The sequence below is a fragment of the Ornithinibacter aureus genome, assembly GCF_009858245.1.
Classification (GTDB): domain Bacteria; phylum Actinomycetota; class Actinomycetes; order Actinomycetales; family Dermatophilaceae; genus Fodinibacter; species Fodinibacter aureus.
Genome location: NZ_VMSB01000001.1, coordinates 3473384 through 3530097, shown reverse-complemented (window position 1 = coordinate 3530097; position 56714 = coordinate 3473384). Strand labels below are relative to the sequence as shown.

The window sequence follows — 56714 nt, the reverse complement described above, 5'->3', positions numbered from 1 at the left end:
GGCTCGTTGCTGGACCAGCGAATCCGCCCCCGCAGGTCGGTGGCCAGCGAGGTCACGATGCGTGTGCCGAGGCCGGCGAGCACCGGCCGGAAGCCCGCGGGCAACCCGACCCCGTCATCGGTGATCACCACGGTCAGCTGCTCCTCACCGTCGTCGAGCGTCTCGCGCTCGACCGCGACGTCGACGGTGCCGGAGCGGTCGGCGAACCCGTGCTCGACAGCGTTCTGGACGAGCTCGGAGATGATCATGGCGAGCGCCGTGGCGTCCTCGGCGCGCATCCGGCCGAAGCTTCCGGTGAAGGTCGAGTCGACCCGGTGCTCGCGCGTGGCCACCTCCACGATGGCCCGCAGCCCACGCACGGCGATGTCGTCGAAGTTCACCGACTCATCGATTCCCTGGCTGAGCGTCTCGTGCACCAGGGCGATCGTGCCGACCCGCCGAACGGCCTCGTCGAGCGCCGCCCGCGCCGCCTCGTCGGTGACCCGCCGTGACTGGAGGCGCAGCAGCGCGGCCACCGTCTGCAGGTTGTTCTTCACCCGGTGGTGGATCTCGCGGATCGTCGCGTCCTTGGTGAGCAGCTCCTGCTCCCGGCGGCGCAGCTCGGAGACGTCGCGAAGGAGCACCATCGCCCCGGTGCGCACCCCGCCCACCGTCAGCGGGATCGCCCGCAGCGTGATGGTCGCGCTCGCCGTCTCGAGCTCGGAGCGCCAGGCCGCCCGGCCCATGGCGACGACCGCCAGGGACTCGTCGACGGTGCTGCCCCCGCGGGCGGCGATGTCGGCCACCACCTGCGCCAGCACCTCCCCCATGACGTTGCCCACGTGCCCGGTGCGGTGCACGGCGGACACGGCGTTGGGGCTCGCGTAGCGCACGACCCCGTCAGGGTCGAGGTGGATGACCCCGTCACCGACCCGTGGCGCGCCCCGGCGCATCCCGGTCGGGGCCGACGCCGAGGGGAACTCCCCGGACGCCACCATCCGCATGAGGGCGTCCGCGAGGTTGCGATAGGTCAGCTCGAGCCGACTGGGGGTGCGCGCCCCGGTGAGGTTCGAGTGCCGGGTGACGACCGCGATGGTGCGGCCCGCGTGGACGACGGGCACGGCATCCTCACGGATCGAGGCGTCGTCGTGCATCGCCGTCACCGGCTTGGCGACGAGCCGGTGGGTGCGCGCCGCCTCGTCGAGCATCGCCGCCCGAGCAGTGCTCGACGTCGTGCCGACGATGTCGTCGTAGAAGACCATCGGCCCGGTGTTGGGGCGCACGTGGGCCACCGCCCGCCAGCCCGCCGCGCCGCCGCGCACCCACAGCACGAGGTCGGCGAAGGACAGGTCGGCGATGAGCTGCCAGTCACCCGCGAGCAGGTGCAGCCATTCCGACTGCGCCGGCTCGAGGTCAGTGGAGTCGCGCAGCATGTCCGCCAGGGTGCTCACGCGCGCAACCCTAGGTCACGCCGCAGAGGTCAGGTGGCAGCCCCCGAGCGGATGACCGAGCGCAGCGTCCGCAGGGCCACCGAGAGGGCGGCGATGTTGGGGTTGTCGAGCCGGCGGATCGCCGCGAGCGCCGTGGTGCTGCGCGTCAGGGCGTCCTTGTTGGCGTCCTCCCAGGCCTTCCACTGCTCGGCCGGATCGGTGCCGGTGCCACCGGTCTCGATGACCGCACGGGTCAACGACTCGAGCACCGAGTACAGGTCGTCGCGCAGCGCGCCGCGAGCCAGGGCGTCCCATCGGTCGTCGCGCGGCAGGCGGGTGACCTTGCCGAGCATGGTGTCGATGCCGAAGCGCTCCGAGACGAGGTAGTACAGCGGTGCCACGGCATCCGGCTCACGACCCGTGTCGGTGGCGATGTCGACGATGTCGAGCAGCGAGTACCAGTCGAGCAGGGATGCCGCGTGCTCTGCGAGGTCGTCGGGCACGCCCGCCTTGCGGAACTCGGTGACCTTGCGCTCGAGGCGCTTCTTCTCGTCACCGCGCAGCAACGTCGCGACCCGGGGGCCGAGGTCGCCGATGGTGCCGGCGAACCGCTCGATCTCGGCGCTGATGTCCAGCCTCGTCGGGCGGGAGGTGAGGAACCACCGCACCGCGCGGTCCAGCAGACGCCGGAACTCGAGGTAGAGCGCCGTCTGCGCGGTCGTCGGCACGACGTTGTCGAGCGCTTCGACCTTGGCGACGAAGTCGGCCAGACCGAAGACCTCACGGCACACGACGAACGCCCGGGTCACCTGCTCCGGGGTGGCACCGGCCTCCTCCTGCGCCCGGAAGGCGAAGGTGATGCCGCCACGGTTGACCATGGAGTTGACCACCGAGTTGGTGATGATCTCGCGGCGCAGCGGGTGCTCGGCGAGCTCATCGGCGTAGCTCTCACGGATCGGCGGCGGGAAGTACTCCGCCAGGGTGCAGGTGAAGTACGGGTCGTCGGGGATCGAGCTCGCGAGGATGTCCTCCTTGAGGGCCAGCTTCGCGTAGGCGACCAGCACCGCGAACTCCGGCGACTTCAGGCCCAGGCGGTCGTGCACCCGCTTCTCGATCTCGGCGTCGGTGGGCAGGAACTCCAGCCCGCGGTCGAGGTCACCGCGCTCCTCGAGCCAGTGGATGAGCCGCTCGTGGACGCTGGCCATCGACAGCTCCTGCGCGCGGGCGTTGCCCAGCAGGACGTTCTGCTCGTAGTTGTCGCGCAGCACGTGCTCCGCGACGTCGTCGGTCATCGACGCGAGCAGCTCGTTGCGCTGCTCGGTCGTGAGGCCACCGGCACGCACGACCTCACCGAGGAGGATCTTGATGTTGACCTCGTGGTCGGAGGTGTCGACGCCGGCCGAGTTGTCGATGGCGTCGGTGTTGACCCGAACGCCGTTCAGCGCGGCCTCGATGCGGCCGAGCTGGGACAGACCGAGGTTGCCGCCCTCACCGATGACCTTGGCCCGCACCTGCCGGCCGTCGACCCGGATCGCGTCGTTGGCCCGGTCACCGACCGAGAGGTGGTCCTCGGTGGAAGCCTTGACGTACGTGCCGATGCCGCCGTTCCACAGCAGGTCGACCGGGGCGAGCAGGATCGCGTGGATCAGCTCGGCCGGGGTCATCGTCGAGGTGCCCTTGGGCAGGCCCAGCGCGGCGACCATCTCGGGCGTGATGTCGATCGACTTCAGCGAGCGGGGGAAGACCCCTCCCCCGGCCGAGATGAGCGAACGGTCGTAGTCGTCCCACGAGGACCGGGGCAGGGTGAACAGTCGCTGCCGCTCAGTGAACGACGTGGCCGCCACCGGGTCGGGGTCGATGAACACGTGCCGGTGGTCGAACGCCGCGACGAGCCGGATGTGCTCGGAGAGCAGCATGCCGTTGCCGAAGACGTCACCGCTCATGTCTCCGACGCCCACGACCGTGAAGTCCTGGCTCTGGGTGTCGACGCCCATCTCGCGGAAGTGGCGCTTGACCGACTCCCACGCCCCGCGGGCCGTGATGCCCATCGCCTTGTGGTCGTAGCCGGCCGACCCGCCGGAGGCGAAGGCGTCGTCGAGCCAGAACCCGTACGACTGCGCCACGCCGTTCGCGATGTCGGAGAAGGTGGCCGTGCCCTTGTCGGCCGCGACGACGAGGTAGGGGTCGTCGCCGTCGTGGCGCACGACGCGCTGGGGCGGCACGATCGCCCCACCGGAGACGCGGTTGTCGGTCACGTCGAGCAGCCCGGAGATGAACAGGCGGTAGGCGGCCTTGCCCTCCTCGAGCCAGGCCTCGCGGTCCACGGCCGGGTCGGGAAGGTCCTTGGCGTAGAACCCGCCCTTGGAGCCGGTCGGCACGATGACGGCGTTCTTGACCATCTGCGCCTTGACGAGCCCGAGCGCCTCGGTGCGGAAGTCCTCGCGCCGGTCGCTCCAGCGCAGGCCACCACGGGCGACCGGGCCGAAGCGCAGGTGCACGCCCTCGACCCGGGGGCTGTACACCCAGATCTCGAACTGCGGGCGCGGGGCCGGCAGGTCGGGCACGGCCTTGGGGTTGAGCTTCAGGGAGACGTACGGCTTGTGCTCGGCGTCGCCGTCACCGGCCTGGTAGAAGTTGGTGCGCAGCCCGGCCAGGATCACCCCGAGGAACGCGCGGATGATCCGGTCGTGATCCAGCGAGGACACCTCGTCGAGCGCGTCGCGCACCCGGGCCGCGGCGGCGGCCTCGGCGCTCTGCGCGCTGGAACCGTCACCGTCAGCGGATGCCGCACGGCCGGCATCCGCCGTCGTCCCACCCTCGCGGCGGTCGGGGTCGAAGCGGGCCTCCCACAGCTCGACGAGGTCACGGGCGATGCCCGGGTGGGAGACGAGGGCGTCCTCGAGGTAGTCCTGCGAGTACGTCGCGCGGGTCTGGCGCAGGTACTTCGCGACCGTGCGCAGGATGACGACCTGACGCCAGGTGAGCTGCGCGGCGAGGACGAGCCGGTTGAAGCCGTCGGACTCGGCGCGGCCGTCCCAGACCGCGGAGACCGCGCCCTCGAAGAGGTGACGCAGCTGGTCGTGCGTGCACTCCTCCCAGATCGCGGCGTCGGGAACGCGCAGGCCGAAGTCGTAGACGTGCAGGCGCGTTCCGTCGGCGCGGGCGATCTCGAACGGGTTCTCGTCGACGACCTCGACGCCCATGTCGGTGAAGATCGGCAACACGTCGGTCAGCGAGAGGGGGTCGACCCGGAAGAGCTTGAAGCGCCGGATGGTGTCGGGCGCCTGCGACGGCCGGTAGAGGGCGACGCTCGTGCCGGTGCCCTCGCCGAGCCGGTCGAGGTGGGCGAGGTCGGCCACGCCCTGGCGCACCGTGAAGGTCTCCTCGTAGGCGGTCGGGAACGCGCGACCGAAGCGGTCGAGCAGCCGGTCGCCCTCCTCCTCGCCGTGCTCGGCGCGCAGGGCGTCACCGAGGCGGTCGGTCCACGTGCGGCTGACCTCGACGAGGCGCTGCTCGAGCAGGTCCTGCTCGGCGCGGTCGAGCCGACGGACCCGCTTGCCACGCTCGACGCGCACGACGAACTGCAGCCGCGACAGGGCCGACTCGCTGACGCGCGCGGAGAACTCGACGGACTCCCCGCCGAAGGTGTCCTTGAGCAGGTCGGCCATCTTCATGCGAACGGCCGTGTTGTAGCGGTCGCGCGGGATGTAGACCAGGCAGGACACGAAGCGGCCGAAGTCGTCCTCGCGGATGAACAGCTTGGTGCGGCGCCGCTCCTGCAGCTGGGTGACGGCCATCGTCGTCTCGTAGAGCTGCTCGACGCTGGCCTGGATCAGCTCGTCGCGCGGGTAGCTCTCGAGGACCCCGAGGAGGTCCTTGCCGGTGTGGCTGTCGTGGGCCACGCCGGAGCGGTCGAGCACCGCCTGCACCTTCTCGGCGACGAGCGGCACGCGCAGCACCGACTCGGTGTAGGCCGTGGAGGCGTAGAGGCCGAGGAAGCGGCGCTCACCGACCACGGTCCCGTCGTCGGCGTGGGCCTTGACCCCGACGTAGTCGAGGTGGGCCACGCGGTGCACGGTCGAGCGCGAGTTGGCCTTGGTCAGCACGAGGATGTTGGCCTCGTGGGCCTTGGCCGACGCCTCGGCGCTCAGCACCTCCGGTGCCTTGCCGAGCGGCGGGTCGGAGCGCAGCAGACCCAGGCCCGAGCCGGTGACGGGTTCGATGACCTCGCCGGCCTCGGTCTGGCGCAGCGTGTAGTCGCGGTACCCCAGGAAGGTGAAGTGGTTGTCCGCCATCCAGCGCAGGAACCGGATCGCGAGCGCCGTCTCGTCGGCGTCGATGCCCTCGGGCGGGGCGCCCTCGAGCTCGGCGGCGACGACGAGGGCCTTGGTGCGCATCTTCGGCCAGTCCTCGACGGCCTGGCGGACGTCCTCGAGGACGTCGCGCACGGTGCGCTCGAGCTCGGCCCGTCGCTCCTCGTCGCTCTCGCGGTCGACGGCCAGCAGCATCCACGACTCGGCGACCTCGCCGACGGCACCCTGGGCGACCTTGCCGGTGGCGTCGCGGTCCAGCACCTCCTCGAGCCGGCCGACGGCGTCCCGGCTGACGATGAGCTGGGGGTGGACGATGAGGTGGATGTCGATGCCCGCGCCGACGAGGGCGCCGGTGACGGAGTCGACGAGGAAGGGCATGTCGTCGGTGACGATCTGGATGACCGTGCGGGCGTTGGACCAGCCGTCGACCTCGGTCGTCGGGTTGTAGACCCGCACGTTCGCCACGCCGGGATGCCGGTCGCGCGCCAGGACGAGGTGGTTGGCCGCCGCGCCCGCATAGATGTCGGGGGTGCGCGAGGTGAGTTCGTCGAGGGGCACGTGGCGGAAGTAGCGCGTGACGAAATCGGCTCCCCCACCGTCCGGCACCGCCTTCTCGAACGCTTCAGCGATCGGGGCGAGGACGTCCTCGCGGGTACGGGCCTGGGCGCTCGACATGGTGCGGTGGCACTCCTTGGTCACGACTCACCGGGTGCGGTGGGACACGCCATCGTGTCCTGCGCCGAGCCTATCCACTTCGTGCCGCCGTGCCGACCCGACTGCGCACCCAACCTGTCTCAGCGTCGAGAGCGTGCTGGCCGGTGCGTGGGTGTGCGACGCCGCCGGGCTCCCCGAGCCCGGAATCGAGTTCGGCGCTCGACGCGGCCAGTGCCTCCGGTGACCGCTGGGATACGTGAGGCCTTCCCTCGAGGTCGTCACCGGCGCGGTCCACATGGCGCAGGCGCAGACCAACCGGGGCGACGTCGGGCAGGCGGCTGGCGATGAGGTCGGCCGTGCCGGTGGTGACGAGCGGCTTGAGCATCTGCGAGGGCGGCAGGCCGGCCCGGGCGCCACCACGGCGAGGACCGGGACGAGCGCCGCGACGGCGCTGAGCTGCTGCCCGGCGCACGCGATGACACCGGCTGGATGCCGTGTCAGGTCACCGCGCTAGGTTCCAGACACGTCGACCTCGAGGAGCCCTGCGCATGTGCCCGAACCCGAACCTGCCCGTCCCCGACGACTTCACCCCGGTGCCGTCGACGAGTGCGACCACGCACGTCAGCGCGGTCGAGTCCATCGACGCCTCGACGGTCGACGTCCTCGCCGTGGTCGTGCCGGCCGAGGGTGAGCTGCCGAGTGAGCTCGGCGACCTCGACCGCGACGCGTTGGCCGCTGCCGGATTCGACGGCAAGCCCGGGGCGACGTTCTGCCTCCCTCGCGCAGGCGCCCCCGCCCTCCTCGTCGTCGGTGCTCCCGCGGCCGGTGAGCTCGACGCCAACGCCCTGCGCGACGCCGCGGCAACAGCCGCGCGCACCAGCGCCAAGCTGGGCGCTCGCCTCGGCATCCGGGTGCCCGCGAGCAGTGTCGACGCGGCCCAGGCCGGCCAGGTCCTCACCGAGGGTGCCCTGCTGGCGCGCTACCGCTACACCGCACTGAAGGCCGAGCACCCGGAGAAGCCCCTGTCGGCCTTGGTGATCAGCGTGGACGGCGCCGACGGCGGCGCGGTCGCCGACGGCATCCGCACCGGTGTCGTCACGTCGCGCGCGAGCGCCGTCGCCCGCGACCTCGCGAACAGCCCGCCCGCACACCTGACGGCCGTCGCCCTGGCCGATGTCGCGGCAGAGCTCGGCGACGCCCACGGCTTCACCGTCGAGGCCTTCGACCGCGAGCAGCTCATCGAGATGCGCTGCGGCGGGTTGCTCGGCGTCAATGCCGGCAGCACCGAGGAGCCCCGCATGCTCGTGCTGCGCTACACCCCCGAGGGTGAGCCGACGGGCCACCTGGGGTTGGTCGGCAAGGGCATCATGTACGACTCGGGCGGCATCAGCATCAAGCCCTCGGACCCGATGCACCTGCTCATGAAGATGGACATGGGCGGCGCCGCGGCGGTGCTCGGCGCCTTCACCGCGCTGCGCGACCTCGGCGTGCCGTCCACCGTCACGGGGTGGCTGATGTGCACCGACAACATGCCGTCGGGCACGGCCGTCAAGCTCGGTGACGTGCTCACCGCACGCAACGGCACCACCGTCGAGATCAAGAACACGGATGCCGAGGGGCGCCTGGTCATGATGGATGCGCTCGCCCTCGCGGTCGAGGAGGGGGTGGATGCCGTCGTCGACATCGCGACGCTGACCGGCGCCGTCCTCGTCGCCCTCGGTCCTGCGACGGCCGGGTTGTTCGGCAACGATCAGGGCATCGTCGACCAGGTCAAGGCAGCCGGCACCGCGGTGGACGAGCCGGTCTGGCAGCTGCCCCTGGAGAAGAAGTACCGCAAGCAGCTCGACTCCGAGATCGCCGACATCTCCAACCTCGGCGGGCCGTTCGCGGGCTCGACGACGGCGGCGCTCTTCCTCGCCGAGTTCGTCGGCGAGGTGCCCTGGGCCCACATCGACATCGCCGGGACGATGAACGTCGACGCCGACGAGTCGTGGCGCTCCAAGGGGGCGACGGGCTACGGGGCTCGCCTGCTCGCCGAGGTTGCAAGGGACTTCACCCCGAAGGCCTGACTGCTGGGCTACTCGGCGACGACGTCGAGGGTGTTGACGGTCGGGTCAGCGGCGTAGGCGATCCGGCTGCCCGCGGCTCGCGCCGCCCGCAGGGCTGCCACGACGGCGTCGGTGACCTCCTCGCCGGGTGCGAGCACGGGGATGCCGGGCGGGTAGGGCGCGATGAGCTCAGCGCTCACCCGCCCGACCGCCCGCTCCACCGGGACGCTCTCGCGGGCCGCGAAGAACGCCTCGCGAGGGCTCATCACCGTCACCGGGTCCACCGCCCACACCCCTGACACGACGACCGGTCGCGCCACGGAGCGCCGGGTGTGGATCGACTCGGCCAGTGCGCCTGCGAGCTCGTCGATGGCCTCGGGCCGGTCGGCCATCGTCACCATGGCGACGATCGTGTCGCGATCGGCCATCTCGACCGGCATCCCCCGCGCCAGCAGGTCCTGCTCGACCTCGTTGCCATCGGCGCCGGTGCCGGGGAGCACGAGCACGAGCCGGGTGGGGTCCACCGTCGGGCCGTCGAGGACCATCAGGCCCGCGATGGTCGACAGCCGGGTGCGCGCCGTGGCGACCGCCTCGATGACCGGCCCGAGCAGGGCCTCACCGTCGCGCTGGAGCAGCGCCCGTGCGGCATCGATGCTCGCGAGGATCGCCCCCGACGGGCTCGTCGTTGCCGTGGCCTCGACCGCGGCGTCGAACTGGGCCCGCCCGATGCGGGTGGTGCGGGCGAGCACGATGGCGCCCTGCGACCAGGCAGGCAGGGCCTTGTGGGCACTGGTCACGAGCGCGTCGGCCCCCGCCTGGAGTGCGTGCGGCGGCAGCCCCGGGTGGAAGCCGAGGTGGGCGCCCCACGCGGCGTCGATGACGAGCGGGATGCCGTGGCGGTGTGCGACGGCGGCGAGCGCGCTGACGTCGCCGACGGTGCCCACGTAGGACGGCTCGCCGATGAAGGCGCCCTTGGCGTCCGGGGCTGAGGCGAGGGCTGCCTCGAGCGCGGCGGCCGTCACCCCGAGGGGCAGTCCGTGGGCCGGGTCGACCTCGGGGCGCACCCAGACCGGCTCCAGACCCGCGAGCACGAGCCCGAGCAGCATCGAGCGGTGCAGGGTGCGCGCGACGACGACCCGGTCCCCCGGGCGGCCGATCGCGAGCGCGAGTGCCTGGTTGCCGTGGGTCGACCCGCCGACGGAGAAGCGGCAGAGGTCGGCCCCCCACAGGTGCGCGGCCTGGGCTTCGGCCTGCCCGACGACACCGCGCGAGAGCTTCATCGTGTCGAGGCCGGCGTACAGGGGGACGTCACCGGCGACGACGTCACCGACGAGGTCGTGGCGCTGCTTGTGCCCGGGGATCGTGAAGGGTGTCGGGGCAGCGTCGTGGAAACGCAGCCACGCGTCGAGCAGGGGCGCGTCGCCGCGCAGGCCTCGGGGGTCGGTGGGCATGGGCCCCAGTCTGCCCGCGCTCGGCCCTGCCGGGCTGCCGCGTGACGGCTCGGTCTTTCGCAGTGTCGGGGTGCGCCCTGACTGCTCTCCGCTCATCGAGTGAGCGCAACACGCCGAGTCCGAAACGCGCTGCACGGCGTGTTGCGCTCACTCGACTCGGGCCGGGCCTGGCGTCAGGTGAGCGCCTGGCTCAGCAACCGACCCATCCGCCGGACCCCGTCGACAAGCCGCTCATCGGGAACACCCGAGAAGCTCATCCGCGCGTGGTTGGCCTCGGGCCGGTCGGCGAAGAACGGGGTGCCGGGCACGACGATGACGCCGGCCTGCGGGATCAGCACGTCGCGCTGGAACGCGGCCATGTCCAGCCCGGCAGGGAAGGTCACCCAGGTGAACAACCCGCCGTTGGCGCGGGTCCAGGTGATGCCGGGCGGGAAGTGCTCTTGCAGGGAGGCGAGCATGAGGTCGCGCTGGTGCCGGTAGGTCGGCAGCATCCCCGCGATGTGGCCCTCGATGTCGTACCCACCGAGGTAGGCGGCCGCGGCCCGCATGTTGAGGGTGCCGTTCTGGGTGTCCGCGGCGAGCTTGAGCAGCGCGAGCTTCTCGCGGATCTCCGGCGTCGCGAGCGCCCAGCCGAGGCGCAGCCCGGGCGCGAGGATCTTCGAGAAGCTGCCGAGGTGCACGACCCGGCCGGTGGTGTCCAGGCTCTTGATCGTCGGCAGCCGCTCCCCCTCGTACCGCAGTTCGCGGTAGGGGGTGTCCTCGAGGACGACGACGTCGAACTCCTGCGCCAGCTCGACGAGCCGACGGCGCCGGGCGAGGCTCATCGTGCGGCCCGTCGGGTTCTGGTAGTCGGGCACGGTGTAGATGAGCTTGACCCGATCGGTGGTGCGCAGCACCTGTTCGAGGGCGTCGGTGTCCATGCCCTCGTCATCCATCGGCACCGACCGGTAGTCCGGTTCACACGGATTGAAGGCGATGAGCGCGCCGAGGAAGGTGGGCCGCTCGGTGACGATGACGTCGCCGGCATCCACGAAGAGCTTGGCGGTGAGGTCCAGCCCCTGCTGCCCACCCTGGGTGATGAGGACGTCGTCGGCCGTGCACGGCATCCCGTCCGCACTCAGGCGGGCGGCGACGAGGGCGCGCAGCTCGGGCAACCCTTCGGATGCCGTGTACTGCAAGGCTGACGCGTTGCCGTCGGTGAGGAGGGCGTCGTAGATGCCGTGGAGCTCACGCATCGGGAACAGCGTCGGGTCGGGGTAGCCGCCGGCGAAGGACGTGATCCCCGGTTGGCCGGCCAGGGCGAGGAACTCGCGGATCGCCGAGGGCTGGACGCGCTCGGCGCGGCGGGCGAAGGACGTCATGCCGATGACCCCCACGTCGTGACCGCCTCGATGAGGGCGAGGGTGTAGCGGCGCACCTGGTGCAGGTCCACCCACTCGTCGGCGGCGTGCAACCCGCCACCGGCCGGGCCGCAGACCACCGTGGGGATGCCGGCGGCCTGCCACAGCGGCGCCTCCATCCAGTAGGGCGCGTGGAAGGGTTCGGATGCCGCGTCGTCACCGAGCGCGCGGCTCAGGTCGGCCGCGAGGGCGGCCGCCGGGCCGGAGTCGTCGAGCTGCCACGGGTCGCGCGCGACGACGAGCCGCGCGCGGGCGCTGACGGTGTCGTCCTGGAGGCGCAGGTGCACGAGCAGGTGCTCGACCTCGGCGAGGGCCGCCTCGGAGCGCTCGCCCGGCACGGTCCTCCGCTCCACGATCGCCGTGGCGTGTCGAGCCAGCACGAACGGCGACTCCCCGCCGGAAGCCACGGTGACCATGAGCGAGCCGCCGCGTTCGGCGACCAGGCTCCCGCGGGACTCCACGGCGGCGAGCAGGCGGCCGAGGTGGGCGACAGCGTTGACACCCTGCTCGGGCTGCGACGAGTGCGCGGCGCGCCCCTCGAGAGTCACCTCGACGAGGGCGTAGCCCCGCAGGGACTGCGCCAGCGCGAGCCACGTGGGCTCACCGATGACGGCGACGTCGGGCTCGATGCCGAGACCAGGGAGTGCATCGAGCACGGCCAGGGTGCCCAGGCTGGCGTCCTCCTCGTCGGCCACCAGGGCGAGCACGACCCGACCGGGCAGCCGGCGGCGGGCGAGTTCCTCGGCGGCGACGACCATCGCGGCCACCCCGCCCTTCATGTCGCAGGCACCCCGCCCCTCGAGACGGTCGCCGTCGACCCGCGCCCCGAACGGATCGTCCATGCCCTCGACCCCGACGGTGTCGAGGTGGCCGGTCAGGACGACGGTGGGCCCGGGTGCGCCGGCCGGGCTGACCGCCACGAGGCTCGGTCGGCCCACGTGCCCGGGAGCCTGAGCCACGTGGGTGTCGAAGCCGCCGCGTGACAGCCGGTGTCGCAGGTGCTCGACGATGGCTGCTTCCCCCGCAGCCCCCGGCACGAGCCCCGGGTTCACCGAGTCGATCGCCACGAGGGCAGCCGTCAGACCGACGGCCTCGGACCCGAGGCCGGCATCAGGTCGCGCGGCAGCCTCGGGTGCCGTGTCCGGGGTGACGGGTGCCGCGTCCGGGGCGGCGTCGGATGCCGTGGTCCCTCGCGGAGCGTCGTCGCTGGCCATGGGCCAGAGCCTAGGACGCCCGCCGCGGGGCCTGTGGGTAACTCCGAGGGGTGGGCGCCGCGCGGCCTACAGTGAAGGGGTGCCCCTTGGTCCCGACCCGGCTCTCGCCCGCGCGGCCGCCGATGCCCTCTTCGCCCTTCGCGAGCGCGTCGCCGACGCCGAGGACGACGTGCTGTCCTCACTCGTCGTCACGGGGGAACCGCGCCCTCAGCGGGTGCTCGATGACTGGTTGGACCAGGTGGCCGACACCCTGCGAGCGGTGGGCGAGACGGCATCCGACCTCGCCACGACGCTGAGAGCCCACACCGACGCCACGGCGGAGAACACCACGCCCACGGCTCGGACGACGCAGACCGCTGCTGTCGACGGGTGGCGACCATGAGCGTGGTGCCGGGCGACCCGGCGTCCCTGTCAGCGTGCGCCTCCACGGCCCGCTCGGTCGGTCAGGGGCTGGCCGGGCAGGCGAGCCGGGTGCGGGCCACGTCGCGCGAGCTCGCGCAGGGATGGACCGGCCGGACGTCGGCCGGTGTGCGGCAGCGCGCCAGCGGTCTCGCCGACGCGACCGACGCGGTGGCGAGTGAACTCGACCGGATGGGGCGGGTGCTCCAGGACCACGCGAGCGACCTGGCCGACCTCGTGGCCCGGGGACGGCGCATCGAGGAGCAGGCCCGCGAGGCCGGGCTGGAGGTGCGTGACGGTCGGGTGGAGAGGGGGTGGGGCGTCACCGGCACGGCCGACGCGGCGGCCGATCACGATCGGGCCCGAGCGCAGTCCACCCTGCAGGGCGACCTTGACCTCGTGCTCGCCCAGCACCAGCGACGCCGCGACTGGGTCCTTGCGGCGTTGCGGTCCTCGAGCGCGAGCCTGGCGGAGATCTCGCACGACCTGCGCCGTGGATGAGAGGATCGCCCGACTGCGGACAACGCCGAGGGAAGGACATGAGGGTGCACCTGACGACGCGTGATGAACTGGCCGGGACCGTCGAGGAGGTCTACGCGCTGCTGACCGATCCGGGCTTCCAGGACGCCAAGTGCGTGGCGACAACTGACGACGCGCACAACTTCACCGTCGACGTGGCCGACGCCGCCGGTGCCCACCGGGTTCGCACCGAGCGGCACCTGCCCTCGGACGGCCTTCCCGACGTCGCCAGGTCGTTCGTCGGCGACAACCTGACGATCATCGAGGTGCACACCTGGTCGCTGCCAGCAGCCGACGGCTCCCGCGAGTCGGTGGTCGACCTGCACGTCAAGGGTGCGCCGCTGACCCTCAAGGGCACCCTGCGCCTCGAGCCCTCCGGCTCCGGCACCCGTCAGGTGCTCGACGCCGACCTCAAGGCCAACGTGCCCTTCATCGGGGGGAAGATCGAGCGGGCTGCCGCCGAGCCGATCGAGGGCGCCATCGAGATCGAGACGGCTCTGCTGAAGGAGTGGCTCGCCCGCTGACCCCGCGACGTGTTGCACTGCAGCCACCGTGTCACGGTGGCTGCAGGGCAACAAGTCGCGGTGAGGAGGGGTGATCAGCCCATGTGGGGGTAGGCGTGCTGGGTCGGCGGCACGAAGTTCTCCTTGATCGAGCGCACCGAGGTCCAGCGCAGGAGGTTCGCCGCCGAGCCGGCCTTGTCGTTGGTCCCCGAGGCGCGGCCTCCACCGAACGGCTGCTGCCCGACGACCGCGCCCGTCGGCTTGTCGTTGATGTAGAAGTTGCCCGCGGCGAAGCGCAGCCGGTGCAGGGCGTCGGCGACGACGACACGGTCCTGGGCGATGATCGCGCCGGTGAGGGCGTAGGGCGCGACCGACTCCATCTGCTCGAGGACCTTGGAGTACTGCCGGTCGGGGTAGACGTGCACTGCGAGGATCGGCCCGAAGTACTCGGTGGTGAACATCTCGTCGCTGGGGTCGGTGCTCTCGACGATCGTCGGCCGCACGAAGTACCCGACGGAGTCGTCGTAGGTGCCGCCGGCGACGACGTCGAGGTGGCTCGTCGCGTGGGCCCGGTCGATGGCCGCCTTGTGCTTGGCGAAGGCCCGGTCGTCGATGACGGCGCCCATGAAGTTCGACAGGTCGGTGACGTCGCCGACCGACAGGCCGTTGGTGAGCTCGACGAGGTCCTTCTTGATGACCTTCCACACCGAGCGCGGCACGTACGCGCGTGAGGCGGCCGAGCACTTCTGGCCCTGGAACTCGAAGGCCCCACGGATCAGCGCGGTGCGCAGCACGTCGGGGTCGGCGCTCGGGTGGGCCAGCACGAAGTCCTTGCCACCGGTCTCGCCGACGATGCGCGGGTAGTGCCGGTACCCGGTGAGGTTCGCGCCGATCTGCTGCCACAACCCCTGGAACACCGCAGTCGACCCGGTGAAGTGCAGACCCGCGAACTCGGGGTGCGCGAGGGCGACCTCGGAGACCTCGCGCCCGTGCCCGTTGACCATGTTGATGACGCCGGGCGGCATCCCGGCCTCTTCGAGCAGCTCCATCGTCAGCTGGGCGGCGAGCTGCTGCGAGTGCGAGGGCTTCCACACGACGGTGTTGCCCATCAGGGCCGGGGCCGTCGGCAGGTTGCCGGCGATCGCGGTGAAGTTGAACGGGGTCACCGCGTAGACGAAGCCCTCAAGCGAGCGGTAGTCGCTGCGGTTCCACAGGCCGCGCGAGTTGGCGGGCGGCTGCTCCTGGATGATCTGCCGCGCGAAGTGGACGTTGAAGCGCCAGAAGTCGATCAGCTCGCACGCCGCGTCGATCTCGGCCTGGTATGCCGTCTTGCTCTGCCCCAGCATCGTCGCGGCGTTGATCTTCGCGCGCCACGGGCCGGCCAGCAGGTCAGCAGCCTTGAGCAGGATCGCCGCGCGGTCGTCGAAGGCCATGTCCCGCCAGGCTGGCGCCGCAGCCATCGCCGCATCCACGGCCGCGGCAGCCTCGGTCTTCGTGGCCCCGCGGGTCACGCCGAGCACCTTCGCGTGGGCGTGCGGCTGGCGCACCTCGATGCGTGGACCCTTGCCCTCGACCCGCACCCCGCCGATGGTGTGGGGCAGGTCGTGCTTCGTTCCGGCCAGCTCGACCAGCGCCACCTCGAGGGCCGCCCGCTCGGGACTGCCCGGTGCGTAGTCGAGGACGGTCTCGTTGATCGGGGCAGGGACGTGGGTCACGGCATCCATGGGATGTGGCACTCCTTGGGTCGATTGACGCGTGGGGTCCCCACGCCGGGCTCACCCCGCCACTCTGTCGCCCACCACGCGCGTGTGCAACCTCGCTCGCCGAAGGTCGCGGGGGTCAGGGGGTGTCGACGAGGTCGCGCACGTCGGCCAGTTCGGTGACGTCGTACCAGAGCAGGTCGGTCGGTTCGGTGTCACCGGCGTGCTCGTCGATGTGGAACGACACCACCCGGCGACGCTCGATGGGTGCGGCCACGGTGACCCGCGACGGCACGTCAGGGTCGGTCGGGTGGAGCACGAGGGCGACGTCGACGTCGGCCGCGGCGATGACCCGTCGCACCGCGCCACCCTGCGTCAGCCCGCTCGCCTCCCTCGTGGCCGCCAGCCAGGCGGCGTGCTCGAGCTCCTCCTCGTCGACGACCAGCCCGGTGCGACCGAGCAGCGGGGTCACGGCGTGCGCAGCCAACGGGGCCGGGCCCACGGGGCGACCCTCGGCCAGGTCGGCAAGGTCCGCAGACGTGAGCGGGAGGTAGATGCGGGCGAGCGGCATACGGGCTCCTCGGGTGGCGCGGTGGCGCGGTGGTCGGTCAGCGGGTCTTGGGGCGGGGGGCCTCGAGCAGTTCGTGGAGCGAGTCGACGACCCCGCGACCGAGCACGTCGGCATCCGGCATGGCGTCGCGGTCGGCGTAGAGGCCGTAGTACACGCCGCCGTCGTACGAGGTGAGCCCGATCGACAGGGCCTGACCCCGCCCGAGCGGCGTCACCGGGTAGGTGGAGACCATGCGGGCACCGGCCGCGTAGAGCGGCGTCTGCGGCCCGGGCACGTTGGTGATGACGACGTTGTAGAGGCGCTTGGAGACCACACCGCCGAGGCGGGCACCGAGGGCGTGCATCGTCGGGGGTGCGAAGCCACCGAGCCCGGCGAGGGTGTCGGCCGAGACGGCGCGGCGCCCGCCGCCCTCCATCTGCTGGCGCATCGAGAACGCGATCTGGTGCAGGCGCATCGACGGCCCGGGCTCGCCCACCGGCAGGTCGACGAAGCAGGCCGTCATCTGGGCGCCCGTCGGGGCCTCGGGGCCCTCGTGCACCGACACCGGCACCATGGCGCGGATGGTCGTGCCGCCGTAGACGGCCTCGCCGCGGGTGAGCAGCCACGAGCGGAAGGCGCCGGCGATCGTCGCGAGGATGACGTCGTTGACGGTGACCTCGTCGGCGAAGGCTCCCTGGCCCAGCCGGGTGCGGATCTTGCGGTAGTCGTCGAGGTCGGTGCCGATCATGACGTAGCGCCGCGCCCGCCCGACCGACGCGTTGAGCGGCGATTCGGGCGCCGGCCGCGCGGAGACCCGCGCCAGGGTCGAGATGACCTCACTGGCGACCGAGGTCACCTTGCCGAGGGTCTTGCCCACGTCGGCGATGCCGTGCTGGACCGTGTCGACGACCTGGCTGGGGGTGCGGACCGCCTCGGCGACCGCACCGACGACGAGTTCGACGCTGCTCGGTTCTGCGCGGGCGCGCCACGTGGTGAGGATGCCGTCGCTCGCCGTGGGGTTTCCGTCGACGAGGACGTTGCCGATGTCCACGGCCCTGATGCCGTCGACGAGGCTATGGTGGGTCTTGCTGATGATCGCGAACCGGTCCTCGGCCAGGCCCTCGACGAGGTAGACCTCCCACAGGGGGCGGGTGCGGTCCAGGGGGCGTGGCTGGATGCGGGCGACGAGCTCCTCAAGCTGTTCGTCCGAGCCCGGTCGCGGCAGGGCGCTGCGCCGCACGTGGTAGCTCATGTCGAAGTGCTTGTCGTCGACCCACACCGGGTTGGCCAGCCCACCGGGGACGGACTTGATCTTCTGCCGGTAGCGCGGCACGTGCGCGATCCGCTCGCTGATGAGGGTCACGAGGCTCTCGTAGTCGAAGCCGCCCTCGGGCGCGTCGAAGACCATCACCGAGCCGACGTGCATCGGCGTGGTCGCGTCCTCGAGGTGCAGGAACGAGGTGTCCAGGGAGCTGAGCCGGTCTACCACGGCCCTATCGTGTCAGACCGCCCGCCGCCTCCCGGGCAGCACGGTCGCGGTGGCACTGCCGACGGCTGCGCGCAGGCCCGACGCAGGGGCCCGGCGACGCCCGCGGCCGCGACCTCTGGGTCGCGCCGCCGACGGCATCCGCGGGTCGAGGTCGACCGCCAGGCCCGCCAACTCCGAGGTCAACCCCCCTTGGGGCGCGACCTCGAGCAGGGAGCGCCCGGCGAGCAGGGCTGCATCGCAGTCGTCGGGCACCCACGGCAGGAACCGCACGCTCTCCATGCCGGCGAACCGGCCGAGGACGTCGGCGATCGCCCGCTCGGGACGTGCCCCGGCCACGGACGCGCGGACCTTGTTGACGACGATGACAGGTCGTGGCGAGGGCAGCACGGCGACCTCCTGCACGCCACGCACGAGCCGCTGCAGCCCGACCGGGTCGGCGGACCCGACGACCACGAGGTGGTCGGCCTGCTCGAGGGCGGTCAGGGTCGTGGCGTTTCGACGCGGGGCGACCGTGTCGTAGCTCAGCTCCTCGTCGTCCTCGAGGGCGAAGCCGGCGTCGATGACGACGTGCTCGACGACCTGCCGGGCCAGCCGGAGGACGTCCTCGATCGCGGCCGCCCGCAGCTCGGGCCAGCGCTCAGCCTTCGGCAGCCCGGTGAGCACGCGCAGGCCGGGTACCACCTCGGGCGCGACCCGCGCCAGGCCGACGGCGTCTAGCGAGCCCTGCTCGGAGGCCCGCGCCGCCGCGGCGACGCCCGGGGCCTCGTCGATCAGACCGAGCACCTGGGCCACGCTGGCTCCCCACGTGTCGAGGTCGACGAGCAGGGTGCGCACTCCCCCGGCGGCCAGGTGCGCCGCCAGCGTCACGGCCACGGTGGTGCGCCCCGGGGCTCCCGTCGGGCCCCAGACCACGGTGATCGGGGTCGGCACGTCACCCTCGGAGCCGTCCTCGTGCTCGGCCGTGGGGTCGTGGCCGGTGCCGACGAGCCGCTGCCCGCCATCGAGTACGGGGTTTCCCGCCTCGTCCACACCCCACGGGCTCCCCGCGCCACCGCCGTCGTCCTCCCCGGTGCCGCCGCCCCCGCCGCCGGACCGCCCCGCACCCGACGGGGCCAGGTCGCCGGCCAACCCGCACAGGGCGAGGGAGACGGCATCCGGCGACTCCCCCGGCGTGAGGATCAGCGTCACGCCGAGCTGGCGCAGCCGCCGCTCCCCCTCGTCGTCGCCGGGTGCCACCAGACCCGCGACGCGTACGCCGTGCCCGGCGAGGTGGCGCAGCGCGTCACGGTCGAGGCCACGCAGGTCGGGTGAGACGACGGCGACGCGCGCGGCACCGGCGGCCCCGGCCGACAGCAGCTCGGCAACGTCGGCGCACCGCCGCACGAGCTCGAGGTCGGGCGCGGCCTCGAGCGACCGGACGAACTCGGCCTCGTGGCGGTCGGTGAGGGCCGCGAGGACGCTGGTCACGGGGCAGCCGCCGCGGCGCCGCCGGGCACCGGCACGAGGGTGATCCGGGCGCCGAGGTCGACATCGGCGACGAGGTCGCGCACGGCTTCTCGCGGCACCATCACCTGGACCGCGCGGGATGCCGTGGCGCCCCCGAGGACGTCGTCCTCACCTGCGACGCGCACCACCGACACACCCTCGAGCACGCGCTCGGGCCCGGCGTAGGTGGGCAGGCCGATCGTCGTGCCCTCCTTGGGGCGGTTGACGTACACGTCGACGACCGAACCGGCCGTCAGGGCCGAGGCCGACGTCGAGTCGACGAGCAGCGCGACGAGCTGCACCGTCACGGCATCCGACCTGCCGACCGCGGCCTGGGGGATGAGCTCGCCGGGGCGCAGGGGGCGAAGTGCCCAGGTGTCGTCAGGAAGAGGGCCGTCGGCAGGCAGGTAACCCACCGCACCGTCACCGAGCAGGACGTCGACCCGCACGACGTCGGCCGCCGTGAGCTGCTGACCCGGCGCGACCTCCCCCTTGGCCGCGTAGACGGGCACGCGATCGTCGGCCCGGGCCACGACCACCGAGCCGAGGACGGTCGACAACAGCACGAGGAGCACGCCGATGATGAGGCGTGAGTCGCGCCAGGACGGCGGCCGCAGTCGGGAGGCGGTGGGAGTCGGCAGATCGGTCATGGGCACCGATTGTGGTGGACCTGCCCGCATCTCGCCTGCCGAGCGCAGCACCCTGTGGACAACCCGCCGAGGAACCCACCCTGTGGATGGCACACTGACGACGTGGCCCGCCGTTTCCTTCCCCTGACCGAGGTGTCCGAGATCCTCGACATCTCTGCAGCACAGGCCTATGCGCTCGTCCGCAGTGGTGACCTGCCCGCGATCAAGGTCGGGGGCCGGGGTCAGTGGCGGGTCGAGACCGTCGAGCTCGAGGCGTACATCCAGCGCATGTACGCGCAGACCCGCGACCTCGTCTTGACCCGCTCAGACCTCGGCGAGCACGACGACCACCGAGCCTGACTGCGCTCAGCGGCGCGACTCCACGAGCAGCAGCGCGTGGAAGGGCACCGTCGTCATGGCGGTCACGTTCCCTCGGCGGCGAGGTACCCCCTCAGGGTGCTCGGCGAGGTCGAGGTGGTCGGCTCCCACGGCGTCGATCGTGCCGACCAGCACCGAGCCCCCGGCCGCCGAGAAGCCAAAACCGACCCCGGACCCCGGCCCTGCACCCGGCCCGACACCGACCCCCGCTCCTGCGGTGACACCCACCCCTGACAGGCTCATCGCCACCGTCGCCCGATCTCGTGAGAGGGCCCGCAGGGCGTACCCGAGCCCGAACCGGCGCGCGGCCCGGGCCGCCTCGACGCGGGCCCCGAGTGCACTCACCGTGACCACGGCGGCGGTCGGAACGAGGTGCTCGCGACCGACTGCCGGGTCACGCAGCAGCACCCACCCGTCGCCCAGGTCAGCGACCTCACCCTGCACGCGCAGCCCGGCACCGAGCCCCAGCCGCACCGTCGTCCCCACGGCGCCGGCCAGGCGGTCGGACAACGTGACGAGCGCCCGCTCGCGGCGCGTGCGTTCGGCCACCTCGTCGTCGAGTTCGCGCCGTTCCTCCGCCGCCAACTGCCCCTCGAGGTCTGCAAAGAGTCCCTCCCACCTCATGGCGCCACTGTAGGGATGTCCACAGCCGAGCACACTCCGGTTGCGGGGCCAGTTCTGCCCGTTTACCGTCATCAGCATGCAAACATCACCAAACGGCATCAAACCGATGGTCGTCGCCGTCCGGGGCCTCCTCGGCCTCGGCGCCTCGGCGGCTGTCGCGGTGGTGCTGTGGCGCGTCGTCGAGCGCACGGTCGCGGCAGTGGGCACCGGCGGTCCGGCCCGCGCCGATGAGCTGCTCGTGGGCATCACCGCGGCCGTCGCGCTGGCCTGCGTGCTGTGGCTCGCGCTGGGGCTGACGCTGAGCCTGCTGGCCCGGGTGCCGGGGTCGCTCGGCCGGGGAGCACAGGTCGTCGCGGACATCGTGACGCCGCGGCTGCTCCGGCAGACCGCCGCGTTCGTCCTCGGGGTCGGGGTGGTGGCTGGTGTGGCTCCGGGTGCCGCGGTCGCCGAGCCACCCACCCCGTCGATCTCGATCTCCCAGTCCTCGACGGCTCCGGCGACCCCTGCACCACCGTCCCCTGCGCACCCCTCCCCCGCGCCTTCACTCACCGAACCCACGGGCACCCCCACGCCCAGTCCGGATGCCGTGGCCCCCTCCCTGCCCGACCCCGGCTTCCACGCCCTTCCGGACCCCTCGTGGGTCCCGACTGCCCCGACGGTTCGGCCCCAGGCCGACGTCGGGCTCCTCAGCCGAACACCGAACGCTGCCGTCGACGCCCCCGTGGACGTCGTGGTGCACCGCGGAGACACCTTGTGGAGCATCGCCGCGCGCCACCTCGGCCCCAACGCGTCCGACGCCGAGATCGCGCAGGCGTGGCCCGCGTGGTTCGACGCGAACCGTGCCGTCATCGGCGACGACCCGGATCTCATCCTCCCCGGTCAGGTGCTGCGCGCACCAGAGGTGAGAGTCCCGTGAGTGCCTCACCGGCCCGCGCCGCGCTGCCTCGACCCGCCCAGGCCCGATCCACGCCAGCCCGCCTTCGCGTGCTCCCCGAGCCGCTCGCCCTCGATGAGGCGATGCGCCGCTCCCGGCAGGCCCAGCAGGAGCGGCTCGCCAACTCCGGCTACGTCCAGGGGACGCTCGCTGTCTCGTTCGACACGGCATCCGACGACACGCTGTTCGGCCCCCAGCGCACGGCGCGAGACGACCTTCCCGACCCGACATGGTGGGCAGGACGCATCACCCACGCGCTGATCGAGGTGATGACCGGGCTGCGACCCGCCCCTCAGGTGGTGCGGTGGACCTCCCCCGAGGTCTACGCCGTGGTCGCGCGACGCAGCGCCCTCGCTGCCCGGCGGGCGGCCAACCCCGGCGCCCGCACGACCCGCCAACGCCTGAGCGTGCTCAGGGTGCGAGTGTGCGAGCCCGTCGACGGAGTCATCGAGGCCGCCGTGGTGCTCCAGCACGGATCGAGGGTGCGTGCCGTGGCGATGCGCCTCGAGGGTCAGGACGGGAAGTGGCGGGTCACCGCCCTCCAGATCGGCTGAGCCGACCTGAGCGCGCAGGCGGAGCGGCTACGCCGAGCCTGCGGGCACCTTCGCGTCCGCGCCTGACTGCCCCTGTCGGGTGGGCAGGCTGCCGGTGCTGAACAGGGCGGCGATCGCCAACGCAGCGAGGGCGGCAAGGGCCGGTGGCCAGCCGGCGAATCACCCTGCCGGGGTGACCTCGACACCCACCGAGGAACGACGACGCCGGGGCAGCTGTGACCAGGTGGTCACGTCTGCCCCGACGTCAGTGGCTGGCGCCCGACCGCTCAGCGGCGACCGTGGCACATCTTGAACTTCTTCCCCGACCCACACGGGCACGGGCTGTTCTTCGGCGTCGACTTCAGCTGCTCGTCGGTCAGGGCGCTCGCGGATGCCGGTGCCCTCTCGTCGCGCTCCTCGACCCCGCCGCTCTCGCTCGGCGCCGTGTAGTGCAGGGCACCGGTGCGGGGCCGGCCGACGCCAACTCCGGAGACCTCGACCTTCGGGGCGGCCTCGGCGGCTGCAGCCGCATCGGCACCCGAGCCGTCATGGACACCATCCGCTGGCGCACCGCCCGACGACGCGGCCACGGCATCCGGCGCGTCGTCCTGCACGGGGCTCGACGCGGCATCCGAATCGGCCGTCGCACCGCCGCCCGCGAGCCCACCGAACATCTCGGAGACGTGCACCGGCGCCACCGCAGGAGCGGCCTCGGCGGGCTGGTCGACCTGCACGTCGACGTGGAAGAGCAGCCCGACGGACTCCTCCTTGACGGCCTCGTTCATGGTGTTCCACAGGGCGAAGCCCTCGCGCTGGTACTCCACGAGCGGGTCGCGCTGGGCCATCGCGCGCAGGCCGATGCCCTCCTTGAGGTAGTCCATCTCGTAGAGGTGCTCACGCCACTTGCGGTCCAGCACCGAGAGCATGACGCGCCGCTCGACCTCGCGCATGACCTCGGAGCCCAGGGCCTTCTCGCGCTCGTCGTAGGCGTGGTGCGCGTCGGAGAGGATCTCCTCCTTGAGGCGCTCGTTGGTCAGCCCGCTCAGGCCACCCGCGGCCTCGGCGAGCTGGGCGTGGTCGACCGAGATCGGGTAGAGCGCGCGCAGTGCCGTCCAGAGCCGCTCGAGGTTCCAGTCCTCGGGGAAGCCGGTGGCGGTCTCGGCGTCGACGTAGCCCTCGATGACATCGTTGACGAAGTAGCGCAGCTGCTCGTGCAGGTCCTCACCCTCGAGGACCCGGCGGCGCTCGTCGTAGATGACGGTGCGCTGGCGGTTCAGCACGTCGTCGTACTTGAGGACGTTCTTGCGGATCTCGTAGTTCTGCGCCTCGACCTGCGCCTGCGCCGACTGGATCGAGCGCGACACCATCTTGGACTCGATCGGCTGGTCGTCGTCGAGCTTGGCGGTGGTCATCACGCGGTCGACGAGACCGGCGTTGAACAGCCGCATCAGGTGGTCCTCGAGGGAGAGGTAGAACCGCGACTCACCCGGGTCGCCCTGGCGACCGGAACGACCGCGCAGCTGGTTGTCGATGCGGCGCGACTCGTGGCGCTCGGTGCCGAGCACGTACAGCCCGCCGAGCTCGGTGACCTCGGCGTGCTCGGCCGCGACCTGCTCCTCGGCGGCGGCGAGCGCGTCGTCCCAGGCCGCCTCGTACTCCTCGGGCGTCTCGTGCGGGTCCAGACCGCGAGCCTTGAGTGCCTCCACCGCGCGGAACTCGGGGTTGCCACCGAGCATGATGTCGGTTCCGCGACCGGCCATGTTCGTGGCGACGGTCACGGCGCCCTTGCGGCCGGCATCCGCGACGATGCTCGCCTCGCGCTCGTGGTGCTTGGCGTTGAGCACCTCGTGCTTGATCCCCCGGCGACGCAGCTGCTCGGAGAGGTACTCGGACTTCTCGACCGAGACCGTGCCGACGAGCACGGGCTGGCCGTGTTCGTGGCGCTCGACGATGTCGTCGACGACGGCGCGGTACTTGGCCTCCTCGGTGCGGTAGACGAGGTCGGCCTCGTCGCGGCGGATCATCGACCGGTTGGTCGGGATCGGCACGACACCCAGGGTGTAGATCGAGTTGAGCTCGGCGGCCTCGGTCATGGCCGTGCCGGTCATGCCCGAGAGCTTGTCGTACATACGGAAGTAGTTCTGGAGGGTGATCGTCGCGAGGGTCTGGTTCTCGTTCTTGATCTCCACCCCCTCCTTGGCCTCGATGGCCTGGTGCATGCCCTCGTTGTAGCGGCGGCCGGCGAGCATGCGCCCGGTGTGCTCGTCGACGATCAGCACCTCACCGTTGAGGACGACGTAGTCCTTGTCGCGCTGGAAGAGCTCCTTGGCCTTGATGGCGTTGTTGAGGTAGCCGATGAGCGGGGTGTTGGCCGACTCGTAGAGGTTGTCGATGCCGAGGTGGTCCTCGACCTTCTCGATGCCGCTCTCGAGCACGCCGACGGTGCGCTTCTTCTCGTCGACCTCGTAGTCGCCGCGGCCGGACTCGAGCTCGCCGCGCTCCAGGCGGGCGGCGATCTTGGCGAACTCGACGTACCACTTCGCGGGGGCGTCGGCCGGGCCGGAGATGATGAGTGGCGTGCGGGCCTCGTCGATGAGGATCGAGTCGACCTCGTCGACGATGGCGAAGTTGTGCTCGCGCTGCACGAGCTCGTCGACCGACCAGGCCATGTTGTCGCGCAGGTAGTCGAAGCCGAACTCGTTGTTCGTGCCGTAGGTGATGTCCTTGGCGTACTCGGCGCGTCGCTGCTCGGGCGTCATCGACGCGAGGATGCAGCCGGTCTCGAGGCCGAGGAAGCGGTGCACGCGACCCATCAGCTCGGACTGGTACTCGGCGAGGTAGTCGTTGACGGTGATGACGTGCACGCCCTTGCCCGTGAGTGCGTTGAGGTAGGACGGCAGGGTCGCGACGAGGGTCTTGCCCTCACCGGTGCGCATCTCGGCGACGTTGCCCATGTGCAGCGCCGCGCCACCCATGATCTGCACGTCGAAGTGCCGCTTGCCGAGCGTGCGCTTGCTGGCCTCACGCACCGCGGCGAACGCCTCGGGCAGGATGTCGTCGAGGGTCTCGCCGTCGGCGAGGCGCTTCTTGAAGACGTCGGTCTCGGCACGCAGCTCGGCGTCGGTCAGCTTCTCGAAGTCCTCCTCGATCGCGTTGACCTGGGCCGCGATGTTGTCGAGCTTCTTGAGGATGCGGCCTTCACCGGCGCGCAACAGCTTCTCGACGAATTTCACGGCAGGGGACTCCTCAGGCAGCGGACGTGCGGCAGTGACCACCACGGGGTGGACCTGCCTAGGGTAGTCGAGCAGGCGGACGGCCGCCGGACCCGTGTCCGACTCACCGGTCAGGCCAACGACGCAGCACAAAATGCGGTTCCCCGGTGAGGAGCCGGATGGTTGGGTGGGGGCATGACGAGGATGCCGTTTCCCGGCTGCGTGCCCGAGCTCACCGACGGCGTGGTGCGCCTTCGCGCCCACCGCCCCGACGATGCCGGGGCCATCGTCGAGCAGTCCATCGACCCCGAGAGCGTGCGGTGGACGACCGTGCCCAGGCCGTACTCGCTGGAGCAGGCCCGCGAGTTCCTCGCGTTCATCGAGTCCGGCTGGCTGGCCGAGGACGGCAACCGGCTCTGGGCGATCTCGGATGCCGCGGACCCGCAGGCACGCTTTCTCGGCACCATCGACGTGCGCCCCATCGCGGGGGGCGCGGCCAGCATCGGGTACGGGTTGCACCCCGACGGGCGGGGCCAGGGCCTGATGGCCGGTGCCCTGCGCCTGGTCTGCCGGTGGTGGTTCGCGCAGGGCGGGGTCCGGTTGCACTGGGAGGCCGAGCGCGGCAACTTCGCGTCGTGGCGGGTGGCGTGGGCTTGCGGGTTCACCCACCACGGCACCACCCCCCAGGCCTCGGCCGACCCTGCCGGCGGCACCGCGATCGACATGTGGCGGGGCAGCCTGGGCGCCGACGACGTCATGGAACCCCGGACCCCGTGGGCCGACCCGCCGCTGCTCACCGCGGACGGGGGCAACGGCATCCTGCTGCGCCCGTGGAGCGACGACGACGTCAGACATCTTGAGGGCCGTGACCAACCGGCGCACCACATGCCGGCGCGGGGCGTGCTCGACGCCGACACCTTTGCCGACTGGCTGCTCGTGCGCCGCGAGCGGATGTCGCTCGGCGTGACCCAGAGCTGGTGCATCGCCGACGCCGAGTCGGATGCCGCGTTGGGCGAGGTGCTCGTGTTCGTCACCGAGGGCACCTTGGACGACGACACCGCCGAGCTCGGGTACCAGGTGCTGCCCAGTGCCCGCGGTCGCGGCGTGGCGAGCGCTGCTGCGCAGGCCGTCGTCGAGCACGCGTTCACGCCCCGGGGCGAGGGCGGACTCGGGATGCGCCGGCTGGTGGCCCAGACCGCCGAGGACAACGCGGCGAGCAACGCCGTGCTCGACCGACTCGGGTTCACCAGCTGGGGGCGGGAGACCGCTGCCGACGTGCTGCCCGGCGGAAGGGCCGTCGACGCCCTGCACTGGGAGCTCCTGCACCGCCCCTGACACGACTTCTTGCACTCCAGCCACCTGCCAGGCCTTGCCAGATGTGGCTGGAGTGCAAGAAGTCGCGGGCTGGGCGTACCTCCGGTGACCTATTGGTCGATCTGGGTACGGGTGAGGCCGAGGAAGGTGGCCAGCAGGGCGAGTTCCTCGTCGAGCTCGCGCCGGTCCTCGGCACCACCGCGGCCGGGCTCCCACGTGCACCGCCGCACCCGCAGCACCCCCGCGGCCCGGTCGGCCTTGAGGTCCAGGCGCGCGACGAGGTCCTCCGCCAACAGGAACGGCAGCACGTAGTAGCCGTGCACGCGCAGGTGCTCGGGCACGTAGATCTCGAGCCGGTAGTCGAAGTCGAACAGGGCGCTGGTGCGGTCGCGCTGCCAGATGAGGGAGTCGAACGGTGACAGCAGGGCACGCGCCCGGATGCCGCGTGGTCGCCGGGCGTCGCGGTGCAGGTAGGCGGGTCGTCGCCAACCCGCGATCTCGGCCGGCACCAACGTTCCGTCGGCGACGAGGGCAGCGATGGCCGGCCTGGCCTGCTCGGGGCGCAGCCGGAAGTAGTCACGCAGGCACTGCTCGGTGCCGACGCCGTGGGCGCGGGCGGACAGCTCGATGAGCCGGCGGAAGCTCTCGGCCTCCGAGGGCCGGGCCTGCGGGTCGAGCGCGAGCGCCCGAAGGGGCGGGGGCAGCACCCGCGCAGGCACCGCGTAGCGCCGCTCGAACTGCGCCGTCCTCCCGGCGCTGGACACCTCCCCCGCCCAGAACAGGTGCTCGAGGGCGCTCTTGACCAGCGACCAGTTCCACCCCCAGTCGCCGCGCTGGCGAGGCAGGTCATGGGCCAGGGCGGCCTCCACCTCGCGGCTGGTCATCGGCCCGCGCCTGGCGACCTCGTCGAGCACGGCCTCGACGAGGTCGGGGCGCTCGCGCGCGACGTGCCGCATGGTGCCCCACGCGTCCTCGCGTGCGCGCCGCATCCGGAAGTCGAGCAGGGGCCACGTCGACGGGGCGACGAGCGAGGCCTCGTGCGCCCAGTACTCGACGAGTCGTCGCGGCGCCCGGTCACGGGCGGTGTCGACGAGCGAAGGGTCATAGACCCCGAGCCGGGAGAAGAACGGCAGGTAGTGGCTGCGCGAGACGACGTTGACGCTGTCGATCTGCACGACGGTGACGGTGTCGATGACCCGCTGGACGTCACGGATGCCGGGGCTCTCGGGTCGTGGCCGCCCGAACCCCTGGGCGGCGAGCGCGATGCGGCGCGCAGCCCGTTGCGACAGACGCACGGGCGCGGGCGCGTCACTCATCCGTGGGGATCAGGTGCTGCTGGTGCGCGTAGACGGCGGCCTCGACCCGTGAGTGCAGGTGCAGCTTCTCGAGGATGTTGCGCACGTGGTTCTTCACGGTGTTCTCCGAGATGACCAACCCCTCGGCGATCTCGCGGTTGGCCTGGCCCCGTGCGACGAGGCGCAGCACCTCGACCTCGCGATCGGTGAGTGGCGGCAGGGTGCGCTGGAACGGTTCGGGGTTGCGGCTGAGCCTGGCGAACTCCGTGAGCAGGATGGCAGCCATGCTGGCCGGGATGATCGCCTGCCCCTCGCCGACCCGACCGATCGCCGCGAGGACCTCCTCCCCCGGCACGCCCTTGAGCAGGTACCCGCTGGCACCGGCCTTGATCGCCTCGAAGAGGTCGTCCTCCTCATCGGACATGGTGAGCATGATGATGCGGGTCTCGGGCACCGCCCAGCGGATCCGGCGGCAGGCCTCGATGCCGCCGACGCCCGGCATACGAACGTCCATGAGCACGATGTCGGGCCGCAGCCGGGTGCAGACCGCCAGGGCCTCGTCACCGTTGGAAGCCTCGCCGACCACGCGCGCGGTGCCCTCGAGCTCGACGACGATCTGCATGCCCCGCCGGTACTGGGCATGGTCGTCCGCGATGACCACACGGGTCACCGTCCCCGGGGAAACGGACTGCACGCGGTCTCCGTTCACGGTCCCTGCGTCACCTGCACGAGAACATGGTGGCAGGTCCGGGCGGTGTTGCCCACCACCCGGACCTGCGCGCCATCAGGAGGCGGCTGCCTCGTCGTCGGCGAGCCCGTCCTGGGGGCCGTCGTCGAGGTCGAGGTGCAGCACGCCGTAGCTCCACCCACGGCGGCGGTAGACCACGCTCGCGCGGTCGGTGTCGGTGTCGTGGAAGAGGTAGAAGTCGTGCCCGACGAGTTCCATCTCGCGCAGGGCATCAGCCAGCGTCATCGGCGAGGAGCGGTGGATCTTCTCGCGGACCTCGACCGGCGAGTCACCGAACGGGCCGTCCGGCTCGTCGACCTCGGGGGCGGCATCGACCACGGACTGGTCGGCCGGGGGCACGATGCGGGCGGTCGCGGCCGCCACGGACTCGGGCGTTCGACGCCCTCGGTGGACCTGTCGCCGGTCGTGCTGACGCCTGAGCCGTTCCATCAGCTTGTCGATCGCCACGTCGAGGGCTGCGTACTTGTCCTCTTCGCACGCCTCGGCCCGGATGACGGGGCCCTTGGCGTAGCAGGTGATCTCCACCTTGTCGCAGGCCTTGGCCTGCCGGCGGTTGGGTTCGTGGCTGATCAGAACCTCCACTCGACGCGTGCGCGGCTCGAGCTGGGTGATCTTCGCCAGCTTCTCCTCGATGTGTGCACGGAATCGATCGGAGACGGTCAGGTGCCGTCCGGTGACGGAAATGTCCACGTGGTCCTCCTTGTGCTGGGGGTTTGTTGCTCAGTGCTCTACGGCGAAACTCGGCACCACCTCCGCACAATCGGGGCTCATGCACTGACGCTAGTCCGCCGCCCGACGGGCCACAAGGGCGGGGGTCACACGGCGCGGTGTGGCGGCCACCGCGGCAGCGACGACGTGCTCAGCGCCGACGGTCCGAAGCGCCCGGGCGGCCTCCGCCATCGTCGCGCCGGTGGTCACGACGTCGTCGACGAGCAGGCACGTCGCCCCCCGAACCACCTCGCGCCACCGCCGTGACACCTCGATCGCGCCGGCGAGGTTCGCCGCCCTGGCCGAGCGGTCGAGGCGGGACTGGTCGGCGACCCGCCGGGTGTGCCGCAGGGCTGGCGCGAGGTGGATGCCGGGCGGGCCACCGCGCGCACCCGCGCGGGCGAGGTCCCCGACCGGGTCGTCGCCTCGCCGCCGCCGCGCCGACCGTGCCGTCGGAAGGGGCACGAGCAGCACGGGTCCATCCCGCGCGACGTGGCGGCGCAGGGTGGGGTCAGCGGCGAAGGCGGTCGTCAGCGCCGACGCCAGCAGCTGTCCGAGGGCAGGGCGCAGGTCGCGTCTCTCCTCGTCCTTGTAGGCCGTGACGGCCAACCGCAGCGGCCCGTCGAACGGCGCCGCCGCCCAGCAGGCCGGCATCCCGAGCGGGCTCGGATCGAGGGTGACGAGCGCGGGCCACCCCTGGGATGCCGTGCGCAGGGTGGCCGTGCAGGCTCGGCAGAGCGGTGGGCCGGGTCGGTGGCAGGCCGCGCACCGCGACGGCAGCACGAGCTCACCGGCCGCTGCCGCTGCGCCCGCCACCCGTTCCCAGAGCCTGTCCCCCATGGCACCCCCTTGGGCCCAGCATGACCCGACACCACGTGCTGCCGCCCGTGAGGATCGCCCCCCTGTGGACGCGCGACATCGAGGGGTCGAGACATGCAGGTGCAGATCGGGGATCCCGGGCATGTCTCGACCTCTCGATTGGGCTCCGTCAGCCGGAGGCGACGGCGAGGTCGGTCGCTGGGCCGCTGTCGACCCACTGGGAGCCCGCACGGCCGAGCAGGCGTCCCGTCGAGGTGGTGACCCACAGGTCACGTTCGCCGCCCGTGGACGTGATGGCCACGGCATCCGGGGCTGCCGTCAGTGCCCGCACTCCTCCGCCGACGGTGATGATGACCGGCTGGAGGGTGCTGCCCTCGAGGACCCCGAGCGCGGCCAGGGTGCGGTCGTCGAGCCAGGCCAGGCTCGTGGCCCGCACCAGCGAGACACCGAGGCGCAGCGGCGACGCGAGCCGCTGCGGCTGCCCGGCGCGTGAGCGAACGACCCCGGAGAGGTCGATCCGCGCGTCGCGGCCGTCGGCCGCCGTGGACAGCACGGCGATGCGGTCTCGGTCGGGGGCGACGCGGGCCTCGAGCACCCGGCGCCCGGCGAGCCAGGCCGCCTCGACGGCGACGGCAGCGGCGTCGGCCCCGGCCGGGTCGGATGCCGTGTTGACGACGAACAGTCGTGGCGCGCCGGCGCCCCCGGCGCCGACGGCACCCACCCACAGCCAGCCCCGGCTGTCGTAGGACGGGCTCCCGACGGCACCGCCGGGCAGCGGCACGACGTAGCGGTTGGCGTCGCGCCAACGGGAGACTCCGTCACCGCCCGGGTTGATCGCCGCCAGCTCGTTGCCATCGGCGGACAGGGCCAGACGGGAGAAGCCGGCGGGCACTGCGGGGTAGGGTCGCTGGTCGGCGGGCTCACGCGGTTCCTGGTCCCCGAGGCTGCTGGGGTCGAAGACCGCCACCTCCTCGCCACGGCGGACCACCGGGGCAGCCAGGGTGACCGGCGGCGGCGGGGTGAACCCGACCTCGGCGAGCGTGCCGGCCGAACCGTCGAGCGTGAGCAGGTTGACGGGCACGTCGTCGACGGAGAGGGACACCCGAGTGACTGCGGGATCCTGGATGAGCGTGGCGACGAACTGTGCCCACAGGTTCTTTCTCGTCGTCTGGCCGGGCGCCAGCTTGCTTGAGATGAGGTTGACGGTCGCGACCCCTGAATCGATCGAGACGGCGTCGCCGAGCAGCCGTGCGCCGAGCGGGACAGCCGTGACGGCCGCACCGTCGAAGTGCTCGGGCAGGGGCAGGATCTGGGCGCGTGCCAGCCGGGTGGCGAGGCGATCGACGGGGAACCACCGCACGTCGGGGATGAGCGCCCGCTGACTCGTCGACACGTAGTGCACGGCGTAGGGGCGCACGAGCCGGTTGACCTCGGTGCTGGCGATCCAGCGGCCGAAGCCCTCGGGCAGGGCCGCGATGCGCCACTGCCCGCCCACGGTCTCGAGCTGGAACTCGGCCGTCACGGTGCTTCCCGGTGGCGCGGCGGTGTGGCGCCCTTCCTCGTCGACGGTGGCGGCGACCTTGGCGGTGATGCGCACGGTCGTGGGGTTGACGAGCACCGTGGCGGGTGGCGCTGCCTCGGCCAGGAGCACGAGCGAGGCGTCAGGGTTCCACGCCTCGCTGACCGAGGCGGTGAGGAAGGCGCGCGCGTTGTCGTAGGCCGCATCGCTGGCTGCCCCTGCGCGCACGAAGCCGCGCACGATGCTCTCCTGGATCTCACCGGTTCGGGGCCCTGGGAAGGTCACCCGCAGGTCGGCGGGGCGACCGCTGCCGACCTCGCGACCGGGCTCGACGGGCCCTTCGCTCGACAGCCCCCCGCAGCCGGCGAGCGCCAGCACCACCAGGAGGGCAAGGGCCGCCCGCACGAACCTGGTCATGGCTCCTCGTTCGGGCTGAGCGGCAGCGGTGAGCCGTGCAGGGTCGCCCCCGCCCGCTGCGGCAGGGTCAGGCGGAACCGCGAGCCGACCCCGCGCTCACCCCACGCCTGGAGCCACCCGTGGTGCAGGCGAGCATCCTCGAGCGAGATCGACAGGCCGAGCCCCGTGCCGCCCGTCGTGCGGGCGCGAGCGGGGTCGGCGCGCCAGAACCGGGTGAAGACGTTGGCCGCCTCACCCGGCCGCAGACCGACGCCGTGGTCCTCGACGACGACCGCCACGGCATCCGACCCGACACCGACGTGGATGTCGACGGGCCGGCCCTCACCGTGCTCGATGGCGTTGACGACGAGGTTGCGCAGGATGCGCTCGACCCGGCGCTCGTCGACCTCGGCCTCGGCCGGCTCGTCGGGCACGTGGAGGGTGACCACGCTCCCCCGCCGGTCGGCCAACGGCCGGGTGGCCTCGACGACGCGGCGCAGGGGGCTGCGCAGGTCGACCGTCTCGACGTCGAGGGCGGCGGCGCCGGCGTCGAAGCGGCTGATCTCGAGCAGGTCGGCGAGCAGTTCCTCGAACCGGTCCAGCTCACCGGCGAGCAGTTCGGCGGACCGGGCCACCGAGTGGTCGAAGCCGGTGCGGGAGTCGTGGATGACGTCGACGGCCATCCGGATCGTCGTGAGCGGCGTGCGCAGTTCGTGCGAGACGTCGGAGACGAAGCGCTGCTGCACGGCGGACAGCCCCTCGAGCTGGCGGATCTGCGACTGGAGGCTGTCAGCCATGGCGTTGAACGACGTCGCGAGGAGGGCGAGGTCGTCCTCGCCGCGCGACGGCATCCGTTCGTTGAGCTTGCCGGCCGACAGCCGCTGGGCGACCTCACCAGCCCGGCGCACCGGGGCGACGACCTGCCGGGTGACCACCCACGCGACGGCGCCGACGAGCAGGGTCAGGGTGAGACCGGCGATCACGAACGAGTTCGTGATCAAGTCCATCGTCGCGACCTCCTGCCCCAGCGGGTAGATGAAGTACAGGTCGTAGGGGCCGGCGTTGGGCACCTCGACGACGCTGCCGACGATGAACGCCGGGAGGTTCTCGCCTCCGAGGGTGACCTCGCTCATCTGGGTCTGCTGGCGACCCGGGGATGCCGCCACGGCGGCCTGGAGCTCGGGGCTCACCACCGACAGGTCGAGGACGCCGCTGCGCAGGGTCGCGAGCACGATGTCGCTGTCGTTGCCGACCGAGCGGCTCATGACGACGTAGCGGCTGGGGTTGGACCCCGGCGCCGCGAGCAGGCGCGTCATGATGTCGCGGGCCGCCTGGTCAAGGTCGTCGACCGAGGTGGCGGTGGAGTTGTCCCACGTCGTCTGGGCCTGGGCGGCCAGCGCGAGCGCCTCGGACTGCGAGGTGTCGATCTTGTCGCTCTCCAGACCGCGGGCGATCTGCTGGTAGAGCACCCCGCCGAGGGCGGAGACGACGAGCAGGCCGAGGAGCATCGTCGTCGTGACGACCCTCAGCTGGAGGGACTGCCGCCACCGTTGACCCAGGTGGGCGAGCGCATCGCGCATCGAGCTCAGGCCTGGCCGGCCTTGTAGCCGACACCGCGCACGGTGACGACGATCTCGGGACGCTCGGGGTCGTGCTCGATCTTGCTGCGCAGTCGCTGGACGTGAACATTGACCAACCGGGTGTCACCGGCGTGCCGGTAGCCCCACACCTGCTCGAGGAGCACCTCGCGGGTGAACACCTGCCAGGGCTTGCGGGCCAGGGCGACGAGCAGGTCGAACTCGAGCGGGGTGATCGAGAGCCGCTCGTCGCCACGGGTCACCGAGTGGCCGGCGACGTCGATGGCGAGGTCGCCGATGGTGAGGCGCTCGGGCTCGGGCTCGTTGTCGCGCCGCAGGCGGGCCCGCACCCGGGCGATGAGCTCCTGGGGCTTGAAGGGCTTGACGACGTAGTCGTCGGCACCGGATTCCAGGCCCACGACGACGTCGACGGTGTCGGTGCGGGCGGTCAGCATGACGATCGGCACGCCCGACTCGCCCCGGATCTGGCGGCACACCTCTAGCCCGTCGATGCCGGGGAGCATGACGTCGAGGAGCACCAGGTCGGGGCGGTGCTCGCGGAAGGCACCGATCGCGGACGAGCCGTCGGCGACGTGGTGCACCTCCAGGCCTTCGTTGCGCAGGACGATGCCGAGCATCTCCGCCAGCGCGAGGTCGTCATCGACGACGAGCACACGACCCTTCACGTCGGCGGTTCCTTTCCCGGGGCAGACTGTCGAGCCAGTCTCGCACAGCACTGTGGGAGTTCCCTGCACGCAACGGGGCTGGTCAGGCCGGGTGAGCACGGCCCGGGGCTACCCTGCGTAGGTGACCCGACAGCGCTGGCTCAACTGGCTCGACGCCTCGGTCGCCATTCGCCTGACCTTCCTCATCCTCGCCGTGTTCGTCGCCGAGATCAGCAACGTGCTCCTTCAGGTGCTGCCGTGGCTGGCGCTCGTGACGATGGTCGAACTCGTCATCACGACCCTCGACCGGCTGCCGGTGGCTCGCCAAGGCGTCGTCGAGAGCCTTGTCGTGGCGATGCTCGCGACATCTGCCGCAGCGGCGGGTGCGGCGTACGGCCTGATCCACACCGGAGCGACGCTGCTCGTGTTCGCCCCGGCATACCACGCCGGCACCCGCCTGGGCCGGTTCGGGGTGCTGCTGACCTCGGCCGCGGCCGGTGGCGCCTGCCTCCTGGCCTTCGCCCTCGGCGAACACGACCACGACCTCACGTGGTCGCTGCTCGCGTGGCTCGCGGCGGCCGCCGCGCTCAGCGTCCTCGGGGCGTGGAACCAGCGGCTGGCCGCGGAGGCGGCCGCCGAGGAGTCGGACCCGGCAGCACGTGAGGCCATCGAGCTCATCGCCCGTCTGCAGGACCTCTCCGCCCAGATGTCCACCGGTCTGGACGCGCTCGCGAGCGCGACGCTCGCCCTCGACCTGTTGGCCTCGGACGTGCCGTCGACCCGCAGCGCCGTGCTCGTCACGCCGGATTCGCGCCACCTCGTGCCGGTTGCGCTGCGCGGGTCGACGCGGGCACCGTGGGCGGTCTCCGACGAGATAGGCCGGGTGCTGTCGGTCGGTGCGGACCGGTTCACCCCGACCGAGGTGACCTTCACCGACGATCTCGGTGAGCGCCGGGCGCTCGTCGTGCCGTGTGCGCTCGGCAACGGGTCGACGACCGTGCTGGTGGCCGAGCGCGACGCGACGCAGCCGTTCACGACCGAAGAGCGGCGGGTCGCCCGGGAGGTGACCCGGCGAGTCGCGCCGACGATCCAGGCCGGGCTGCTGTTCGGCGAGCTGCGGCAGGTGGCGAGCATCGAGGAACGAGACCGGATCGCACGCGACATCCACGACGGGATCGCGCAGGAGCTCGCGGCCCTCGGCTACGGCGTCGACGCCCTGCGGGCGCAGGCCGGGCCACCCGGCGTTCCCCTGCGTGACAGCCTCGACGCCTTCCGCCAGCAGCTGAGCGGTGTCATGGCCGACCTGCGCCTCAACATCACCGACCTGCGGGTCGCCGAGCGGCCGGGCAGCGGCCTCGGGGCGGTGCTCGGTGCCGCCGTCCAGAGCTTCGGCAGCGTCACCGGCATGCGCACCACGGTGACCGTGAGCGAGCGCCAACGCCGGCTCGACCCCCGTGTCGAGATCCTCGTGCACCGCCTCGTCATGGACGTGTTGGCCGATGCGCAGGCAAGCGGCGCCCACAACGCGTGGGTGACGCTCACGGCATCCGTCGTCGGGCCGGTGAGCGTCGAGGTCGAGCACGACGGCGACCCCCGGTCGGCGCGCCAGAGCTACGCCACTCCCCGGGTGGAGGGTGTCGCGGCGCACCTGACCATGGGCTCCGGCACTCCAGGCCGGCTGACGGTTACCCTGAGGGTCGAGGAGCCGACCCCGTCCCTGGGCGGGGCATCAGGCCAAACCTGAGGAAGGGGGCGCTCGTGACGCTCAAGGTCCTGCTCGTCGACGACCACGCGGTCGTGCGCGAGGGGGTGGCGGCGATGCTGGGCGCGCAGGGCGACATCGAGGTGGTCGGTCAGGCCGGCTCGCTGGCCGAGGGGCACGCCTTGCTCGAGCGAGCCCTGTCGGCCCCTCCGGACGGCAAGGTCGTCGCCATCATCGACGTGACCATGCCCGACGGCAGCGGGTTGTCACTCGTGCGCTCCGCGCGGGAGCGGTCGAAGGACATCGGGCTCGTGGTGCTGACGATGCTCAGCGACGACTCGAGCCTGCTGGAGGCATTGGATGCCGGTGCGTCGGCACTGGTCCGCAAGAGCTCACCGGCGGAGCAGGTGATCTCCGCGGTGCGCCGAGCTGCCGAGATGCCGCTGGAGTTCTCGACGAGCGGGCTCGCCGAGGCGCTGCGGCGCCGCAGCGAGGCCCCGCAGGCGACGCTGACCTCGCGCGAGACCGAGGTGCTCAAGCTGCTCGTCGAGGGGGCGTCAGTGGCTCAGGTGGGGCGCGCGCTGTTCATGAGCCAGTCGACGGTCAAGACCCACATCGGCAAGATCTACGAAAAGCTCGGGGCGCACAACCGTGCAAGCGTCGTCATCATGGCCGTGCGGCTCGGGCTCATCGGGGAGCAACCTCCCACGTGACCTCCGGCTCCGACGGCCCGGCCGACGAGGGCCACTCGACTAGATCCAGCCCAGCGCGATGACGGTGATGATGGCGGCCAGTGCGATCAGCGCCACGATGAGGCCGTACTCGACAACCGTCACGCCTCTCTCCGACCGAGTGGTGCTGGCATGGCGCGGCAATCGACGTGTGGCCATCCGGTATTCCTTTCAACACAGTCGAGGTCGATCCTCGCCCACGGAACCAGCGTCGCGTCTTGACCCCGTGCCCAACCATCCCCCGACGGGTCGCCGAAAAGAACCGAACGGTTGACGGGGGTGGGCCGTTCGGTCGAGCGGCGGGGCGACTGCCCGCGAAGAGGCCCTTGGGCCCCCGACACCGAGAGCCGGATGCCGTGGCTCATGACGGCACCCGGCTCTGGTCGGTCAGCGGGCGACGCGCGCACACCTGGCTACGTCAGTAGCGGTAGTGCTCCGGCTTGTACGGCCCGGCGACGTCGACGCCGAGGTACTCGGCCTGCTCCTTGGTCAGCTCCGTGAGCTCGACCCCGAGCGCGTCGAGGTGCAGCTGGGCGACCTTCTCGTCGAGGTGCTTGGGCAGCGTCTCGACCTTGGGCGCGCCCTCCTCGGTGAAGTACTCGTCGGTCTTGTTGAACAGCTCGATCTGCGCGATCGTCTGGTTGGAGAACGAGTTCGACATGACGAAGCTCGGGTGGCCGGTGGCGTTGCCGAGGTTCATCAGGCGACCCTCGGAGAGCACGATGATCGAGTCGCCGTCCTCGAAGGTCCACTCGTGCACCTGCGGCTTGATCTCCTGCTTCTTCACGCCCGGGACCTTGGCCAAGCCGGCCATGTCGATCTCGTTGTCGAAGTGGCCGATGTTGGCCAGGATCGCCTTGTTCTTCATCTGCTGCATGTGCTCGGCGGTGACGACGTTGAAGCACCCGGTCGAGGTGACGACGATGTCGGCCTGGCTGATCACGGACTCCAGCTTGGCGACCTGGTAGCCGTCCATCGCGGCCTGCAGCGCGCAGATGGGGTCGATCTCGGTGACGATGACGCGGGCGCCCTGGCCGCGCAGCGACTCGGCGCAGCCCTTGCCCACGTCGCCGTACCCGGCGACGACGGCGACCTTGCCGCCGATGAGGACGTCGGTGGCGCGGTTGAGGCCGTCGATGAGGCTGTGACGGCATCCGTACTTGTTGTCGAACTTGCTCTTGGTCACCGAGTCGTTGACGTTGATGGCCGGGAAGAGCAGCTCGCCGGCCTCGGCCAGCTGGTAGAGGCGGTGCACACCGGTGGTGGTCTCCTCGGTGACGCCCTTGATCTCGGCGGCGACCTTGGTCCACTTCTGCGGGTCCTGCGCGAGGGTGCGGCGCACGAGCGCCTTGAAGACGCCGAACTCCTCGGTGTCCTCCTCGGAGGTGGGGGGAACCTGACCGGCGGCCTCCCACTCCTTGCCCTTGTGCACGAGCATGGTGGCGTCGCCACCGTCGTCGAGGATCATGTTGGCGCCGTGGCCACCGGGCCAGGTGAGGATCTGCTCGGTGCAGTCCCAGTACTCCTCGAGGGTCTCGCCCTTCCAGGCGAAGACCGGCACACCCTGCGGGTCCTCGGGGGTGCCGCCCGGGCCGACGACGATGGCCGCGGCGGCCTCGTCCTGCGTGGAGTAGATGTTGCAGGAGGCCCACCGGACCTCGGCACCGAGCGCGGTCAGCGTCTCGATGAGCACGGCGGTCTGCACGGTCATGTGCAGCGAGCCGGCGATGCGTGCGCCCTTGAGCGGCTGCGACTCGCCGAACTCGGCGCGCAGGGACATCAGGCCGGGCATCTCGTGCTCGGCGAGGCGGATCTGGTGACGGCCGGCCTCGGCCAGGGACAGGTCGGCGACCTTGTGGTCAACGGACATGGAAGTACTCCTTGGGGTCACAACGATGGGCTGACCCGGCGTCGCCCTTCTGGGCCGCACGTGCGTGGAGGGTTATCACCCGCGCCGGCAAGAGCCCAGAATACCGCAGCGTGGGTGGTGGATGAGTTCGCTACGGTCTGGGGATGCCGTCCGCCCGTGGAACGCTCCCCTGGTCACCTGCCGCCTCGCTCACCGACCTGCTGGCACCGCCCGTCGCGGCCGCCATCACCTCGGTGCCGGGCGCCCTGGTGGCGCCGATCGCCGCAACGCTCGCCGACACGGCATCCTTCTGCGAGGCCTACGACGTCTCCCCCGCGGCGAGCGCCAACTGCGTGATCGTGGCCGGCCGACGCGGTGACGTCACGACCTACGCCGCGGTCATGGTGCTCGCCACGCACCGCGCTGACGTCAACGGCGTCGTGCGCCGCCACCTCGGCGCGCGCAAGATCTCGTTCGCACCGCACGAGGATGCCGTCGGGCTGACGGGGATGGAGTTCGGCGGCATCACGCCGGTCGGGTTGCCGGACGGCTGGCCGATCCTCGTCGACGACGCGGTGGTCGGAGCCGGCGAGGTGGTCGTGGGGTCGGGGCTGCGGCGCAGCAAGCTGCTGCTCGCGGGTGCAGACCTGATGACGCTTCCCGGGGCTGAGCGGCTGCACCTCGCCAATCCGCTCTGACCCCTGCAACACCTGAACGGCCCGTGCCACACATGGTGTCCGTTCGGCTGTTGACGACCCTTTCGACCACTGGGACATTGAGCGCACAAGGCGTTGCCCGGCGAAAGTGCGTTACCCACCGACAGGGGTGCGACGTGACTGCAGACCCACGATTCACCCCGCAGCAGTGGGACGAGTTGCAGAACGCCGTCATGTACGCCTTCCTCCTCGTCACGGCGCCGGACGGCAAGATCCCGAGGCTGAAGTCGGCGATGCTGATCAAGTGCTTCGAGAACTCACGGGTGGCAGGAAACCCGGATGAGCAACTCTTCGCGTCGGTCATGCGGTCGTGCGAGAACAGCAAGGAGGTGGTCCTCCAGCGGGCCATGCAATCCGTGCTGAGTGGTCGCAGTGCGCAACAGTCGCTGCACGACGTCGCTGGCATCCTGAAGCAGGCGTCCGACGGCGAGTCCACAGCCTTTCGCGCAAACATCGTGGCGATCGCCGCAGCCGTTGCCAAGAACGGGAAGTTCATCCCGCGGATCAGCCCGGCAGAGGCGCACGCGGTGGAGGAAGTAGCGCTGGCCCTCGGATTCACCGGCTGACGGGCGCTCGACGTGGACCACTTCTGCTCCCCCAGCGATGTGCCGGCGGGCGCTGCGGGCGCGGTTCTCGGTGAGGTCTCGAACGGCCGGTGCCCGGTCTACTTCCAGGATGCCGTGAACCCCGGGCGCTGGTACGTCGGCTACGTCGTCATGATCGACGAGGGCATCGGTGCCGGACTGGCCTGTTGGGGCCAGGACTTCGACCAGTACTTCGCGCTGATCAACGACCCCAAGTTCGGAGCCATCTACGTCGATGAGTTCCGAAAACAGTGGCGCGTGTTCACGAAGGTGCTCGACCAGACTGCCGACGAACGCTACGGCGACGGCGCCCTCGCCCAGTTCGTCGACCCGGACGACATCAACCGCAAGTGGTTCGTGGCGAGCATGTTCGCAGCAGACCCCGACACCGCTCAGTTCACCGAGAAGGCCGTGGCGGCGACGGTGCGCTCCGTGGAGTTGAGCCTCGCGATCAGGGCGGACTTCCGCTCCCCCATCAGCCCCGTCACCTTCGCCCGGGTGTTCTTTCGAGGAGCGGCAGCCGGGGCGGCTGAGGCTCGTCGATGGACCAAGCACCTCGACTGGCTCACCATCCTCCTCGAGGACTCCTGATGGCACCACGGTCACGCCGGTGCCGGGCACGACGGCCTGCGTCTGCGTCGGCTCGCAGGACTGGTTCACCACCTCGGCCGACGGCGACGGAGCAGTCGTCGTCGACGTCAGCCGCCTGAACCAGGCCCGCGACTCGACCACCCAGATGATTCGGGAACAGGACGGCATTGTGCGCTCCCAATTGCTGACCCCGCCACCTGACGCACTCCCCGGCCCCACCTCGTGGGCCAGCCGGGACGTCGTCTGGCTCGGCCTGGCCGCGGTGGCGCCGCTGGTCATCGCGCTCGTGGTGTGGTGTCGCACGCCGGCGTTAGGCTCGCGGCGACGAAGGGGTTGGGTGCTCATGGCGTATGACGAGGACGTGGCGCAGAAGATCCGGGATGCCGTCGGTGTCGCAGCCGGGGACGCTGGCTACCGAGAGATCAGGATGTTCGGCGGCCTGTGCTGGACCGTCAACACCCACATGGCTGTCGGCGCGGTCGGCACAGACCTGATGGTGCACGTCGGCACGGATGGGGTCAGCCCGGCGCTCGAGGCCGGTGCACGCCGCGCCACGATGGGTGAGCGCACGATGGGCGGGGTCGTCCTGGTCTCCGCAGCCGATCTCGAGGCGGAGGGGGCGATGGCCTCGTGGGTCGAACCCGCCGTGGCGCGTGCGCTCGCCCGTCCGCCAAAGCAACCCAAGAAGAGTTCGGGTGATCCAGCGCGCACTCACACGGCCGGCACCGGGGGGTAACGACGTGCTCCTCGACGACATCGCCGACGAGCTCTACGGGCTACCACCCGAAGCCTTCACCGCCGCCCGCAACGCCCGTGCCAAGGCAGCCAAGGACGCCGGTGATCGCGCCCTGGCCGACGCCGTGCAGCTGCTTCGCAAACCGACCGCGGGGGCGTGGGTGGTCAACCAACTAGTGCGTGAGCAGCGCGGCGAGGTCGATTCCCTGCTGGATCTGGGCATTCGGCTGAGGGCAGCGCAGGGCACGCTCGGAGCCAGTGACCTGCGCGCCCTGGACGAGCAGCGACGGCAGCTCACCCGCGCGGTGGCGGCGCAGGCCGTGGCCATCGCGACGGGTGCCGGTCGCAAGGTCTCGGGGCAGGTGGCCGCGGACGTCGAGGAGACCCTGCGATCCGCGATGGTCGACCCGAATGCCGGCGCAGCCCTCGCGACGGGCCGCCTCACCGACACCTTCAGCTCAAACGGGCTGGAGCCGGTCGACCTGTCACGCGTCGTCGCGCTCGCCGACCGGGTCGCGGCACCAGCTGGCGGGGTGCCGCGCATCGTGACGGACGCGCCACAGGCCCTGTCGGACGCCGAGGCGCGGGCCGCTGCCGCCCGGGCCGTCGCCGATGCCGAGCGGGTTCTCGAGCAGGCTGAGCAGGCGGTGCGCGACGCACATGCCGTGGCGGAGCGCGCCACCGCCGACGCCGTCGGAGCGCGCCGCCGCCGCGAAGACCTCGAGTCCGAGCTCGCCGCTGTGCGCCGGCAGCTGGCCGACCTCGAAGCTCAGGTCACCTCGTCCAGCCAGGCCGAGGATGCCGCGCGGCGCGCTCAGCTGTCGGCCGCCCGGGCCGAACGGGCCGCCATCGAGTCAGCCACCAAGGCACACGCGTCGCTTGCGGCCCTTGTCACGAAGAGCGGTCGCGCAGCTCAGTGACGTGCCGAGCGACCGGCAGGTCGAGCCAAGAGCACCACGCGAGAGGTGCTCTTGGCCCGATCACGAGATGCCGAGGCACGCCGAGTGGCACTCACAGCCCCAACTTGTCGGCCGCATACGTCGCCTGCTTCTTGGTGAACTGGTCACCGTAATCGCTGCTCAACTGATCGATTAGTCCACTGCGCGAGAATCCCTTGAAGTCGAGGTAGCTCTGCCCGGCTCGGACCGCCTGCTCATTCCAATTGACATCAAGATTCTCGACGGCCCACTCGGCGTCCTTTCGAGGGAACCCTTCACCGTACTCGCTGGAGAGTTGGTCAATGAGGCCCTTCTTGCTGAATCCCTTGAATTCAAGGTACGACTCTGCTGAGCGAAGCGCGTTGAGCTGCGAGACCGTTCCTGCGGACTTCGCCTCCGGGGCAGGAGCCGCCTTGGTTGGCGACGGTGCCGGCGCTGGCTTAGGAGCGGTTGATGTGGAGGGCTCGGGTGCCGGCTCTGCGGTCGCTGGCGCTGTGGTCTTCGGTGCCGCAGGAGTCTCAGGGCTCGGCAAGGCCGACGAGGATGCAGACGCCTCGAGCGCAGCTTGCGGCTTGTTCGCGTCATCCCCGCCTCCACCCAGGGCGCCGATGAGCACGAAGGCCGTCACGAGCCCACCCGGAACCACGTAGCGCTTCTTCTTGAACCACGGACGCTGACTCGACGGAAGCGACTCCGCACTCGCCGGGGCTTCGCTGCTTGCGAACGTCGACCCACCTGAGTGGCTGTCAGCCGCGCCCACTTGCGCAGACCCGTGCCCCTGCCCCGCTCCGGGAGCGACGTGCTCGGTCCAACTGGCTCCATCCCAATAGCGCTGGGTTCCATCTGGTTGCGGGTACCAACCGGCGGGGGTGCTGCTCATTCTCTTCCTTCCGACATGCGATTGCGTGGGCAATCGAGCTTCCGTGTGGTTCTTGCGTGCAGGGCGTCACATGGCCCCGTCGTGTCGTGCGAGGGGATCACGGACAGTCCTCGGTCAGCTTTACGGAGGCGAGCGTGACCATCGTGTCAACGGGGACCTCTTTGCCAGCCTTCGGGGACTGCGTGCAGACCTGCCAGTTCGAGTCCATGACCTGGATCCTGCCCAGACCGAGCGCATCAACTTGGTCGAGAAGGAACGAACCATCCTTCTGGAGCATGTCCTGGGCGAGTTGCAGGTTCTGGCCGACAAGTTTCGGCATCGTGAACGTCTCCGGCGCCGCAGTCGTTGATTCGACCTCGGCCGGCACCTCCGACTCCGACTCCGATGGTGAGGGCGTGGCAGTCACTTCCACGGTGGTCGAAACAGTGACTGTGGGCGCTACGGCGGCCGTCGTCGCCTCAGATGCGGAACTTCCACCGCACCCACTCAATCCTGAGGCCGCGGCCAGCGTCAGCAGGAAGCAGGCGGCGACCTTGGAGAGAATTCTCACGACACATCACTTTCGAATGGACCATCAGTAGACCCCCAAAGCACAAATGCGCCCAGCATGATGCTGGGATTTGGGCGAAGGTGCAGCGTAGCCGGCTCTTCGAACTTGACCGGGCACGCGGTGCCTGCGTGGTGACGCTGTAGGGCCCGTGACCTCGGTGATCATGGCTGTTGTCAAGGCAGTTCATGGTCACGAAGGTGAGGTCACGGGCTTGGTTCAGCGTACGCAATTTCAGGCGGTCCAGGACGACACGGCAGGGCAGGACGACAGGTCGGGGCAGGACGCGACACTGCTCCTGGGACTCGAGGGGTTGGCGGTGGCGCAGGTCGAGCTCGACGACGAGGGCGGCCGGGTGGTGCATGTGGTCACCGACGACGAGAGCGCGGCGGGCTGCCCGTCGTGTGGGGTGCTGTCGACCTCGGTCAAGGGTCACGCCGTCACCAGGCCGCGGGACGTTCCCTACGGGCAGGCCCCGTTGCATCTGGTGTGGCACAAGCGGCGGTGGCGCTGCCGGGAGGCGGCGTGCCCTCGGGGGTCGTTCACCGAGTCGCTACCCGCGGTCCCGGCGAGGGCCAGGGTGACGAGCAGGCTGCGGACGGAGTGCGGTGCCGGGATCGCGCAGCGGTTCTCCTGCGTGAAGGCCGGCGCGGAGCACTACGCGGTGTCCTGGCCGGTGGCACACCGCGCGTTCATCGCGCACGTCGACCCCGTCCTGGCGCAGCCGCTGCCGCCGGTGACCGTGCTCGGGATCGACGAGACTCGCCGCGGCAAGGTCAAGTGGGCCCAGGACCCGGTCACGGGGCGCTGGTTCGTGCTCGCGGACCGGTGGCACACCGGGATCGTCGACGCCGCAGGCACCGGCGGCCTGCTCGCTCACATCGACGGCCGCACCGCCGCCAAAGTCGCCGAATGGATTGCGGAGCAGCCAGATTCGTGGCCGGGCCGGGATCACCCACGTCACGATCGACCTGTCCGCGTCCTACCTGCGGGCGGTCACTGACGCCCTGCCGAACGCGGTCGTCGTCGCTGATCGTTTTCACTTGGTGCGGCTGGCCAACGACATGGTCACCGAGGTCCGTCAGCACGCCACTCGTGATGTGCGTGGCCGCCGCGGCCGCAAGCGTGACCCCGAGTGGGCCGGCCGCCGCAAGCTCCTCATCGGCCACGAACGCTTGGACCCCGCCGCGTTCGCGAAGCTGTGGAACGCCCTGATCGACGCCGGTGACCCCGGCATCGAGATCCTGCACGCGTACACCGTCAAGGAGAACCTGCGCCACCTCCTCGCGCTGTCCGGGACCTTCCCCGAACGCTCGCTCATCCGGGACCGGCTCTGGGCGTTGTACGAGCAGGCCGCCGCCTCGACCTCGCCCGAGGTCCACCGGTTCGCTGCGACCATCGAGCAGTGGTGGCCGGCCATCGAGGCCGCGATCATCACGGACTACTCCAACGCCAGGTCCGAGGGGTACAACCGCCTCGCGAAACACCAAGGCCGCAACGCGTTCGGCTACCGCAACGTGCACAATCACCGCCGCGCCATACGCTGGGCCTGCACTCGTCAATACCGGCGAGCCTCAGCTGCGATCAGCGAGGTGCCCGGTCAAGTTCGATGAGCCGCGTAGCCACGGCACGGCGTCCAATGGGAAGAATCGGCGCATTCCGGGAAGAATTGACCAAACGGACGATGGGTTGCGCGTTCTTTGCACAGCCCACGAAACACGTGAGCGCGGCGTTCAAGGACCCGCGAGATCACGCGCGTCGCTTGAAGCGCTCTTCACGAAGAGCGGTCGCGCAGCTCAGTGACGTGCCGCTCCCTCGTCACGAGGTGCGGTCGCGCAGTTCCGTGACGTGCCGTGACACCGACGGGTCGAGCCCGAGGCCCAGTGCCAGGTAGGTGGCCGTGAAGTCGGTGAGCGCAACCAGCGAGGCGAGCCGTTCTATCGGCGCCCCTGACCGCGCCTGCTGCTCGAACACCGGGATGCCGCTCTCGCGCGCCGACGCGACGACCGCGTCAGCGAGCGCCACGGCATCCGGGGTCTGGTCGGGGTCACGCAGGGCGAGCAGTCCGAGGCGCTGAGCCGGGGGTCCATCCAGGTAGGGGTCGGCGAACAGGTCGTCGGCCGAAGCGCCGGGGCCGTCGTCGGGGCCCGATCCGAACGGCCCGTCGAGGCACGCGACGACCTGCGAGGCGGCATCCGGGAGTGCGCCGTGCGTAGCCGGAACCCGTGCAGTGCGGGCCAACATGGCCGCGGCCCGGTTGGCGGCCACCCCGGCCAGCGGGCCGTCGCCGAGCACGACCGGCACGGTCGCGCCCAGGCCGAGGGCGAGCACCTTCGCGGGGTTGAGGAACGACTCGGAACTGGGGCGGCACTCCTCCGCAACGGCGTCGAGCACGTCGGCGACTCGTTCGAGCACCGGTGCGGGGCAGTCGACGAGGCCGAGTGCATCGGCCGCGAGCAGCACGGGGGTGAGCAGTGACCACAGCGCGGTGCGCGACGACGGCGTCGGCAGCGCCACGTCGACGTGGACACCCCGAGCGCGGGCGCAGACGTCGGCGAGCGGCGAGTCGGCGGCACCGACGGTCAGCAGGGAGGCGCCGCGGCGGGCGGCCTCGGCGGCGAGGGCGAGTGGGCCGGCGGCGCGCCCCGACTGCGAGACGGCGATGACCAGGTCGAGAGGCCCCACCCACCCCGGCAGTGGTGCGGACCGGCGGGTCGTGACCGGCACGGGCGACCCGGGCTCGGCGAGCAGGTCGAGCACGTCGCAGACCAGCGCGGAGCCGCCGAGCGCGGCGACCAGCACCGATCGCGGGCGCTCTCCCCCGGCGGCGGTGGTGATGCCGGCCTCCTGCGCCGACACGATCGCCCGACGCACCTGCGCCCCGGCCGACGCCAACGACCGCAACGAGTCACGCGAATCGAGGACGCGCAACTCCTCGGAGTCGTCGAGGCGCCTCTCGTCGACCCACGGCATCGTCGGCCCCCTCAGGCGGGGTGGCGGGCCTCGTCGACGAGCAGCACCGGCACGCCGTCGTCGATGCGGTACGCGAGCCCACACTCACCCGAGGTGCACACCAGTTCCGGGCCGCCGGTGGGGCCGGTGTGATCGCGCAGCTCGCTGCGGCACGCGGGGCAGCGCAGGATCTCGCGCAGCCACGGCTCGATCGCCGACGCGGGGGTTGCCTGCTCGCTCATGACGTCCTTCCGGGGGTGGTGTCGAACAGCCCTGATCCTCCCACACCGATCGCTCTCCACTTCGTGCGACTTTGGTGCTCGATCTGGCTCGGACCGGGCTGGAGGCGCCCCGAAGTCGCACGAAGTCGGGGTGGGGAGGTGGCTGGATTGCAATCAGTCGGGGTGGGGAGGTGGCTGGAGCGCAATCAGTCGGGTCAGGCGCGGATGAGAGCGAGCGCGGTGTCGCGCACCCACTCCATCGTGGCCTCGCCCGCGGCCTCGACGTTCAGGCGCAGCAGCGGCTCGGTGTTCGAGGCGCGCAGGTTCAGCCACCACATCGGGTCGCCGCTGCCCTCCCCGGACCCGGCGTGGGTCAGCGTGAGACCGTCGAGCTCATCGGCCACGACGCCCTGCCCCTGCGCCCAGGTGCGCACGCGCGCGGTGGCGGCCGCGGCATCCGAGACCGTGGAGTTGATCTCCCCGGACGCGGCGTACCGGTGCAGGTCACCCATGACGACACTCAGCGGGGCGTCCTGCTCGCCCAGCGCGGCGAGCGTGTGCATCGCGGCGAGCATTCCGGTGTCGGCGAACCAGAAGTCGCGGAAGTAGTAGTGCGCGCTGTGCTCGCCGCCGAAGACCGCGTCGTGCCGCGCCATCTCGGCCTTGATGAACGAGTGCCCGACGCGGGTGCGGATGGCGCGCGCCCCCGTCGCCGCGATGACCTCCGGCACCTGCGCCGAGCAGATGACGTTGTGGACGATCGCCACGTCGGATGCCGTGGCCCCCTGGGCGACCGCGCGCGCCACCTCGCGGCGCGCGATGAGGGCGGTGATGGCGCTCGGGCTGACGGGCTCGCCGCGCTCGTCGACGACGAAGCAGCGGTCGGCATCGCCGTCGAACGCCAGTCCGAGATCCGCGCCGTGCTCGACCACGGCGGCCTGGAGGTCGACGAGGTTCTTGGGGTCGAGCGGGTTCGCCTCGTGGTTCGGGAAGGTGCCGTCGAGCTCGAAGTACAGCGGGACGATCGTCAGCGGCAGCGCGGGCAGCCCGGCACCCGCCTCGAGGACCGCTGGCACGGTGAACCCGCCCATCCCGTTTCCGGCGTCGACGACGACCCGCAGCGGCCGGATGCCGGACAGGTCGACGAGCCCGCGCAGGAACGACGCGTAGTCGGCGAGGACATCGCGCTCGGCGAGGTCGCCCGGGGTCACGTCGGGGTCGGGCACCGAACCGTCGAGGATGCGCTCGGCGAGCACGCGGATGTCGGAGAGCCCGCTGTCCTGTCCGACGGGACGGGCGCCGGCGCGGCAGAGCTTGATGCCGTTGTACGCGGCGGGGTTGTGGCTGGCGGTGAACATCGCGCCGGGCAGGTCGAGCGCGCCGCTCGCGTAGTAGAGGCCGTCGGTGCTCGCGAGGCCGATGAGGGTGACGTCGACCCCGCGGCTGCGCGCCCCGTCGGCGAACGCGGACGACAGCTCGGGGCTCGTGTCGCGCATGTCGTGCCCGATGACGCAGCCGCTCGCCCCCTCGGGGATCACGACGACCTCGGCGAAGGCGGCTCCGAGGGCACGGGTGACCCTGGTGTCGAGCTGGTCGGGGACGATGCCGCGCACGTCGTAGGCCTTGACGACATCGGCGAGGGAGGTGGCAGTCACGGCAGGCGAGCCTACGCGAGGTGCGGCACCCCTCGTCGGCTGTTACGTCCGGCGTCGTGGTCCGCTGGAGCAGCCACAGTGCCGGACGCGACGCCCCGGCAGGGGTGGGCGCCGCTCAGGTGTCGGTGGCGCTGGGCAGCATCCGCAGGTGGCCCCGGCGGACCTCGCCGGTGACCACGGTCGGGCCGCGGTCGTAGCCCTCGGATGCCGTCCCCGCCGCAGCGACGGACGCCGCCGCCGGGGCTGCGGTCGGGGCCGCCGGGGGCTGGGACCGCCGCGGACGACCGGCCTCGCGCACGGCATCCGCGAGGGCGAGGAGGTCATCGGTGCTCGGCTGCGGTTCGGGGTACTCGGCGACGAGGCGCACGACCTCCCAGCCCCGCGGCGCGGTCAGGCGGGTCGCGTGCTGGTGGCACAGGTCGTAGGTGTGCGGCTCGGCGTACGTCGCGAGCGGACCGAGGACAGCAGCCTGGTCGGCGTAGACGTACGTCAAGGTGGCGACCGCCGGCTGGCGGCACGCGGTCTTGGAACACCGACGAGACACATTCACGTCGTCGACTTTAGGCCGACCCACCGACGACCCGGCGCAGGCACGCCGCTGGCGGGTCGGGCGGCTGCCACAGGCTGGCCGTACCATGCCAACCGTGAGCCCATCAGGACGCAGGGACCGGCACGGGCGAGGGATCCGGGGGCCGATGGCGTGGCCGTCGGTGCCTGCGATGCGCAGCCGCTCGGAGCAGTTCGACGCACTCGTGCTGGACTGTGCCGACCGCCTGCGCCCCCACCTCGGCACGCGGTACGCCGCGCTCGAGTTCGCCGTCGAGGAGGTCCCCCCGCAGGACCCGGCCCCGTGGGAGGAGCAGACGCCCCCGCTGGGCCGGCTGCTGCGCGGCACCGCCGATCGTGACCCGTTGGTCGTCGTCTACCGCAGACCGATCGAGGCTCGCGCCCAGGACGACGCCGACCTCGCCGAGATCGTGCGGGAGGTCGTGACCGAGCAGGTGGCCGCGCTGCTCGGCGTGCCGCCCCACGAGATCGACCCGGACCGCGACCCCGACGCCTGACCCCCCCCCGATTGCCCAGGAACCCTGACGCCCGTACCCAGATCGACCAATAGGTCAGTGCAGGTACATGCCCCCAACCGCACACCCGTACCCGGATCGACCTATTGGTCGGTGGAGGTACGTCAGGGCAGGGGGAACGCGCGGCTGACCGCCGAGGTGACGGCGCTGGCCTGCAGGGGCATCGACGAGATCAACCGCGACGCACCCTCACCGACCCCGCTGAGCACCGAGCCGTGCACGAGGCCACTGCCCGTGACCGGGCGCACCCACACCGAGCTCGCACCGTCGAGGTCGACCGTCACGAGCCGGTCGCCGAGCAGGTCGATCCTGCGCGAGCGTGCCGTGCCGTCGACCACGGTGAGCACCTCGACCGTGCCGTTCCCGCCGACGGAGATGAGGTGCAGGGTGCGGTCCACCCCGCCCGTGGGGTCGAACGCTGCCGCTGCCACCGGCGCCATCTCGTCATCCGGCACCGCTGACGGGACCCCCTCGACGGACGTCGACCACGCGAAGTCCCCGGGCGTGACCTGATCGTCTGCGACGCCCCCTGCCGGGGCACCCGACGAGACCGTGCGGCTGAGCACCGACGCCACGACGGGCACGTCTGCCCGCAGTGCCACGGCGTAGGTCCCGGCGGGCACGCCCCGCACCTCGAGCTGACCGACACCGCCGGCGACGACGCTCAGCACGCTCTCCCCCGTCGTCGGAACCAGACCCTGCGGACCGAACACGCTGACCCGCACCACGGCATCCTGATCACCGGGCACCGCCACCCGCACGGCGGTCGGCCCGCCACCGAACGCCACCCCCGGCACGACCTGGACCTCACTCGCCGCCGCGGTCGCGGAGGTGGTCTCGGCACCGAGCGCCCTGCTGCCCTCGATCCACGTGTCGGTCAGCGTGGCGCGCACCCCGCCACCCCCGGCGCGCACGTGCACGGCGAGCAGCGACTCATCCCCGGCCTTGGCGTCGAGCAACAGGCTGACCCTCCCGCCGGGAGGCACGGTCTCGACGTACGGGTCGGCGAGCGGCCCGGAGGCGCCGTGCACCGTGACGTCGGCGGTCACCGGGTTGGCGCCGGGGTTGGAGAGCACCAGCCGCTCCTGGCGACCCGGGCCCTCGCCGCCGCCGAGCAGCCAGTGCTCTGCGGCGCCGGGCCCACACGGCACGCTGACCAGACCCCGCAGCTCAGGTCGCTCGACGCGCCATTCCTGGGTTCCGGCGACGGCGGGAGCGAACGGCCCCTCCCCGATCAGCACCACGGCCCCGGCACCCCCGAGCGGGGCGCTCTGCACCCCCGGGCGGGTGCCGAGCGTCAGCACCTCGGTGTTCCCGGATGCCGCGACGAGCCGCCCGTCGCCGGTCGCCGGGGCGGGCAGCAGCTCCTCGGGCCCGGCCGCCGCAGTGACCGTCGCCGGGACCGTCGCGTCCGTAACGCCGGGGATGCCGCTGAGCTCCGGGCCCGGGCACGTCTGCGTGACCCGGGTCGCCAGGGAGAACCCAGCCACCGACGCCTCGGCGGACCCTGTGGCCTCCACGAGCTCGATCTCGCGGGGGTTGGCCGTCGTGAACGCCACGAGCCCGACGGCGACCCCGGCCGGGACGACGACGCGGGTGATCCCCGCCCAGTTCAGCGCCCGCAGCGCAGAACCGGCACGGGACAGGCCTCGTGTCACCACGTTCATCCGGCACGCACCCGTGACTCGCGCCGCCCGAAGGGCACCGCCAGGAAGGCGAGCACGAGCACCGCCACGACCTGGCCGACCTGCCACCAGCGCTCGGGGTTGGTCACGGTGATGGCCAGTCGACTGCCCCCGACCGGAACCTCGTAGGTCGGGGTCGGGGCACCGTCCACGGCGTCGAGGACAACCCCGTCGACCGTGACGACGGCGTGCTCGGCCCAGTCCGCGGGTTCGGCCACGACGAGCTGCCCGCCGGACGGAGCCACGAGGCTGGCCTCGGTGGCGGCGTGCAGCCCCGTCGTCGGCACGAGCACGACGCCCTCGGGGCTCACCAGCCGCAGCCGGGGCGGGGCGACGAGCGCTCGCTCGTCGGGCTCCCCGGTGCGCGGGCTGACCCGCCACATCTGCCACCCCTCGCGCGGGGCGATGCGCTGCAAGCCCTCGGTGGCGTCGAGCCGGCGGGTGACGTCGAGGTCGACGTCACCGCGCACGGCGAGCAGGTCGGTGGCGGTGCCCGAGAACAGTTCTGCCCCCGACGACGCGTCACCGAGCATGGACGTGACGTCGGAGGCCATCGCCGCGTCGGCCTCGGTCACGACGGGCAGCGGGCGCACGACGTCGGCAGCCTCGCGGCCGACGAACCGGTAGCCCGCACCGCGCTCCCCCGGGCTGACGAACAGCGCCCGGGTCGCGAAGGCGCCCTGCGCCTGCTCGACCGAGACGGCTGGCCGCGGGTCGACCCACGGCGCGAGCTCGCTGCCGAGCGTCGCCCAGATCACCCCGCCCGCGGACACCAGGACGGCGAGGATGCCGGTGCTCGCCACGGCGCGCCGCGCTAGGACGGGGGCGAGTCGGGTCGACGCGGCCCGGCCCAGCACGATGCCGTCGAGTCCGCGGGCCAGGGCGAGCACGACGACGAGCGCGAACGGCAGCAGCATGGTGCCGGCCCACACGGTGATGGGTTCGCCGGCTCCCTCGAGCCCGGCGGGGATGGTGCCGAGCCGCACGGAGGGGGCGATCAGGGCGAGTGCCAACAGCACGGGGGCGAGCACGGCGAGGACGGCACCCGAGCCGCCCCACGAACGGCCGCGCACCAGGGACAGGGCGGCGAGCGCCACGAGCGGCGCAGCGGTCCACACGAGCGGCGTCCCGGCGCCCCCGGGGCTGAGCAGCGCGACCTGCCACGGCAGCGGCGCCTGCCCTCCCCACTGGGCCAGACCGGAGCCGGCGAGCAGTGCGGGCACGGACGTCTCAGCGGCCCGCACGAGCCACGGCGCCAGCACCGCGACCGGGACCACCGCGACGACGAGCGCGTGCAGGCGCACCCGGCTGCGCACGAGGAACAGAACGAGCGCGAGCACCACGACGGGGACGAGCAGCACCGGCGCGAAGGCCCCCAGCAGCACGGCAGCCAGCGCCGTCGCGAAGGCACTCGTGGCCGTCGACCGGCGAGCGGCGATGAGCCACAGCCCGCAGGCCAGCGGCGGCAGCAGGACGAGCGCGACGAGGGCCCCCACCCTCCCCTGGGCCACCGACGCCGCGGCGACACCCGTGGTGGCCCACGCGAACGCGGCAAGGGCCCGCACCCAGCGGGTGCCGGCCACCGGCCGCAGGGCGAGGTAGGCACTCACGGCCGCGAGCGGCATCCCCACGATGACGAGGAGCGCGACGACCAACCCCGCCGGTGACGACGCCTGCGGCACCAGGGGCAGTGCGTCGACGACTCGGGTGGGCAGCGCGAGCAGGGCCGCCGACGGGGCGACCGGGCCGGGGCCACCGAGGCCGGCGCCCGACCAGCCGTCGGCCCAGGAGTGCCAGAGGGTGGCGGCGTCGGCGCGCGTGCCGACCAGTTCGCCGCCGGCGAGGCCGGACCCGGCACCCGTGAGCACCCCGACCCCGAGCGAACGCCCGGCAGCTGCCGCGACGATGGCCGCGCCGACACCCGCGAGCACCCCGGGGGTGCGCAGCACCGTGGACAGCCACGACCGGTGCGTGTGTTCGTGGGCCTCTTCACCGACGGGCTGGCGCGGCCCGACGACGGCGTCGTGGACGGCATCCGCCCAGGACGTGAGCACGGCGCGCCGCGGCTCGAACAGGGCCCGCAGGTCGCGGCGCCCCACCTCGCGGCGTCGGCGCGTGCGCCAGCGGGCGATCGTGCCACGGAACGGGTCGAGGGAGGCCAGGGACGAGAACTCGGCCCACGCCGCACGGGGCCGCTTGAGCAGCAACAGCCCGAGGGCCGCGAGCACGCTGGTGACGGCGATCCACAGTGCCATGGCGGGCACCGTCCACCACGGCGCCCGGGCGAGGGCCACGCGGCGGGCGGCCCGGCGCTGGCCGGGGGTGGGCGCCGACACCAGCGTCAGCGCGGCGTCGGTGTGCACGCGCGCGGAGGGCACGACGACGACGCGGCGCCCGGCCGCGTGTGCTCGCCACCCGAGGTCGAGGTCGGCCCCGACGTCCCCCAAACTGCGCTCCCACCCGCCGAGGTCGGTGAGCAGGTCACGCTCGACGAGGGAGCCTGCCAGCGGCACGGCGAGGACGTCACTCAGCCGGTCGTACTGGCCCTGGTCGGGCTCGCCCGGTGCGGGTCGCGGCAGGAGCCGACCCCCGCGAGTGGTGCGGATCGACAGGCCCCGGAGCAGGTTCGGGTGCTCGGCGTCGACGTGCTTCGGGCCGAGGATGCCGGTGGACGGCGAGCGCCGCCAGTCGTCGACGAGGGCGACGAGGGCGCCGGGCTCGGGGGTGGTGCCGACAGGCAGGAGCCAGGCCAGGGTCGTGGGGTCCTGCTGGTCGAGCAGGGCACGGTGGATCGCGGTGCGCACGGGGGCCCGCTGGTCGCCGGGGACGATCGTGAGGGGCACGCGGTGGCTGCTGCGGGCCCGGTCGACGACGTCGCCCACGGTCGCGGCCGCGGGGGACCCGGGGGGCGTGCGGTCCAGGACGATCACGGCATCCGGCGTCAGCGACTGCTCGAGGACTGCGGTGAGGAGGTCGGCCAGCCCGCCGGGGTCACGACGGGTGATGACCACTGCGGCCACCGTCGCTTGGGCACCGTCCGGGGTGAGGGGGTCGGACGGGGTCGGGGTGGGGTGCGCGGCGGCCAAGGTCATGCGGTCTGGCGGGACGGTCCGAGAAGGCGTGACGACGGCCGGCGGGGGCCGATCGTCACACCGCGCGCTTCTTGAGCTTGCGACGCTCGCGCTCGGACAGCCCGCCCCAGATGCCGAAGCGCTCGTCGTTCTCGAGCGCGTACTCCAGGCACTCGGAGCGCACGTCACACCCGACGCAGACCTTCTTGGCCTCGCGAGTGGAGCCGCCCTTCTCGGGGAAGAACGCCTCGGGGTCGGTCTGGGCGCACAGTGAGCGCTCCTGCCAGGACAGACCGCCGTCGTCGGCCTCGCTCTCCTCGAGCAGTCCGTCGATCAGGTACAACTCGTTCATCACGTCTCCTCGCCCCTCGACCCATGTGAACCGGTCGGGCAGCCGGAGCACATGCATGGAATTACACGCGTGTCATGCACCCCGCGTCAAGCCGGGTGGTGTTATTGCTCCCCTTTTTGCGTGATCCACGGCGTTTCGTGGGCGAATCGCCGACCGAACGGCCCTGCTGGGACACTGGCGCCATGCACATCACCGCTCTCGCAGGCGGGGTCGGCGGCGCCCGGTTCATCCGCGGACTGCGCCACCACCTCGACACCACTCCCGCTCTGGCCGACTCCACGGTGACCGTCATCGCCAACACGGGTGACGACATCACCTTGTTCGGCCTGCGGGTGAGCCCCGACGTCGACACCCTGCTCTACACCCTGGGCGGCGGCATCCACGAGGGTCAGGGGTGGGGCCGCGCCGACGAGAGCCACCGCGTGCAGGGTGAGCTCGCGGCCTACGGTGCGCTGCCGCAGTGGTTCGCCCTCGGTGACCTCGACGTCGGCACGCACATCGTGCGCTCGCAGTGGCTGGGTCAGGGGGTGTCGCTCAGCGAGGTGACCGCGCGCCTGGCGGCCCGCTGGGGGCTGCCCGAGCGACGGATCACGCTGCTGCCGATGTCCGACATGCCCGTCGAGACCCACGTGGTCGTGGCCGACGGTGACGGCGAGGGCGACGGTGCTGCCGAGCGGGCGATCCACTTCCAGGAGTGGTGGGTGCGCCACCAGGCCTCGATCCCGGCGCAGCGGTTCGTCGTGGCCGGCCTCGACCGCGCCACCGCCGCCCCGGGCGTTCTCGACGCGATCCGCTCCGCCGACGTCGTGCTGCTGCCGCCGAGCAACCCGGTGGTCTCGATCGGCATCATCCTCGGGGTGCCGGGGGTGCGGGACGCCCTGCGCGGCACCACTGCTCCCGTCGTCGGCATCTCCCCCCTCATCTCGGGCCGGCCGATCCGCGGGCACGCCGACGCCTGCCTGAGCACGATCGGCATCGACTCGACGGCCCAGGCGGTCGCGGGCCTGTACGAGGACTTCCTCGACGGCTGGCTCGTCGATCCCGCCGACGCCACCACCCGCGCCCGCGCCCGAGTCGAGGCGTTCGACGGGCCCTTGCTGATGACCGACGTCGAGGCGACCGCCCGCATCGCCGCCCACGCGCTGCGCCTCGCCGACGCGGTGCGCGCGTGAGTGACCCGCGGATGCCGGGGCACCTCGACGCTGCGGGCTCACCGGCGCCGTCACTCACCGTGGTCGGGGTTCGTGGCATCGGGGAGGTCGTGGCCGGGTCCGACGTCGCCCGTCTCGTCGTCGACGCCCTCGCCCGCGACGGGGTCTCGCTCGGTGCCGGGGACTGCCTCGTCGTCTCGAGCAAGGTGGCGTCGAAGTCGCTGGGCCTGACCTGGAGCGGCTCGAAGGTGGATGCCGTCGCGGCCGGGACCGTGCGCGTCGTCGCCGAGCGCTGGGCCGACGGTCGACCGACCCGGGTCGTCGAGTCGGTGGCCGGGCCGGTCATGGCCGCGGCCGGTGTCGACGGGTCGAACACCGGGCCGTCCGCCACCCTGCTGGTGCTGCCGGATGACCCGGATGCCGTGGCCGACCGGTTGCGCTCGGACGTGCTGGCCCTGCTCGGTCTGGACGCCTCGACGCCGTTCGCGGTCGTGCTGAGCGACACCGCGGGCCGTGCCTGGCGTGGAGGGCTCACCGACTTCGCCCTGGGCAGCGCCGGCCTGCACGTTCTCGAGGACCTGCGCGGCGGCGTCGACCACGACGGGCGCCCGCTCGCGGTGACCATGCGCGCGGTCGCGGACGAGGTCGCGGCAGCCGCCGACCTCGTGAAGGGGAAGGCGAACGGCATCCCCGCCGCGCTCGTGCGCGGGCTGGACCCGGCCTGCTTCGACGCCTCGGCGGAGGGTGCCCGCCGGCTCGTGCGCACCGGCCCCGGGGACTGGTTCGC

The 56714-nt window shown here is 71.9% G+C and carries 50 protein-coding genes and 1 pseudogene (2 of these 51 running past the window's edge); 20 read left to right on the top strand and 31 right to left on the bottom strand.

From position 1 onward, the window contains the following. Both C8E84_RS16795 and C8E84_RS16790 read right to left on the bottom strand, forming a co-directional pair. Positions 1-1430, bottom strand: the 5' portion of a protein-coding gene (locus tag C8E84_RS16795) for a sensor histidine kinase (protein WP_159903991.1). 52 nt of this gene lie to the left of the window's left edge; 1430 of the gene's 1482 nt are visible here — the first part of the coding sequence; its start codon is at positions 1428-1430; the stop codon falls past the left edge of the window. 29 nt (positions 1431-1459) lie between these two features. Then, positions 1460-6397 carry an NAD-glutamate dehydrogenase gene (locus tag C8E84_RS16790; protein WP_159903989.1) on the bottom strand — a complete coding sequence of 1646 codons (4938 nt, stop codon included), beginning with the start codon at positions 6395-6397 and terminating at the stop codon, positions 1460-1462. A 527-nt stretch (positions 6398-6924) separates the two neighbouring features. Between C8E84_RS16790 and C8E84_RS16785 the strand changes: the two genes are divergently transcribed. Continuing rightward, the gene (locus C8E84_RS16785; RefSeq protein WP_159903987.1) at positions 6925-8445 is read left to right on the top strand and encodes a leucyl aminopeptidase; all 1521 of its coding nucleotides are present in this window, start codon (positions 6925-6927) and stop codon (positions 8443-8445) included. 8 nt (positions 8446-8453) lie between these two features. Here C8E84_RS16785 and C8E84_RS16780 read toward each other — a convergent pair whose 3' ends face one another. The 3 genes from C8E84_RS16780 to C8E84_RS16770 all read right to left on the bottom strand — a co-directional run bounded on the left by C8E84_RS16780 (position 8454) and on the right by C8E84_RS16770 (position 12489). Then, complete coding sequence (locus C8E84_RS16780; RefSeq protein WP_159903985.1) at positions 8454-9875, bottom strand: aminotransferase class I/II-fold pyridoxal phosphate-dependent enzyme; 1422 nt, start codon at positions 9873-9875, stop codon at positions 8454-8456. A 173-nt stretch (positions 9876-10048) separates the two neighbouring features. Continuing rightward, positions 10049-11236: an aminotransferase-like domain-containing protein gene (locus tag C8E84_RS16775; RefSeq protein ID WP_159903983.1), complete on the bottom strand. Its 1188-nt coding sequence runs from the start codon at positions 11234-11236 to the stop codon at positions 10049-10051. Next, positions 11233-12489 (bottom strand): M20/M25/M40 family metallo-hydrolase, encoded by a 1257-nt coding sequence (locus C8E84_RS16770; RefSeq protein WP_159903981.1) that lies wholly within the window; start codon positions 12487-12489, stop codon positions 11233-11235. Before C8E84_RS16770 ends, C8E84_RS16775 begins: the two co-directional genes overlap by 4 nt. 79 nt (positions 12490-12568) lie before the next feature. Here C8E84_RS16770 and C8E84_RS16765 point away from each other — a divergent pair, with 79 nt between their 5' ends. Genes C8E84_RS16765 through C8E84_RS16755 form a run of 3 tightly spaced genes read left to right on the top strand, consistent with a single transcriptional unit; the run spans position 12569 to position 13931 of the window. Then, positions 12569-12871 (top strand): hypothetical protein, encoded by a 303-nt coding sequence (locus C8E84_RS16765; RefSeq protein ID WP_159903979.1) that lies wholly within the window; start codon positions 12569-12571, stop codon positions 12869-12871. After that, the gene (locus tag C8E84_RS16760) at positions 12868-13389 is read left to right on the top strand and encodes a WXG100 family type VII secretion target (protein WP_159903977.1); all 522 of its coding nucleotides are present in this window, start codon (positions 12868-12870) and stop codon (positions 13387-13389) included. The genes C8E84_RS16765 and C8E84_RS16760 overlap by 4 nt, the downstream gene beginning before the upstream one ends. A gap of 38 nt (positions 13390-13427) precedes the next feature. Continuing rightward, positions 13428-13931 (top strand): DUF2505 domain-containing protein, encoded by a 504-nt coding sequence (locus C8E84_RS16755; RefSeq protein ID WP_159903975.1) that lies wholly within the window; start codon positions 13428-13430, stop codon positions 13929-13931. Positions 13932-14005: 74 nt separating this feature from the next. Here the strand turns inward: C8E84_RS16755 and pruA are convergent, their stop codons facing one another. The 5 genes from pruA to C8E84_RS16730 all read right to left on the bottom strand — a co-directional run bounded on the left by pruA (position 14006) and on the right by C8E84_RS16730 (position 19784). Next, complete coding sequence (gene pruA, locus C8E84_RS16750) at positions 14006-15634, bottom strand: L-glutamate gamma-semialdehyde dehydrogenase (protein ID WP_159903973.1); 1629 nt, start codon at positions 15632-15634, stop codon at positions 14006-14008. 115 nt (positions 15635-15749) lie between these two features. After that, a complete protein-coding gene (locus tag C8E84_RS16745; RefSeq protein ID WP_159903971.1) occupies positions 15750-16181 on the bottom strand; it encodes a DUF6912 family protein in 432 nt (143 codons plus the stop codon). A gap of 37 nt (positions 16182-16218) precedes the next feature. Next, positions 16219-17649 carry a WS/DGAT/MGAT family O-acyltransferase gene (locus C8E84_RS16740; protein ID WP_159903969.1) on the bottom strand — a complete coding sequence of 477 codons (1431 nt, stop codon included), beginning with the start codon at positions 17647-17649 and terminating at the stop codon, positions 16219-16221. A gap of 12 nt (positions 17650-17661) precedes the next feature. Continuing rightward, positions 17662-19116: a CpaE/TadZ family protein gene (locus C8E84_RS16735; protein WP_159903967.1), complete on the bottom strand. Its 1455-nt coding sequence runs from the start codon at positions 19114-19116 to the stop codon at positions 17662-17664. Further along, the gene (locus C8E84_RS16730) at positions 19113-19784 is read right to left on the bottom strand and encodes a CpaB family protein (RefSeq protein WP_159903965.1); all 672 of its coding nucleotides are present in this window, start codon (positions 19782-19784) and stop codon (positions 19113-19115) included. Before C8E84_RS16730 ends, C8E84_RS16735 begins: the two co-directional genes overlap by 4 nt. A 102-nt stretch (positions 19785-19886) precedes the next feature. Between C8E84_RS16730 and C8E84_RS16725 the strand changes: the two genes are divergently transcribed. After that, positions 19887-20123, top strand: coding sequence for a helix-turn-helix domain-containing protein (locus tag C8E84_RS16725; protein WP_159903963.1), 237 nt, complete (start codon positions 19887-19889; stop codon positions 20121-20123). A 6-nt stretch (positions 20124-20129) separates the two neighbouring features. Here C8E84_RS16725 and C8E84_RS16720 read toward each other — a convergent pair whose 3' ends face one another. Then, positions 20130-20765: a hypothetical protein gene (locus tag C8E84_RS16720; RefSeq protein WP_159903961.1), complete on the bottom strand. Its 636-nt coding sequence runs from the start codon at positions 20763-20765 to the stop codon at positions 20130-20132. Between the two features lie 76 nt (positions 20766-20841). On the opposite strand from C8E84_RS16720, the gene C8E84_RS17930 reads away from it, so the two are divergent. Next, positions 20842-21681 (top strand): LysM peptidoglycan-binding domain-containing protein, encoded by an 840-nt coding sequence (locus C8E84_RS17930; protein WP_159903959.1) that lies wholly within the window; start codon positions 20842-20844, stop codon positions 21679-21681. Beyond that, a complete protein-coding gene (locus C8E84_RS16710) occupies positions 21678-22253 on the top strand; it encodes an Rv3235 family protein (RefSeq protein WP_159903957.1) in 576 nt (191 codons plus the stop codon). The genes C8E84_RS17930 and C8E84_RS16710 overlap by 4 nt, the downstream gene beginning before the upstream one ends. Positions 22254-22519: 266 nt before the next feature. Here C8E84_RS16710 and secA read toward each other — a convergent pair whose 3' ends face one another. Then, entirely contained in the window at positions 22520-25465 is a 2946-nt protein-coding gene (gene secA, locus C8E84_RS16705) for a preprotein translocase subunit SecA (protein WP_159903955.1), read from the bottom strand. Between the two features lie 174 nt (positions 25466-25639). On the opposite strand from secA, the gene C8E84_RS16700 reads away from it, so the two are divergent. Then, positions 25640-26779 carry a GNAT family N-acetyltransferase gene (locus C8E84_RS16700; RefSeq protein ID WP_159903953.1) on the top strand — a complete coding sequence of 380 codons (1140 nt, stop codon included), beginning with the start codon at positions 25640-25642 and terminating at the stop codon, positions 26777-26779. Between the two features lie 89 nt (positions 26780-26868). Here the strand turns inward: C8E84_RS16700 and C8E84_RS16695 are convergent, their stop codons facing one another. The 7 genes from C8E84_RS16695 to mtrA form a co-directional block, all read right to left on the bottom strand. After that, entirely contained in the window at positions 26869-28074 is a 1206-nt protein-coding gene (locus tag C8E84_RS16695) for a winged helix-turn-helix domain-containing protein (protein WP_159903951.1), read from the bottom strand. Beyond that, the gene (locus C8E84_RS16690; protein WP_246197004.1) at positions 28067-28747 is read right to left on the bottom strand and encodes a response regulator; all 681 of its coding nucleotides are present in this window, start codon (positions 28745-28747) and stop codon (positions 28067-28069) included. Before C8E84_RS16690 ends, C8E84_RS16695 begins: the two co-directional genes overlap by 8 nt. Positions 28748-28837: 90 nt before the next feature. Further along, positions 28838-29491, bottom strand: a complete 654-nt coding sequence (gene hpf, locus C8E84_RS16685; protein WP_159903949.1) for a ribosome hibernation-promoting factor, HPF/YfiA family — start codon at positions 29489-29491, stop codon at positions 28838-28840. A gap of 90 nt (positions 29492-29581) precedes the next feature. After that, positions 29582-30349, bottom strand: a complete 768-nt coding sequence (locus C8E84_RS16680; RefSeq protein WP_159903947.1) for a ComF family protein — start codon at positions 30347-30349, stop codon at positions 29582-29584. A 148-nt stretch (positions 30350-30497) separates the two neighbouring features. After that, positions 30498-32264 carry an LpqB family beta-propeller domain-containing protein gene (locus C8E84_RS16675; RefSeq protein ID WP_159903945.1) on the bottom strand — a complete coding sequence of 589 codons (1767 nt, stop codon included), beginning with the start codon at positions 32262-32264 and terminating at the stop codon, positions 30498-30500. Further along, positions 32261-33823, bottom strand: coding sequence for an MtrAB system histidine kinase MtrB (mtrB, locus tag C8E84_RS16670; RefSeq protein ID WP_159903943.1), 1563 nt, complete (start codon positions 33821-33823; stop codon positions 32261-32263). The genes C8E84_RS16675 and mtrB overlap by 4 nt, the downstream gene beginning before the upstream one ends. Before the next feature lie 5 nt (positions 33824-33828). Further along, entirely contained in the window at positions 33829-34506 is a 678-nt protein-coding gene (mtrA, locus tag C8E84_RS16665; RefSeq protein WP_159903941.1) for an MtrAB system response regulator MtrA, read from the bottom strand. A gap of 121 nt (positions 34507-34627) precedes the next feature. Between mtrA and C8E84_RS16660 the strand changes: the two genes are divergently transcribed. Next, entirely contained in the window at positions 34628-36229 is a 1602-nt protein-coding gene (locus tag C8E84_RS16660) for a GAF domain-containing sensor histidine kinase (RefSeq protein ID WP_159903939.1), read from the top strand. 14 nt (positions 36230-36243) lie between these two features. After that, on the top strand, positions 36244-36900 hold the full coding sequence (locus C8E84_RS16655) for a response regulator transcription factor (RefSeq protein ID WP_211675646.1): 657 nt from the start codon (positions 36244-36246) through the stop codon (positions 36898-36900). A 39-nt stretch (positions 36901-36939) separates the two neighbouring features. Here the strand turns inward: C8E84_RS16655 and C8E84_RS16650 are convergent, their stop codons facing one another. Both C8E84_RS16650 and ahcY read right to left on the bottom strand, forming a co-directional pair. Then, positions 36940-37077, bottom strand: a complete 138-nt coding sequence (locus C8E84_RS16650; protein WP_159903937.1) for a Flp family type IVb pilin — start codon at positions 37075-37077, stop codon at positions 36940-36942. Between the two features lie 259 nt (positions 37078-37336). After that, on the bottom strand, positions 37337-38788 hold the full coding sequence (ahcY, locus tag C8E84_RS16645) for an adenosylhomocysteinase (RefSeq protein ID WP_159903935.1): 1452 nt from the start codon (positions 38786-38788) through the stop codon (positions 37337-37339). Positions 38789-38931: 143 nt separating this feature from the next. Between ahcY and C8E84_RS16640 the strand changes: the two genes are divergently transcribed. From C8E84_RS16640 to C8E84_RS16620, 5 genes are all read left to right on the top strand, one after another. Continuing rightward, a complete protein-coding gene (locus C8E84_RS16640) occupies positions 38932-39465 on the top strand; it encodes a YbaK/EbsC family protein (protein ID WP_159903933.1) in 534 nt (177 codons plus the stop codon). Positions 39466-39599: 134 nt separating this feature from the next. Continuing rightward, positions 39600-40049 carry a hypothetical protein gene (locus tag C8E84_RS16635; protein ID WP_159903931.1) on the top strand — a complete coding sequence of 150 codons (450 nt, stop codon included), beginning with the start codon at positions 39600-39602 and terminating at the stop codon, positions 40047-40049. A gap of 12 nt (positions 40050-40061) precedes the next feature. Continuing rightward, positions 40062-40658, top strand: a complete 597-nt coding sequence (locus tag C8E84_RS16630) for a hypothetical protein (protein WP_159903929.1) — start codon at positions 40062-40064, stop codon at positions 40656-40658. 19 nt (positions 40659-40677) lie between these two features. Continuing rightward, entirely contained in the window at positions 40678-41394 is a 717-nt protein-coding gene (locus C8E84_RS16625) for a TfoX/Sxy family protein (protein WP_159903927.1), read from the top strand. A 4-nt stretch (positions 41395-41398) separates the two neighbouring features. Next, positions 41399-42313, top strand: coding sequence for a hypothetical protein (locus tag C8E84_RS16620; RefSeq protein ID WP_159903925.1), 915 nt, complete (start codon positions 41399-41401; stop codon positions 42311-42313). A gap of 91 nt (positions 42314-42404) precedes the next feature. On the opposite strand, the gene C8E84_RS16615 is transcribed toward C8E84_RS16620, so the two are convergent. The 3 genes and pseudogenes from C8E84_RS16615 to C8E84_RS16610 form a co-directional block, all read right to left on the bottom strand. Then, on the bottom strand, positions 42405-42959 hold the full coding sequence (locus C8E84_RS16615; protein WP_246197003.1) for an Ltp family lipoprotein: 555 nt from the start codon (positions 42957-42959) through the stop codon (positions 42405-42407). Between the two features lie 162 nt (positions 42960-43121). Continuing rightward, positions 43122-43211 (bottom strand): annotated as a pseudogene (locus C8E84_RS18615) (DUF2510 domain-containing protein); the annotation flags it as partial. Positions 43212-43308: 97 nt separating this feature from the next. Next, the gene (locus C8E84_RS16610; protein ID WP_159903921.1) at positions 43309-43761 is read right to left on the bottom strand and encodes a PASTA domain-containing protein; all 453 of its coding nucleotides are present in this window, start codon (positions 43759-43761) and stop codon (positions 43309-43311) included. 316 nt (positions 43762-44077) lie between these two features. Here C8E84_RS16610 and C8E84_RS17925 point away from each other — a divergent pair, with 316 nt between their 5' ends. Beyond that, positions 44078-44761, top strand: coding sequence for a transposase family protein (locus C8E84_RS17925; RefSeq protein WP_211675644.1), 684 nt, complete (start codon positions 44078-44080; stop codon positions 44759-44761). Beyond that, positions 44676-45371 carry a transposase gene (locus tag C8E84_RS17920; RefSeq protein WP_211675641.1) on the top strand — a complete coding sequence of 232 codons (696 nt, stop codon included), beginning with the start codon at positions 44676-44678 and terminating at the stop codon, positions 45369-45371. Before C8E84_RS17925 ends, C8E84_RS17920 begins: the two co-directional genes overlap by 86 nt. Before the next feature lie 205 nt (positions 45372-45576). Here the strand turns inward: C8E84_RS17920 and C8E84_RS16600 are convergent, their stop codons facing one another. From C8E84_RS16600 to C8E84_RS16585, 4 genes are all read right to left on the bottom strand, one after another. Continuing rightward, the gene (locus C8E84_RS16600; RefSeq protein WP_159903919.1) at positions 45577-46731 is read right to left on the bottom strand and encodes an SIS domain-containing protein; all 1155 of its coding nucleotides are present in this window, start codon (positions 46729-46731) and stop codon (positions 45577-45579) included. 11 nt (positions 46732-46742) lie between these two features. Beyond that, a complete protein-coding gene (locus C8E84_RS16595) occupies positions 46743-46952 on the bottom strand; it encodes a Trm112 family protein (RefSeq protein WP_159903917.1) in 210 nt (69 codons plus the stop codon). A gap of 194 nt (positions 46953-47146) precedes the next feature. Further along, complete coding sequence (locus tag C8E84_RS16590) at positions 47147-48586, bottom strand: phosphomannomutase/phosphoglucomutase (protein WP_159903915.1); 1440 nt, start codon at positions 48584-48586, stop codon at positions 47147-47149. A gap of 115 nt (positions 48587-48701) precedes the next feature. Beyond that, complete coding sequence (locus C8E84_RS16585; RefSeq protein WP_211675639.1) at positions 48702-49136, bottom strand: DUF3499 domain-containing protein; 435 nt, start codon at positions 49134-49136, stop codon at positions 48702-48704. A gap of 85 nt (positions 49137-49221) precedes the next feature. Between C8E84_RS16585 and C8E84_RS16580 the strand changes: the two genes are divergently transcribed. Further along, positions 49222-49650 carry a metallopeptidase family protein gene (locus C8E84_RS16580; RefSeq protein WP_159903911.1) on the top strand — a complete coding sequence of 143 codons (429 nt, stop codon included), beginning with the start codon at positions 49222-49224 and terminating at the stop codon, positions 49648-49650. 122 nt (positions 49651-49772) lie between these two features. On the opposite strand, the gene C8E84_RS16575 is transcribed toward C8E84_RS16580, so the two are convergent. From C8E84_RS16575 to C8E84_RS16565, 3 genes are read right to left on the bottom strand one after another with little or no spacing between them, the layout of a single operon-like run. Next, positions 49773-51326 carry a DUF5719 family protein gene (locus tag C8E84_RS16575; protein ID WP_159903909.1) on the bottom strand — a complete coding sequence of 518 codons (1554 nt, stop codon included), beginning with the start codon at positions 51324-51326 and terminating at the stop codon, positions 49773-49775. Between the two features lie 5 nt (positions 51327-51331). Beyond that, complete coding sequence (locus tag C8E84_RS16570) at positions 51332-54445, bottom strand: glycosyltransferase family 2 protein (protein WP_159903907.1); 3114 nt, start codon at positions 54443-54445, stop codon at positions 51332-51334. Positions 54446-54500: 55 nt separating this feature from the next. Further along, a complete protein-coding gene (locus C8E84_RS16565) occupies positions 54501-54776 on the bottom strand; it encodes a WhiB family transcriptional regulator (RefSeq protein ID WP_159903905.1) in 276 nt (91 codons plus the stop codon). Positions 54777-54958: 182 nt separating this feature from the next. Between C8E84_RS16565 and cofD the strand changes: the two genes are divergently transcribed. After that, positions 54959-55948, top strand: a complete 990-nt coding sequence (gene cofD, locus C8E84_RS16560; protein WP_159903903.1) for a 2-phospho-L-lactate transferase — start codon at positions 54959-54961, stop codon at positions 55946-55948. Further along, positions 55945-56714 carry the 5' portion of a coenzyme F420-0:L-glutamate ligase gene (locus C8E84_RS16555; RefSeq protein ID WP_246197002.1) on the top strand. It continues 424 nt past the right edge of the window, so 770 of the gene's 1194 nt are visible here — the first part of the coding sequence; its start codon is at positions 55945-55947; the stop codon falls past the right edge of the window. The genes cofD and C8E84_RS16555 overlap by 4 nt, the downstream gene beginning before the upstream one ends.

What these genes read in the sequence shown, in the direction of transcription:
- C8E84_RS16790 (WP_159903989.1), bottom strand. Translation starts at nt 6,397, where the DNA reads ATGTCGAGCGCCCAGGCCCGTACCCGCGAGGACGTCCTCGCCCCGATC.
- C8E84_RS16785 (WP_159903987.1), top strand. Translation starts at nt 6,925, where the DNA reads ATGTGCCCGAACCCGAACCTGCCCGTCCCCGACGACTTCACCCCGGTG.
- C8E84_RS16780 (WP_159903985.1), bottom strand. Translation starts at nt 9,875, where the DNA reads ATGCCCACCGACCCCCGAGGCCTGCGCGGCGACGCGCCCCTGCTCGAC.
- C8E84_RS16775 (WP_159903983.1), bottom strand. Translation starts at nt 11,236, where the DNA reads ATGACGTCCTTCGCCCGCCGCGCCGAGCGCGTCCAGCCCTCGGCGATC.
- C8E84_RS16770 (WP_159903981.1), bottom strand. Translation starts at nt 12,489, where the DNA reads ATGGCCAGCGACGACGCTCCGCGAGGGACCACGGCATCCGACGCCGCC.
- C8E84_RS16760 (WP_159903977.1), top strand. Translation starts at nt 12,868, where the DNA reads ATGAGCGTGGTGCCGGGCGACCCGGCGTCCCTGTCAGCGTGCGCCTCC.
- C8E84_RS16755 (WP_159903975.1), top strand. Translation starts at nt 13,428, where the DNA reads ATGAGGGTGCACCTGACGACGCGTGATGAACTGGCCGGGACCGTCGAG.
- pruA (WP_159903973.1), bottom strand. Translation starts at nt 15,634, where the DNA reads ATGGATGCCGTGACCCACGTCCCTGCCCCGATCAACGAGACCGTCCTC.
- C8E84_RS16745 (WP_159903971.1), bottom strand. Translation starts at nt 16,181, where the DNA reads ATGCCGCTCGCCCGCATCTACCTCCCGCTCACGTCTGCGGACCTTGCC.
- C8E84_RS16730 (WP_159903965.1), bottom strand. Translation starts at nt 19,784, where the DNA reads ATGACCGATCTGCCGACTCCCACCGCCTCCCGACTGCGGCCGCCGTCC.
- C8E84_RS16720 (WP_159903961.1), bottom strand. Translation starts at nt 20,765, where the DNA reads ATGAGGTGGGAGGGACTCTTTGCAGACCTCGAGGGGCAGTTGGCGGCG.
- C8E84_RS17930 (WP_159903959.1), top strand. Translation starts at nt 20,842, where the DNA reads ATGCAAACATCACCAAACGGCATCAAACCGATGGTCGTCGCCGTCCGG.
- C8E84_RS16700 (WP_159903953.1), top strand. Translation starts at nt 25,640, where the DNA reads ATGACGAGGATGCCGTTTCCCGGCTGCGTGCCCGAGCTCACCGACGGC.
- C8E84_RS16695 (WP_159903951.1), bottom strand. Translation starts at nt 28,074, where the DNA reads ATGAGTGACGCGCCCGCGCCCGTGCGTCTGTCGCAACGGGCTGCGCGC.
- C8E84_RS16680 (WP_159903947.1), bottom strand. Translation starts at nt 30,349, where the DNA reads ATGGGGGACAGGCTCTGGGAACGGGTGGCGGGCGCAGCGGCAGCGGCC.
- C8E84_RS16675 (WP_159903945.1), bottom strand. Translation starts at nt 32,264, where the DNA reads ATGACCAGGTTCGTGCGGGCGGCCCTTGCCCTCCTGGTGGTGCTGGCG.
- mtrB (WP_159903943.1), bottom strand. Translation starts at nt 33,823, where the DNA reads ATGCGCGATGCGCTCGCCCACCTGGGTCAACGGTGGCGGCAGTCCCTC.
- C8E84_RS16650 (WP_159903937.1), bottom strand. Translation starts at nt 37,077, where the DNA reads ATGGCCACACGTCGATTGCCGCGCCATGCCAGCACCACTCGGTCGGAG.
- ahcY (WP_159903935.1), bottom strand. Translation starts at nt 38,788, where the DNA reads ATGTCCGTTGACCACAAGGTCGCCGACCTGTCCCTGGCCGAGGCCGGC.
- C8E84_RS16640 (WP_159903933.1), top strand. Translation starts at nt 38,932, where the DNA reads ATGCCGTCCGCCCGTGGAACGCTCCCCTGGTCACCTGCCGCCTCGCTC.
- C8E84_RS16600 (WP_159903919.1), bottom strand. Translation starts at nt 46,731, where the DNA reads ATGCCGTGGGTCGACGAGAGGCGCCTCGACGACTCCGAGGAGTTGCGC.
- C8E84_RS16595 (WP_159903917.1), bottom strand. Translation starts at nt 46,952, where the DNA reads ATGAGCGAGCAGGCAACCCCCGCGTCGGCGATCGAGCCGTGGCTGCGC.
- C8E84_RS16580 (WP_159903911.1), top strand. Translation starts at nt 49,222, where the DNA reads ATGCCAACCGTGAGCCCATCAGGACGCAGGGACCGGCACGGGCGAGGG.
- C8E84_RS16570 (WP_159903907.1), bottom strand. Translation starts at nt 54,445, where the DNA reads ATGACCTTGGCCGCCGCGCACCCCACCCCGACCCCGTCCGACCCCCTC.
- C8E84_RS16565 (WP_159903905.1), bottom strand. Translation starts at nt 54,776, where the DNA reads ATGAACGAGTTGTACCTGATCGACGGACTGCTCGAGGAGAGCGAGGCC.
- cofD (WP_159903903.1), top strand. Translation starts at nt 54,959, where the DNA reads ATGCACATCACCGCTCTCGCAGGCGGGGTCGGCGGCGCCCGGTTCATC.